General features: G+C 69.8%; 57 protein-coding genes and 2 riboswitches (2 of these 59 cut by a window edge). Of the genes, 23 read left to right on the forward strand and 34 right to left on the reverse strand.

Features of this window, described 5'->3' with window-relative positions:
• The 3 genes from ACTMTF_RS38850 to ACTMTF_RS38860 form a co-directional block, all read right to left on the reverse strand.
• On the reverse strand, nucleotides 1-180 hold the start of the coding sequence (locus ACTMTF_RS38850) for a LysE family translocator (RefSeq protein ID WP_441115133.1). The gene continues 426 nt to the left of window position 1, outside the view; the window shows 180 of its 606 coding nt (coding positions 1-180); it begins with the start codon at nucleotides 178-180; the stop codon falls past the left edge of the window.
• A 120-nt stretch (nucleotides 181-300) separates the two neighbouring features.
• Nucleotides 301-1518 carry a kynureninase gene (gene kynU, locus ACTMTF_RS38855; protein ID WP_441115134.1) on the reverse strand — a complete coding sequence of 406 codons (1218 nt, stop codon included), beginning with the start codon at nucleotides 1516-1518 and terminating at the stop codon, nucleotides 301-303.
• Entirely contained in the window at nucleotides 1515-1943 is a 429-nt protein-coding gene (locus ACTMTF_RS38860) for a RidA family protein (RefSeq protein WP_397014076.1), read from the reverse strand. The genes kynU and ACTMTF_RS38860 overlap by 4 nt, the downstream gene beginning before the upstream one ends.
• 165 nt (nucleotides 1944-2108) lie before the next feature.
• Between ACTMTF_RS38860 and ACTMTF_RS38865 the strand changes: the two genes are divergently transcribed.
• From ACTMTF_RS38865 to ACTMTF_RS38880, 4 genes are all read left to right on the forward strand, one after another.
• Nucleotides 2109-2837, forward strand: coding sequence for a dienelactone hydrolase family protein (locus tag ACTMTF_RS38865; RefSeq protein ID WP_441115135.1), 729 nt, complete (start codon nucleotides 2109-2111; stop codon nucleotides 2835-2837).
• Between the two features lie 105 nt (nucleotides 2838-2942).
• Complete coding sequence (locus ACTMTF_RS38870; RefSeq protein ID WP_441115136.1) at nucleotides 2943-3407, forward strand: VanZ family protein; 465 nt, start codon at nucleotides 2943-2945, stop codon at nucleotides 3405-3407.
• A gap of 151 nt (nucleotides 3408-3558) precedes the next feature.
• On the forward strand, nucleotides 3559-4311 hold the full coding sequence (locus ACTMTF_RS38875) for a GntR family transcriptional regulator (RefSeq protein WP_441115137.1): 753 nt from the start codon (nucleotides 3559-3561) through the stop codon (nucleotides 4309-4311).
• A gap of 114 nt (nucleotides 4312-4425) precedes the next feature.
• Complete coding sequence (locus ACTMTF_RS38880; protein ID WP_397014068.1) at nucleotides 4426-4668, forward strand: hypothetical protein; 243 nt, start codon at nucleotides 4426-4428, stop codon at nucleotides 4666-4668.
• 227 nt (nucleotides 4669-4895) lie between these two features.
• Here the strand turns inward: ACTMTF_RS38880 and ACTMTF_RS38885 are convergent, their stop codons facing one another.
• Nucleotides 4896-5984, reverse strand: coding sequence for a hypothetical protein (locus ACTMTF_RS38885; protein WP_441115138.1), 1089 nt, complete (start codon nucleotides 5982-5984; stop codon nucleotides 4896-4898).
• 150 nt (nucleotides 5985-6134) lie between these two features.
• Between ACTMTF_RS38885 and ACTMTF_RS38890 the strand changes: the two genes are divergently transcribed.
• The gene (locus ACTMTF_RS38890) at nucleotides 6135-6656 is read left to right on the forward strand and encodes a gamma carbonic anhydrase family protein (RefSeq protein ID WP_441115139.1); all 522 of its coding nucleotides are present in this window, start codon (nucleotides 6135-6137) and stop codon (nucleotides 6654-6656) included.
• Here ACTMTF_RS38890 and ACTMTF_RS38895 read toward each other — a convergent pair.
• Nucleotides 6628-7530 (reverse strand): hypothetical protein, encoded by a 903-nt coding sequence (locus ACTMTF_RS38895; protein ID WP_441115140.1) that lies wholly within the window; start codon nucleotides 7528-7530, stop codon nucleotides 6628-6630. The genes ACTMTF_RS38890 and ACTMTF_RS38895 overlap by 29 nt on opposite strands.
• A 53-nt stretch (nucleotides 7531-7583) precedes the next feature.
• Here ACTMTF_RS38895 and ACTMTF_RS38900 point away from each other — a divergent pair, with 53 nt between their 5' ends.
• Entirely contained in the window at nucleotides 7584-9032 is a 1449-nt protein-coding gene (locus tag ACTMTF_RS38900) for a hypothetical protein (RefSeq protein WP_441115141.1), read from the forward strand.
• Nucleotides 9033-9604: 572 nt separating this feature from the next.
• Here ACTMTF_RS38900 and ACTMTF_RS38905 read toward each other — a convergent pair.
• The 7 genes from ACTMTF_RS38905 to ACTMTF_RS38935 all read right to left on the reverse strand — a co-directional run bounded on the left by ACTMTF_RS38905 (nucleotide 9605) and on the right by ACTMTF_RS38935 (nucleotide 16332).
• Nucleotides 9605-9886, reverse strand: coding sequence for a metal-sensitive transcriptional regulator (locus tag ACTMTF_RS38905; RefSeq protein WP_397014058.1), 282 nt, complete (start codon nucleotides 9884-9886; stop codon nucleotides 9605-9607).
• A 29-nt stretch (nucleotides 9887-9915) separates the two neighbouring features.
• The gene (locus ACTMTF_RS38910) at nucleotides 9916-10983 is read right to left on the reverse strand and encodes a glycosyltransferase (RefSeq protein WP_441115142.1); all 1068 of its coding nucleotides are present in this window, start codon (nucleotides 10981-10983) and stop codon (nucleotides 9916-9918) included.
• On the reverse strand, nucleotides 10980-11774 hold the full coding sequence (locus ACTMTF_RS38915) for a hypothetical protein (protein ID WP_441115143.1): 795 nt from the start codon (nucleotides 11772-11774) through the stop codon (nucleotides 10980-10982). The genes ACTMTF_RS38910 and ACTMTF_RS38915 overlap by 4 nt, the downstream gene beginning before the upstream one ends.
• Nucleotides 11775-11923: 149 nt before the next feature.
• Nucleotides 11924-14014, reverse strand: coding sequence for a (Fe-S)-binding protein (locus tag ACTMTF_RS38920; protein WP_441115195.1), 2091 nt, complete (start codon nucleotides 14012-14014; stop codon nucleotides 11924-11926).
• 160 nt (nucleotides 14015-14174) lie between these two features.
• Nucleotides 14175-14756 carry a TetR/AcrR family transcriptional regulator gene (locus ACTMTF_RS38925; protein WP_397014052.1) on the reverse strand — a complete coding sequence of 194 codons (582 nt, stop codon included), beginning with the start codon at nucleotides 14754-14756 and terminating at the stop codon, nucleotides 14175-14177.
• Nucleotides 14753-15526, reverse strand: a complete 774-nt coding sequence (locus tag ACTMTF_RS38930; RefSeq protein ID WP_441115144.1) for a class I SAM-dependent methyltransferase — start codon at nucleotides 15524-15526, stop codon at nucleotides 14753-14755. Before ACTMTF_RS38930 ends, ACTMTF_RS38925 begins: the two co-directional genes overlap by 4 nt.
• Entirely contained in the window at nucleotides 15523-16332 is an 810-nt protein-coding gene (locus ACTMTF_RS38935; RefSeq protein WP_397014048.1) for a sugar phosphate isomerase/epimerase family protein, read from the reverse strand. Before ACTMTF_RS38935 ends, ACTMTF_RS38930 begins: the two co-directional genes overlap by 4 nt.
• A 56-nt stretch (nucleotides 16333-16388) precedes the next feature.
• Here ACTMTF_RS38935 and ACTMTF_RS38940 point away from each other — a divergent pair, with 56 nt between their 5' ends.
• The 8 genes from ACTMTF_RS38940 to ACTMTF_RS38975 all read left to right on the forward strand — a co-directional run bounded on the left by ACTMTF_RS38940 (nucleotide 16389) and on the right by ACTMTF_RS38975 (nucleotide 25396).
• On the forward strand, nucleotides 16389-17087 hold the full coding sequence (locus ACTMTF_RS38940; protein ID WP_441115145.1) for a class I SAM-dependent methyltransferase: 699 nt from the start codon (nucleotides 16389-16391) through the stop codon (nucleotides 17085-17087).
• Between the two features lie 42 nt (nucleotides 17088-17129).
• Nucleotides 17130-17504, forward strand: a complete 375-nt coding sequence (locus ACTMTF_RS38945; RefSeq protein ID WP_441115146.1) for a MerR family transcriptional regulator — start codon at nucleotides 17130-17132, stop codon at nucleotides 17502-17504.
• Nucleotides 17501-17806 (forward strand): thioredoxin, encoded by a 306-nt coding sequence (gene trxA, locus ACTMTF_RS38950; protein ID WP_441115147.1) that lies wholly within the window; start codon nucleotides 17501-17503, stop codon nucleotides 17804-17806. Before ACTMTF_RS38945 ends, trxA begins: the two co-directional genes overlap by 4 nt.
• 73 nt (nucleotides 17807-17879) lie before the next feature.
• Nucleotides 17880-20147: a M28 family peptidase gene (locus ACTMTF_RS38955; protein ID WP_441115148.1), complete on the forward strand. Its 2268-nt coding sequence runs from the start codon at nucleotides 17880-17882 to the stop codon at nucleotides 20145-20147.
• A gap of 345 nt (nucleotides 20148-20492) precedes the next feature.
• Nucleotides 20493-21899, forward strand: coding sequence for a DNA repair protein RadA (radA, locus tag ACTMTF_RS38960; RefSeq protein ID WP_441115149.1), 1407 nt, complete (start codon nucleotides 20493-20495; stop codon nucleotides 21897-21899).
• Nucleotides 21900-22141: 242 nt separating this feature from the next.
• A complete protein-coding gene (locus tag ACTMTF_RS38965) occupies nucleotides 22142-23032 on the forward strand; it encodes a hypothetical protein (RefSeq protein WP_441115150.1) in 891 nt (296 codons plus the stop codon).
• A 268-nt stretch (nucleotides 23033-23300) separates the two neighbouring features.
• Nucleotides 23301-24383, forward strand: coding sequence for a DNA integrity scanning diadenylate cyclase DisA (disA, locus tag ACTMTF_RS38970; RefSeq protein ID WP_441115151.1), 1083 nt, complete (start codon nucleotides 23301-23303; stop codon nucleotides 24381-24383).
• A complete protein-coding gene (locus ACTMTF_RS38975) occupies nucleotides 24380-25396 on the forward strand; it encodes a tetratricopeptide repeat protein (RefSeq protein ID WP_441115152.1) in 1017 nt (338 codons plus the stop codon). The genes disA and ACTMTF_RS38975 overlap by 4 nt, the downstream gene beginning before the upstream one ends.
• 43 nt (nucleotides 25397-25439) lie before the next feature.
• On the opposite strand, the gene ACTMTF_RS38980 is transcribed toward ACTMTF_RS38975, so the two are convergent.
• Entirely contained in the window at nucleotides 25440-26120 is a 681-nt protein-coding gene (locus ACTMTF_RS38980; RefSeq protein WP_441115153.1) for a hypothetical protein, read from the reverse strand.
• A gap of 196 nt (nucleotides 26121-26316) precedes the next feature.
• Here ACTMTF_RS38980 and ACTMTF_RS38985 point away from each other — a divergent pair, with 196 nt between their 5' ends.
• Nucleotides 26317-27075, forward strand: coding sequence for an A/G-specific adenine glycosylase (locus tag ACTMTF_RS38985; protein WP_441115196.1), 759 nt, complete (start codon nucleotides 26317-26319; stop codon nucleotides 27073-27075).
• A 24-nt stretch (nucleotides 27076-27099) separates the two neighbouring features.
• Here ACTMTF_RS38985 and ACTMTF_RS38990 read toward each other — a convergent pair whose 3' ends face one another.
• On the reverse strand, nucleotides 27100-27516 hold the full coding sequence (locus ACTMTF_RS38990; protein WP_397014024.1) for a cupin domain-containing protein: 417 nt from the start codon (nucleotides 27514-27516) through the stop codon (nucleotides 27100-27102).
• Between the two features lie 60 nt (nucleotides 27517-27576).
• Between ACTMTF_RS38990 and ACTMTF_RS38995 the strand changes: the two genes are divergently transcribed.
• Nucleotides 27577-28047: a MarR family winged helix-turn-helix transcriptional regulator gene (locus ACTMTF_RS38995; RefSeq protein ID WP_441115154.1), complete on the forward strand. Its 471-nt coding sequence runs from the start codon at nucleotides 27577-27579 to the stop codon at nucleotides 28045-28047.
• A 6-nt stretch (nucleotides 28048-28053) separates the two neighbouring features.
• On the opposite strand, the gene ACTMTF_RS39000 is transcribed toward ACTMTF_RS38995, so the two are convergent.
• The 6 genes from ACTMTF_RS39000 to ACTMTF_RS39025 all read right to left on the reverse strand — a co-directional run bounded on the left by ACTMTF_RS39000 (nucleotide 28054) and on the right by ACTMTF_RS39025 (nucleotide 36594).
• Nucleotides 28054-28992 (reverse strand): sugar phosphate isomerase/epimerase family protein, encoded by a 939-nt coding sequence (locus ACTMTF_RS39000; protein ID WP_397014020.1) that lies wholly within the window; start codon nucleotides 28990-28992, stop codon nucleotides 28054-28056.
• A 342-nt stretch (nucleotides 28993-29334) separates the two neighbouring features.
• Entirely contained in the window at nucleotides 29335-31836 is a 2502-nt protein-coding gene (locus ACTMTF_RS39005) for an ATP-dependent Clp protease ATP-binding subunit (protein ID WP_397014018.1), read from the reverse strand.
• Nucleotides 31837-33087: 1251 nt separating this feature from the next.
• Nucleotides 33088-33420 carry a histone-like nucleoid-structuring protein Lsr2 gene (locus ACTMTF_RS39010; RefSeq protein WP_441115155.1) on the reverse strand — a complete coding sequence of 111 codons (333 nt, stop codon included), beginning with the start codon at nucleotides 33418-33420 and terminating at the stop codon, nucleotides 33088-33090.
• A 517-nt stretch (nucleotides 33421-33937) separates the two neighbouring features.
• On the reverse strand, nucleotides 33938-34426 hold the full coding sequence (locus tag ACTMTF_RS39015; RefSeq protein WP_397014016.1) for an RDD family protein: 489 nt from the start codon (nucleotides 34424-34426) through the stop codon (nucleotides 33938-33940).
• A gap of 117 nt (nucleotides 34427-34543) precedes the next feature.
• Nucleotides 34544-35938 carry an RDD family protein gene (locus ACTMTF_RS39020; RefSeq protein WP_441115156.1) on the reverse strand — a complete coding sequence of 465 codons (1395 nt, stop codon included), beginning with the start codon at nucleotides 35936-35938 and terminating at the stop codon, nucleotides 34544-34546.
• 98 nt (nucleotides 35939-36036) lie between these two features.
• Nucleotides 36037-36594, reverse strand: a complete 558-nt coding sequence (locus tag ACTMTF_RS39025) for an amino-acid N-acetyltransferase (RefSeq protein WP_441115157.1) — start codon at nucleotides 36592-36594, stop codon at nucleotides 36037-36039.
• 285 nt (nucleotides 36595-36879) lie between these two features.
• Nucleotides 36880-37031: riboswitch (cyclic di-AMP (ydaO/yuaA leader) on the forward strand.
• Between the two features lie 6 nt (nucleotides 37032-37037).
• Here ACTMTF_RS39025 and ACTMTF_RS39030 point away from each other — a divergent pair.
• On the forward strand, nucleotides 37038-38039 hold the full coding sequence (locus ACTMTF_RS39030) for a C40 family peptidase (protein ID WP_441115158.1): 1002 nt from the start codon (nucleotides 37038-37040) through the stop codon (nucleotides 38037-38039).
• A gap of 43 nt (nucleotides 38040-38082) precedes the next feature.
• Here ACTMTF_RS39030 and ACTMTF_RS39035 read toward each other — a convergent pair whose 3' ends face one another.
• The 7 genes from ACTMTF_RS39035 to ACTMTF_RS39065 all read right to left on the reverse strand — a co-directional run bounded on the left by ACTMTF_RS39035 (nucleotide 38083) and on the right by ACTMTF_RS39065 (nucleotide 45870).
• On the reverse strand, nucleotides 38083-38295 hold the full coding sequence (locus ACTMTF_RS39035) for a LuxR C-terminal-related transcriptional regulator (protein WP_189137793.1): 213 nt from the start codon (nucleotides 38293-38295) through the stop codon (nucleotides 38083-38085).
• Between the two features lie 260 nt (nucleotides 38296-38555).
• The gene (lysX, locus tag ACTMTF_RS39040; RefSeq protein WP_441115159.1) at nucleotides 38556-40037 is read right to left on the reverse strand and encodes a bifunctional lysylphosphatidylglycerol synthetase/lysine--tRNA ligase LysX; all 1482 of its coding nucleotides are present in this window, start codon (nucleotides 40035-40037) and stop codon (nucleotides 38556-38558) included.
• A gap of 126 nt (nucleotides 40038-40163) precedes the next feature.
• Entirely contained in the window at nucleotides 40164-40946 is a 783-nt protein-coding gene (locus ACTMTF_RS39045) for a type III pantothenate kinase (protein WP_397014005.1), read from the reverse strand.
• A 3-nt stretch (nucleotides 40947-40949) separates the two neighbouring features.
• Entirely contained in the window at nucleotides 40950-43475 is a 2526-nt protein-coding gene (locus ACTMTF_RS39050) for an L-aspartate oxidase (RefSeq protein ID WP_441115160.1), read from the reverse strand.
• Between the two features lie 90 nt (nucleotides 43476-43565).
• Nucleotides 43566-44396 carry a pantoate--beta-alanine ligase gene (gene panC / locus ACTMTF_RS39055; protein WP_441115161.1) on the reverse strand — a complete coding sequence of 277 codons (831 nt, stop codon included), beginning with the start codon at nucleotides 44394-44396 and terminating at the stop codon, nucleotides 43566-43568.
• A 60-nt stretch (nucleotides 44397-44456) separates the two neighbouring features.
• Nucleotides 44457-45347 (reverse strand): Rossmann-like and DUF2520 domain-containing protein, encoded by an 891-nt coding sequence (locus tag ACTMTF_RS39060; RefSeq protein WP_397013999.1) that lies wholly within the window; start codon nucleotides 45345-45347, stop codon nucleotides 44457-44459.
• Nucleotides 45348-45657: 310 nt separating this feature from the next.
• A complete protein-coding gene (locus ACTMTF_RS39065) occupies nucleotides 45658-45870 on the reverse strand; it encodes a chaplin family protein (protein ID WP_441115162.1) in 213 nt (70 codons plus the stop codon).
• Nucleotides 45871-46026: 156 nt separating this feature from the next.
• On the opposite strand from ACTMTF_RS39065, the gene ACTMTF_RS39070 reads away from it, so the two are divergent.
• Nucleotides 46027-46989 carry an SAM-dependent methyltransferase gene (locus ACTMTF_RS39070; protein WP_441115163.1) on the forward strand — a complete coding sequence of 321 codons (963 nt, stop codon included), beginning with the start codon at nucleotides 46027-46029 and terminating at the stop codon, nucleotides 46987-46989.
• A gap of 15 nt (nucleotides 46990-47004) precedes the next feature.
• Here the strand turns inward: ACTMTF_RS39070 and ACTMTF_RS39075 are convergent, their stop codons facing one another.
• Complete coding sequence (locus tag ACTMTF_RS39075) at nucleotides 47005-48195, reverse strand: cytochrome P450 (protein WP_441115164.1); 1191 nt, start codon at nucleotides 48193-48195, stop codon at nucleotides 47005-47007.
• Nucleotides 48196-48258: 63 nt separating this feature from the next.
• A riboswitch (SAM riboswitch) is annotated at nucleotides 48259-48374 on the forward strand.
• A 40-nt stretch (nucleotides 48375-48414) separates the two neighbouring features.
• Here ACTMTF_RS39075 and ACTMTF_RS39080 point away from each other — a divergent pair.
• A complete protein-coding gene (locus tag ACTMTF_RS39080; RefSeq protein WP_441115165.1) occupies nucleotides 48415-49746 on the forward strand; it encodes an aminotransferase class V-fold PLP-dependent enzyme in 1332 nt (443 codons plus the stop codon).
• 4 nt (nucleotides 49747-49750) lie between these two features.
• On the opposite strand, the gene ACTMTF_RS39085 is transcribed toward ACTMTF_RS39080, so the two are convergent.
• Entirely contained in the window at nucleotides 49751-50515 is a 765-nt protein-coding gene (locus tag ACTMTF_RS39085) for a DoxX family protein (RefSeq protein ID WP_441115166.1), read from the reverse strand.
• Between the two features lie 122 nt (nucleotides 50516-50637).
• On the opposite strand from ACTMTF_RS39085, the gene ACTMTF_RS39090 reads away from it, so the two are divergent.
• Genes ACTMTF_RS39090 through ACTMTF_RS39105 form a run of 4 tightly spaced genes read left to right on the forward strand, consistent with a single transcriptional unit; the run spans nucleotide 50638 to nucleotide 53416 of the window.
• Complete coding sequence (locus ACTMTF_RS39090) at nucleotides 50638-51783, forward strand: NADH-quinone oxidoreductase subunit D (protein WP_441115167.1); 1146 nt, start codon at nucleotides 50638-50640, stop codon at nucleotides 51781-51783.
• Nucleotides 51780-52883 (forward strand): acyltransferase family protein, encoded by a 1104-nt coding sequence (locus ACTMTF_RS39095; RefSeq protein ID WP_441115168.1) that lies wholly within the window; start codon nucleotides 51780-51782, stop codon nucleotides 52881-52883. The genes ACTMTF_RS39090 and ACTMTF_RS39095 overlap by 4 nt, the downstream gene beginning before the upstream one ends.
• 21 nt (nucleotides 52884-52904) lie before the next feature.
• Complete coding sequence (locus tag ACTMTF_RS39100; RefSeq protein WP_441115169.1) at nucleotides 52905-53102, forward strand: hypothetical protein; 198 nt, start codon at nucleotides 52905-52907, stop codon at nucleotides 53100-53102.
• A complete protein-coding gene (locus ACTMTF_RS39105) occupies nucleotides 53099-53416 on the forward strand; it encodes a type II toxin-antitoxin system PemK/MazF family toxin (RefSeq protein ID WP_441115170.1) in 318 nt (105 codons plus the stop codon). Before ACTMTF_RS39100 ends, ACTMTF_RS39105 begins: the two co-directional genes overlap by 4 nt.
• Here the strand turns inward: ACTMTF_RS39105 and ACTMTF_RS39110 are convergent.
• The 5 genes in view from ACTMTF_RS39110 to folP are tightly spaced (each overlapping or abutting the next) and all read right to left on the reverse strand, a layout consistent with a single transcriptional unit that may run on beyond the window.
• Complete coding sequence (locus tag ACTMTF_RS39110; protein WP_397013979.1) at nucleotides 53401-53856, reverse strand: DUF3180 domain-containing protein; 456 nt, start codon at nucleotides 53854-53856, stop codon at nucleotides 53401-53403. The two genes, ACTMTF_RS39105 and ACTMTF_RS39110, sit on opposite strands and share 16 nt — an antisense overlap.
• Nucleotides 53853-54356: a 2-amino-4-hydroxy-6-hydroxymethyldihydropteridine diphosphokinase gene (gene folK / locus ACTMTF_RS39115; protein WP_441115171.1), complete on the reverse strand. Its 504-nt coding sequence runs from the start codon at nucleotides 54354-54356 to the stop codon at nucleotides 53853-53855. The genes ACTMTF_RS39110 and folK overlap by 4 nt, the downstream gene beginning before the upstream one ends.
• Nucleotides 54353-54718: a dihydroneopterin aldolase gene (gene folB, locus ACTMTF_RS39120; protein WP_441115172.1), complete on the reverse strand. Its 366-nt coding sequence runs from the start codon at nucleotides 54716-54718 to the stop codon at nucleotides 54353-54355. Before folB ends, folK begins: the two co-directional genes overlap by 4 nt.
• Nucleotides 54708-55154: a nuclear transport factor 2 family protein gene (locus tag ACTMTF_RS39125; RefSeq protein ID WP_397013973.1), complete on the reverse strand. Its 447-nt coding sequence runs from the start codon at nucleotides 55152-55154 to the stop codon at nucleotides 54708-54710. Before ACTMTF_RS39125 ends, folB begins: the two co-directional genes overlap by 11 nt.
• Nucleotides 55151-55389 carry the end of a dihydropteroate synthase gene (folP, locus tag ACTMTF_RS39130; RefSeq protein WP_441115173.1) on the reverse strand. The gene runs 613 nt beyond the window's last position, so only the last 239 of its 852 coding nucleotides appear in the window; its start codon lies off the right edge, out of view; its stop codon occupies nucleotides 55151-55153. Before folP ends, ACTMTF_RS39125 begins: the two co-directional genes overlap by 4 nt.

Consider the following 55389-nt stretch of genomic DNA (forward strand, 5'->3'; position numbering starts at 1 on the left):
CAGGGCCGACAGGCCGATCGCCGCGGCGGCGGCGTGCACGGACAGCCCGAGCAGGCCGCCGAGCATGGTCAGCAGTCCGGCCACCCGGCCGTGGGCGAGGGAACTGCGCATGATCAGGGCCGCGTCGGGGCCGGGGATCATGATCATCACGAGGGTGGTGACCACGAAGGTCAGCAGCATGGCGGGGGTCTCCCAGAGCCGAGCGCGCGCTCCCGCCGAACCCGCTCGTGCGCAGGCCGCACGGTGACGCGGGCGAACATTGACAGGTGCCTTGTGGGCACCTGCCAAAGAGTACCCGGCTCAGGTGACCGCCAGCCGCCGGGTGTACCTCTCGTCCCGCCAGAGCTCTTTGTCCAGCACTTCCCGCAGCATGACTGCGGCGTCGTACACGTCCACGTAGCGGGTGTAGAGCGGGGCGAGCCCGAAGCGGAGGGCGTCGGGGGCGCGGAAGTCGCCGTGCACCCCCCGGTCGATCAGCGCCCGCATCACCGGATACCCGTCGGGGTGGCGGAAGCTGACGTGGCTGCCGCGCCGGTCCGGGTCGGCGGGCGAGGCGAGCTCCAGCGCGTCGCCGACGAGGTCGACGAGGAGCGCGCCCAGCGCCACGCTCTTGGCGCGCAGCAGGTCGAGCGGCACCCGCTCCCACACGTCGAGAGCCGCCTCCAGCGCCGCGAACGACAGCACGTGCGGCGTGCTCACCGCGAACCGCCTGATCCCCTCGGCGGGACGGTAGTGGGCCTCGAACGCGAACGGCTCGGCGTGCGAGTGCCAGCCGGACAGCACGTTCTCCGCGCCGGCGTGATGGCGCGGGTTGACGTAGAGGAAGGCCGGCGCCCCCGGCCCCGCGTTCAGATACTTGTACGTGCATCCGACCGCGAAGTCGGCGGCCGAGACGTCCACCTGGAGGGCGCCGACGCTGTGGCACACGTCCCAGATCATCAGCGCGCCCGCCGCGTGCACCCGGGCGGTCACCTCGGGCACGTCGTGGCGCTCGCCGGTGCGGTAGTCGACCTCCGACAGCAGCACCACGGCCGCGTCGTCGAACCGGCCCGCGGCGAAGTCGCGGATCTCGTGGCCGCCGAGCGCGCCGGCGAGCCCTTCGACCATGTAGTGGTCGGTGGGGAAGTTGCGCGCGTCGGAGACGATCACCCGGCGGCCGGGGCGCAGCCGCAGCGCCGCCGCCACCGCCTGGTGGATCGCGATGGAGGTGGTGTTGCCCGCGACGACCTGGCCGGGCCCCGCGCCGATGAGGGGCGCGATCCGGTCCCCCACGGTCAGCGGCTGGTCGTACCAGCCGGCGCTGTTCCAGCCGCCGACGAGGCGGGCGCCCCACTCGTCCTCCACCGCCTGCCGCACCCGCTCGGGAGTCCTCTTGGGCAGCGCGCCCAGCGAGTTGCCGACCAGGTAGATGACGCCTTCGGGCAGCGTGAACTCGTGCCGGAAGTGCCGCAGCGGGTCTTCGGCGTCCAGGGCGAGGCAGCGCTCGCGATCCGGTGCCTGGTCACTGAGCCGGCTCATGATCGCTCCTGTGGATGGTAGGCGACGGCCTGCATCTCGATCAGCAGGTGCGGATGGGGGAGCTGGTGGACGGCCACCGTCGTCCTGGTCGGCCCCTCCTCGTCGAAGAACTCGGCGTAGACCTCGTTGTAGCCCTTGAAGTCGTTCATGTTCACCAGGTAAGTGGTGATCTGGATGAGATCGGCCAGCGATCCGCCGGCGGCCTTGAGGATGTCGCCAATGTTCTCGATCACCGCGCGGGTCTGCTCGCGGATGTCCAGATCGGTCGCTCCCAGGCCGTCCACCTGCACGCCGACGAAGGTGTTGTCGGCCCTGCGGGAGCTCGTGCCGGACACGTACAGGAAGTCTCCCGCCCTTTTGACGTGCGGGAAACGCCCGCGTGGGACCGGCCTGCCGCGCACCCGCAGTGCCTTGGCGCGCGTCACCGGGACGCCACCCCCTGTGCGTGCTGGTCCGCCGCCTGCGACCGTTCATCGTGCATCGGGTTGCTCCCGTTCGATCGTGATCGTGTCTGTCATCGTCTCTCTCCAGTGCGCGCCGCGCCATGCCGCTCACACGCGACTCGGTCCTCAGTCGCCATGCTGGAGAGCATGCGCACTCGTATCGACGAAGTCACGGCACATGACGGTTCCTTCGACGTCCACCTCTGGCTGCCGGACGCCGGCCGCGGCCCCGGGATCCTGCTCATCCAGGAGATCTTCGGCGTGGGCGGGCACATCAGGGGGGTCGCCGGGCGGCTCGCGGCGCACGGTTACGTCGTGGCCGCGCCCGACCTCTTCTGGCGCCTGCGGCCGGGCTGGCAGGCCGAGCCCGACGAGGCGGGGGTGGCGGCCTCGCTCCGGCTCTCCTCCGGTTTCGACTTCCCGCAGGGGGTGGCCGACTGCGCGCTCACCATGGCCCACCTGCGCGGGCTCGCCGAGGTCACGGGCGGGACGGGCTCGCTCGGGTTCTGCCTGGGCGGCTCGATCGCCTTCATGCTGGCCACGCAGATCGAGCAGGACGCCGTGCTGTCGTTCTACGGCTCGGCCGTGCCCGACGCCGCCGGGCTGATGGAACGGATCGGCTCACCGCTCCTGCTGGTCTTCGGCGGCAGCGACCCGTACATCCCGCGTGAGCGGGTCGCCGTGGTGGAGCGCGCAGCGGAAGGCAGGCCGAACGTGCGCACGCACGTCGAGGAGGAGGCCGGGCACGCATTCCACAACGAGGCGCCGATGTTCCACCACCCGGCGGCGGCCGAGCGGGCCTGGGAGGTGGCGACGGCCTTCCTGGCCGAGCATCTGCCCGCACCGCCGCCTGTCCGCGGAGACAGCTTCCCGTAGCCCTACCGGAGCCGAGATCATGGGCTGGTGACGCGGACGTGGGAATTATGGGGAAACGTCATTATTGCTGCGGTCTTTGCGGCTCTTGTGGGCATCCTGGCAATCTTGCTGCTCGCCCGCCACCGAGCCGGCCGCGGCCACCCCGCCGCGGTGCGCACCGCCCTGGCCGACGTCGGGATCGTGGTCGGCACCGCCCCCTGGATCTGGATGATCCTCACCCCGGGCAGCGGCCAGGAAGGCGTCAGCCTGCGCCCTCTCCAGGACCTCGGCTGGCTCGCGACCGAACCCTCGCAGACCGCGCTCGTGCAGGTCGGGGGCAATCTGCTGGTGTTCGCCGCCCTCGGCGCGCTGCTGCCGGTCCGCAGCCCGCGCTGGGCGAGCGCGGCCCGCGTCGCCGCCGTCGCGGCCACCGCCTCGATCGTCCTGGAGACTCTCCAGTACGTCCTGCGCCTCGGCCGGTTCTCGTCCGTGGACGACGTGCTGATCAACACCATGGGTGCCGTGCTGGCGGCGTTGGTTACTCGCCGCTGGTGGGCGAGACGGATACCGGTCGGCAACCGGGCATGGTAGCGGTCGGCAGAAAATCCGGGCTTCTCGACACACGGGCACACACCTCTCAAAAGAAGCTCGGGACCAACCTCCGCATCTGTGCGATCGTGGACAAGACGGGGCAAGTTCTCTGGAGACGCCAAACGCGCTTGGTGACAGAGGGTGATCATCTGTGTCTGAATCCCCGGTACCCCACGAGCCCCCCATCTATCGACGCATCGCCGACAGCCTCCGGTCCCGGATCCTGTCCGGCGAACTGCGTGACGGGGACCGGCTACCGGGCGAGAACACGCTCATGGCCGACTACGCGGTCGCACGGGCCACCGCCAGGCAGGCGCTCAGCGTCCTGATCAACGAGGGGCTGGCGGTGCCGAAGCGAGGCTCGGGGGTCTACGTGCGACTGTTCAAGCCGATCCGCAGGCACGGCTCCCGCCGCCTCGCACGTACACAGTGGGGCCAGGGACGCTCGATCTGGGACGCCGACACGCGCGGCCGCCCCTTCACCGTGGACGAGGTGGAGGTGGTCCGCGAGCAGGCCTCCGAGGCCGTCGCCGGCGTGCTGGACAGCAGTGAGGTCTGGGTACGCAGGCGGCGCTACTCCGTCGACGCCCGGCCCGTCCAGCTCTCCACCTCCTACTTCCCCGCCGGCCCGGTCGAAGGCAGCGCGATCACGGCCGTCGAGACCGGGCCCGGCGGCGTCTACGCCCGGCTGAGCGACCTCGGCCTGCCACCGGCCCACTTCACCGAGGAGGTGCGGGCCCGCATGCCCGGCCCCCGTGAGAGCACCCTGCTCGGCCTGCCGGGCGGCACCCCGGTCATCGTCATCGACCGCACCGCCTACACCGCCGGGGGCGTTCCCATCGAGCTCAACGAGATGGTCCTGGACGCCGCCGCCTACGTCCTGCAGTACGACTTCGACGCCTGAGCCGGACCAAAGCAAGGGTGACCTGTCCTCCACGATCATTGACGTCTCTAGAGAAGTGGCGCACCTTCGTAAGAGATGGAACCTCGCACAGGGGCCCCTCGGAGGGTTGACCAGATGGCCTTTGACCGGCATCTAGCCGAAATAGCCCGAGAGCACCCCAAATGGACCATCTGGCGGAGCGACGCCGGACGGTGGTGGGCCACCCGCCACCATCCGCTCGACGACGAACAGCGGGCCGCCGGCTGTGCGATGACCATCGACGCGGACGACCCGGACGACCTGCGCAAGCAGCTCCGGGACCAGGAGAGGCGGACCGGCGGCGGGCCGGAGTGGGGAGCCGGCCCGCCACCTCCGTAGGACAGGCGCTGGACCGTTCCCCGGTCCACGCCCACAAGCAGCCCGGTGCCGGGTTCAGCAATCGGCGGCTCCGGCACCGGGCCACCAACGGATCACCCCAGGGGACGCGTACGTGGAAGCCTCCGACCCGATCGGGGGCGGAGGCTTCCACCCGACGGCCTGCCTTCCCCCGTCGCCGGAAAGCGAGAGGGCCCCGCCGGACGGCGGGGCCTCTCCTGTCTGAACGGTTACGGGCGCAGCTGCAAGCGGCCGATGTTCACGTCCGTGTCCTCGGCGGAGACGCGGCCCTCGGCCGTCGCCTCCTGCGGGCGGTCGTCGCCCCGCTCCTGGCGCTGCTCCTGCCCCCGCTCCTGGCGCTGTTCCTGCGGCTGGTCCGCGACCTCGACGATGACCCGCACGTCGTCCTGCGGCGTGGACGTCAGGGACTTGGCCGTGTCCGGCACCAGCGCGCCCGCCGCGGACTCGTCGCGCATGAGGTCGCTCAGCACGGTGCTGACCTCGTTCAGCCTCCGCACGACCTCGCTGTGCGTGTTGGTCAGGTACTCCACCCGGCGGCCGGCGTGCTCGTCCAGCGAGGCCACCCGCTGCTCCGCCGCCGCCAGCGCCGACTCGGCCTCCTCACGGGCGGACACGACCGTACGCTCGGCCTCGCCCCGCGCGCTGGAGAGGGTCTGCTCCGACTCGGCACGGGCCTGCGCCACCATCTGCTCGGCCTCGGACGTGGCGGTCGAGACCAGCCGCTCCGCCTCGCTGGTGGCCGAGGAGACCAGCCGCTCGGCCTCCGCGTGCGCCTCGCGCAGCATGGTCTCCGACTCCATGCGGGCGGCGTTGCGCGCCTCCTCGGCGTCGGAGCCGGCCTGCGCCAGCATGCGCTCGGCCGCCTCCGTGGCCTCGCTCACCCGCCGCTCGGCCTCCGCCTGAGCGGACGTGAGGATCTTGTCCGCGGTCTCGCGCGCGGAGGCCATGAGCCGCTCGGACTCGTTCCTCGCGGACTCACGCAGGGCGGAGGTCTCCGCCTCCGCCTCCTCGCGCATCGCCGAGGCCTCTTCCTGGCCGAGCTTGAGTATCTGCTCCAGGCGGGTGCTCGGATTGAAGTTCGTCGGCACCTCGGCTATCTGCCGTCTGGCCTCCGCCAGCTCGATCCGGCCCTGCTCGGCCTGGTCGATCGCCCGTGCCAGCCGCTCTTCCAGGTCCCTGACTTGGTTACGGGTACGGATCATGTAGTCGTGGACCTGGCGGCGGTTGTAGCCGCGCATCACGACCTCGAAGGTGTCGTCTTGCATCAGATCGGGAATGCTCTCGTGCCGGTTTGTCATGGGGGTTACCTAAGGGTTTGCGTGAGGCGGTGGAAGAAAATTGCGGGTTGTGAGGGTCTGACGACGAGACGTCAAGATTCGACTTTCCTGCCATCTGCCCACGTCCGCAACCGGAACGCCAGACCCAGGGCGGGAATTACGATGTGGCAGATGTACATCGCTGCATTGGACAACGGGGCAATCCCGGACATTCATCCCGAGGCTTACGTGGCCCCCGGAGCCGTCGTGGTGGGCAGGGTCTCGGTGGGCCGGGCGTCCAGCATCTGGTACGGCTCCGTTCTCAGGGGGGACGACGAGCGGATCGAGGTGGGGGAGGAGTGCAACGTACAGGATCTGTGCTGCCTGCACTCCGACCCGGGTGAGCCCGCGATCCTGGAGTCGCGGGTCAGCCTGGGCCACAAGGCCATGGTGCACGGCGCCCACGTCGAGACGGGCTCGCTGATCGGCATCGGCGCGATCGTGCTCGGCGGCGCGCGCGTCGGCGCGGGCACCCTGGTCGCCGCCGGAGCCCTGATCGCCCCGGGGAAGCGCATCCCGGCCGGAGTGCTGGTCGCCGGGGTGCCCGGCAAGATCGTGCGCGAGCTCACCGACGACGACCGGGCCTCCTTCGCCGGCACACCGGACAGCTACCAGGCCAAGGCGATCAGACACCGGCAGGCGTCACCAATTTGATCAGCACCTCGTCCGACACCGAGGCGGTGTTGAGCGGGTCGGCGTAATCGGGCAGTTCGGGCCGGAGGAACCTGACGAAGTCCACGGTCATCTTCAGATCCGGCAGCCCTCTGACCTGCTTGGCATTGCCCTTGGTGGCGTCCTTCTTGAGCGTGCTGTAGCTGTCCCAGTCGGTGTAGGCGGCGACACCCCACTGCAGCACCTCGGGAAACTCCGACTCCCAGCGACTGCCGAGCTTCCAGGTGCCGCCGTCCTCCTTGTACAGGGCGACGGCGACCCTGCCGACCCTGGCCAGGACGAGGTCCATCCACTCGGAGGTGACGGCTGACTCCTGGGGCTTGGAGCTGCCCTTCCTGGTGATCTTCACCTCAAGCCGGCCGGTCTTGTCGGTCGTGCCGGTCGCGATGGCCATCCAGTGGGGGGCGGCGTAGGTGCCGGGCTCCCTGGCCATCAGGCCGCCGAGGGAGAACTTACGCTTGGGCGCGCCGCCCTTCTTGCCCTCGACCTTGACCCTGGCGTGCATGACGATGTCCCCGGCGAGATCCTGGTAGACGAACGGGCCACGGAAGCCGTCGAACCACGCCGAAGTCTTGGGCTCCAGGTACATCGAGCCCTTGGCGGTCTTGTTCACGTCCAGCTTGGCGATCCGGTCCACGTCCTTCTCCGTGGCGCTGAGCTTCTTCCACATGGACAGGTCGGTGGCGGCGTCGAACTCGGTGGAGGCGCCGCCCACCTCGCCTCCGGGGTCGGGCGGCGTGGCCGCGGCCAGGGTCAGCACGCCGGCCACGTCGGGCGGCGGCTTGAGCGGCGCCGTCGTCCCGCATCCTGCGAGTAAGCCCACGAGCGCCACCATCCACGCCTTTTTCACCCTCATGGCGAACATTCTGCCGTGTTATGCCCATGGCCGATCCGAGTACGCCCAGTACGATGGCCGCCGTGCGCCCTTGGAACGCGTTCACCGCCGCCGAGGCGGAGGTCCGCTCGATGGTCGCCGACGCACGCTGGCAGACGCTGCCCGAGCCTGATCGCGCCCATGCCATCGCCGCCAGGACCCTGGTGACGCGCGACGGCGACCGGTGGGTGTTCGGCGCCCACGCGCGCTGGCACCTGCACGATCCGGCCGACGGCCGCTGGCACCTCGCCCCGCCGCCCCGGCGCCTGCGGGCCCGGCAGGTGGGGCACCACGCGACGGCGCTGCCCTCCGGCGTCGTCCCCAGCGGGCCGGACTTCATCGCCGAGCCCGGCTCCACGCAGGCGTTCGTCGGCCCTGATGTGCCCGTCAAGCTGTGCGAGCAGATACGGGAACTGCTGCGCGCCAACTGCCGCAAGTCCGAGCTGGACTATCCGCTCACCGCCTTCGGCGAGATCTTCGCCCGAGACGTGCCGAGCACGGTCGCCGCGGTGTGGGGCACCATCATGTGGTGCGCCTACGCGCCCGCCTTCGACGGCAACGAGCGGCTGCTCACCATCTTCGGCGAGTTCCTGCGCAGGCCGCTGCCGGGCGACGAGTGGGTGCGCTGGCTGCCCGCCCCGCCGCTGATTGACCTGGTCACCCTCGTCGCCGAGCGCCGGCGCGCCGGTCATCCGCGCACCGCGCTGCGCCTGGCCGCGCTGATCGGCGACACCGCGCACATCCTGCTGTCGGACATCCGCTTCAGGCCGCGCGCCCTCGCGTTGCTGACGATGGTCGAGCCCGTGCTCAAGCGGCCGGGGCTGGACGACGAGGCGGCCCTGCGGGACGACCACGCCCTGCGCCAGGCGTGGCTGCGGCGCTGCCCTCAGCGGCTCGCCAGAGCGGTGCTGGTGGAGACCGACCCCGGGGCCCATCTGTCGCACACCGTCTACGACCTGGTCGAGGCGCTGGCCTTCGCGCCCGATCCGCCGCGCGCCGCCGCCGTCTACCTGGCCGACCTGTCGGACTCCCGGGGCATGCTGCCCGCCCGGCTCGACCACCGGCTCAGGCACGCTTACGACGAGCTGCGCCGCGCGGGGCTCACCAGCACCTCGGCGAGCGAGCGGACCGAGCCTGACGGCTTCGCGGTGATGACTCCGGATGTACGGCCCGGCGCGCGCACGGGCCCACGACCGATGCCGCGCGACTCGCGTACAGGATCGGGCGCTGGTGCGGGAGACAGGGGCGAGCGCGCCGCGGGCGGCCGCCACGAGACGGGGGCCGGGGTCCGGGTGGAGACGGGGGTCGGGGTCCGGGTGATGCCGCCTGATCGGGCCGGGGCGGCGGCGGTGCTCGGCGCGGCGTACGCGGTCGGGCTGGCATGGAGCCGGGTTTCCGGGGCACGGGTGCCGGAGCGCGGGTTCGCGGGGTCTGTGCCGCTGGTGCACAGGCTTATCCATGAACGTGACGACAGTCCCATCTAAACCACTAATACCGTTATTTCACCGTAACTCCGGCTATATCGTTCTAACACTTCAGCAACGGGCCATTCGCTGAATTGTGATCTCGGAATCGGGAAATGATCCTCATGGGGACCAGGTGACGACGGAAGGAATGACTCCGATGGGCCATGTCGCCGGAAGGTCCCGCGCCGTAACCTCGATGTGGGTGTGGGCTGCGGAAGGAAGGACGACGCGGTGGGGCACAATGACCTGGACTCTCGGGTCCACGACCGTGTCGCGTTGGACGAGATTGCGCTTTACGCCGAGGTGCTCACCGCTGTAGCAGTAAGCGAGCGGCGGTTGACCTTGGACGAGCTCGACGACGCGCTCGGATTGCGGACTTCGGCGAGCCGCTGAAGACGATCACTAGACCTGTCCCGGACTCCTCAGGGGTCCGGGACAATGGTTGCCGGGAGTGGTTCGGCATAACTAGTCAATCGCGTGATCAAGCTCCCGCGAATCCACTCCACCACTCCCCTACGCGTCCTTTACGCGACCTTTGCCTGACACCCTGAGGGCCAGACACCACGGCCTGACACCACGAGGGCCTGACGCTACGAGCGGACGAGGCGCGCGATGGCGGCCGAGGCCTCCTTGACCTTCGCGTCGGCCTCCGGCCCGCCGGTGGCGATGGCGTCGGCCACGCAGTGGGAGATGTGATCCTCCAGCAGCCCGAGCGCCACCGCCTGCAGCGCCCTGGTGGCCGCGGAGACCTGGGTGAGCACGTCGATGCAGTAGGCGTCGTCGTCGACCATCCGCTGCAAGCCCCTGATCTGGCCCTCGATCCGCCTGAGCCGCGTCAGATAGGCCTGCTTGTCTCCGCTGTACCCATGCATGGTCCTAAGGTACCCGCTGCCGGTATCGCTCACCTGAGGTCGGCGATCAGCTTCTCCCACTGCTCGCCCACCTCGTCGGCCGCGTGCCGGATCGCGGTGTCGAGCGCGCCCGCCGCCAGGGAGCGACGCCTGCGCTCGTCGTCGATCAGCGCCAGCAGCGCCGCCGCGAACAGTTCGAGCTCCACGCCGCCTTCCGGCACGAGCACGCCGTTGTAACCGGTCGCGACGTACTCCGCCGGTCCTCTGGCGCCCTCGTAGGCCACCACCGGCACCCCGCAGCCCATGGCCTCCAGGACGGTCATGCCGAGGTCCGCGCTGCGCGAGGTGTTGGCCACGATCGACGACTTGGCGAACTCCCCGGCCAGGTCGGGGGTGGTGCCCATGAAGTAGACGTGGTTGTGCAGGTCCAGCTCGGCGACCAGGGCGCGCAGCCGCCGCTCCTCCGAGCCGCCGCCGTAGAGCCTCAGGCGCCAGTCGGGCCGCTTGTCCGCCACGATCGCGAAGGCCCTGATCAGGCGGTCGTAGGCCTTCGCCGGCACCCATCTGCCGCCCGCCGCCACGATCCGGTTGTCCATCCGCGAGCGCGGCCAGGGGGCGCTGGGGAGGGCGTCGGGCACGGCGTGCACGGCCGGGCCGCCGTCGAGCAGCCTGGTCCACTCCTCCTGCGCCGCCTCGGTGGCTGTGACGACCGCGTCGAGCCGGGGGTAGAGCCTCTTGACCGGTCCGGGCACGGCCGGGCGGCCCCACTCACGGGCGAGCCGCAGCACCTCGCGGGGGGCGTGCCTGGCCGACTGGACACTCAAACCTGGCCTGGTGGTGATGAGGACGTCACACTTCAGGTTCCGCAGCACCCGCCACAGCGCCACCTCGGTGCGCACCTGCCCCTTGGGGAACAGGTGGCGGACGCCGGGCCTGATGTCGATGACCGTGCGCATGGCGACGTTCGGCCCGACGGGGAAGAACGGCTTCTCCTTCGGCCGCCTGAGGCTGATCACCTCGACCTCGTGCCGCTGGGAGAGCGCCGTGGCGAGGTTCAGGGTGGAGCGCACGTCGCCGCGCATGCCGTACGCCGAGGAGAGCAGCAGGCTGATCTTCACCCGCCCACCTCGATGCGCAGCTCGTCGTCGGCGGTGTAGGAGGGTCTGATGGGCACGCCGTCGACCCTGGCCGACGGGTAGTGCAGCCGGCGGCGCTTGCCGTCCACGTCGTCCAGCCAGCCGCCGAGACGCAGCGGCGCGGGCACCCCGTCCACCTCCAGCGACGGCTCCCAGGTGCCGGACGCCTCCGGGTCGGCCGCGAGCACGTCCACCAGCGAGACCGCGGCGTGGAAGCGCACGCCCTGCACGGTCGCGTTGGACGTGACCTGCGCGCCCGTCTGTCTGCGGTGCAGCGACAGCACGGCCTCGTGGCGCGAGTCGTCGTCGTCGAGCCCGGTGTAGGCCAGCAGGCCCGTCACCTCGAAACGGCCCTCCCTGAACCAGATCGCCCGGACCTCCGCCACCGGATCGGCCTCGTCGATCTTGAGCGCGAGGTAGCCGTTGCGGGTGCGGTAGGAACGGTAGGACAGGGTGCGTTTGCACAGGGCGTAGGCGTCGAGGTGGTCGAGCGAGAAGCCCGGGTCGATGGTGCGCAGCCGCACCCGCTTACCGCCCCGGCGCAGGTAGGCGTCCCAGCGCCCGGCGCTGAGCAGCAGCGGCGCGAGCGACACGGCCAGCGTGGCCTCGCGGGCGACCGCCCCCGGCGTGCCGAGCAGCACCCCGCGCTCGACCCCCGAGGTGCGGTGCCTGAGCACCAGCTCGGTCCCGCTGCGCAGTGGCTCCTGCATGGCCAGCCTCAAGGAGAGTACGTCCGCCAGGGTGACTTCCGCGTCTGTGACAACGACGCTCATCACGAGCCCCCCTCCCCGTCGAATAGAGCCATGCGACGTTGAGGTTACCGTGATTTTCCCGTTATGTGGATGGCAGATTTCCTGCCGTGGACCCTCTTGACGTACGGAACTTCTCCACAGGACCTGTGGAGAAGTCCGACTTTCTTCCGTCAGGAAGGGCTCTTGACCGATTTGATCAGAAGCTGGGCGACGTCCACGACCTCCAGCGACTGCTTGGCCTCGCCGGTGCCCTTCTTCTCGTTGATCGCGTCACCGAGCATCACCATGCAGAACGGGCAGGCGGTGGAGACCGTGTCCGGATCGGTGGTCAGCGCCTCGTCCACCCGCTCGGTGTTGATGCGCTTGCCGATGCGCTCCTCCATCCACATGCGCGCGCCGCCGGCGCCGCAGCAGAAGCCGCGGTCCTTGTGCCGGTGCATCTCCTGGGTCTGCACCCCGGGCACCTTGGACATGATGTCGCGGGGCTGGGAGTAGACCTTGTTGTGGCGGCCGAGGAAGCACGGGTCGTGATAGGTGATCTTCTCCTCGATCGGCGTGATCGGGGTGAGCAGCCCCTCGTCGACCAGCTTGGCCAGCAGCTGGGTGTGGTGCACGACCTCGTAGGTGCCGCCCAGCTGGGGATATTCGTTGGCCAGGGTGTTGAAGCAGTGCGGGCAGGTGGCGACGATCTTCTTGACGCCCGCTTCGTTCAGCGTCTCGATGTTCTGCTGGGCGAGCATGTTGAACAGATACTCCATCCCCAGCCGGCGGGCCGGGTCGCCGGTGCACGCCTCCATCGGGCCCAGCACCGCGAACTTCACGCCGGCGATGTGCAGCAGCTCGGCGACGGCCTTGGTGGTCTTCTTGGCCCGGTCTTCCAGCGCGCCCGCGCAGCCGACCCAGAAGAGGTATTCGGCGTCCTCGGGCATCTTCTCGTCGACCAGCTCGACCTCGAAGTCGAGCTCGGAGATCCAGTCGGCGCGCTTCGTCTCGGACATGCCCCACGGGTTGCCCTTGTTCTCCAGGTTCTTCACCATCACCCCCGCCTCCGACGGGAACGACGACTCCACCATCACCTGGTAGCGGCGCATGTCGAGGATGTGGTCGATGTGCTCGATGTCCACCGGGCACTGCTCGACGCAGGCGCCGCAGTTGGTGCAGGCCCAGAGCACGTCCGGGTGGATCACGCCGTCCTCGCCGACCAGCGGCTTCTCCAGCAGCGCCAGCACGTCGGTGCCGGCGTGCGGGTTGTCCTCGGGCTTGACCCCGGCGGCGGCCGCCATGAGGTACGGGGCGACCTTGAAGGCGTGGTCACGCTGGTCGAGGATGAGCATCTTGGGCGACAGCGGCTTGTCGGTGTTCCAGGCCGGGCACTGCGACTGGCAGCGGCCGCACTCGGTGCAGGAGTAGAAGTCGAGGAAGCCCTTCCAGGTGGTGTCCCCGATCTTGCCGCGGCCCAGCCGCTCCGGGTCCAGGTCCTCGTCCTCGAAGTCGACCGGCTTGCCGTCGACGCGCATCTCGACGGCCGCGCCCAGCGCGTCGGGCCGGCGGGAGAAGGCGATGTTGAGCGGCGCGGTGAAGATGTGCAGGTGCTTGGAGTAGACCACGATGACCAGGAACACCAGCATGAAGCCGATGTGCAGGAGCAGCGCGATCTCCTCCAGCAGCGCGCTGCGCGGCAGCACGTCGCCCAGCGGGATCGAGACGAACGCGCCCGAGGTGTAGGGGAAGTTGCCGTTGGCCGACGCGGCCGCCCTGGCCAGGAAGAGCGTCCAGATGATGTTGAAGATCATGAACAGGACGAGCCAGGCGCCGCCCAGGTGCGAGCCGGTGAAGCGGGAGTCGCGGCCCAGCGCCTTGGGCGAGTTCCGCAGCCGGATGACGGCGAAGGCGACCAGGCCGAGCAGGCAGGCGACCGCGATGAAGTCCTGCAGGAAGCCGAGCACCGCCCAGGTGCCGATGAGCGGGATGTGGAAGTCCGGCGTCCCGGTGATCGCCCCCTGGACGATCGCGCCGTACGCCTCGATGTAGACCGTCAACAGGATGAAGAACGCCCACATGACGAAGAAGTGCGCGATGCCGGACGAGGTCCACTTGAGCAGTTTCTTCTGCCCGAACACCTCGACGAGCTGCGCCTTCAGCTCGGCGCCCAGATGGGTCCTGGCATACGCGACCCGCTCGGGAGCCGGTGGACCCACTGTCGCGAGCTTGTAGAGGAACGACATCCTGCGGCCCGCGACGGCCACCGCCAGAACGGTCATCACGAGTCCGATGATGGCAACCCAGAGCACGGGGGTCCTCCCACAGACGACGTTGCTGTCAGCCTACTGACCTGGCCACTCCCCGAACTCTACTGCTGAGTAACATCCACGGGGTAACCGCGACTCACCTTACGGTCAGGACCAACTACAGAACAATGCTCTACCCGACGAAATAGCGCTGAATCGTCGGTGCCAGCAGCTCGACCAGCTCCTCCGGCTCGGCGCTCGCCATCGGCTCCAGCTTGAGCACGTAACGGGCCATGAGCACGCCGAACATCTGCGAGAAGGCCGCCTCGATCCGTAGCGGCGGCACCCCCAGCTCGGCCGCCACCCTGCTCAGCAGGGCATTGGACACGAACTCCTGGAACATCTGCGCGGCCCGCTCGTTGGTCATCGCCGACCGGATGAGCGCGATCATCGGCTCCCGCGTCTCCGGCGCGGCGGTCACCGTCAGGATCAGGGTGACCAGCCTCCGGCCGAGCTCCTCGCGCGGGCCTTCGAGCAGCGTCGGGAGCACCAGCTCAGGGGTGATCGGCAGCCGCATCGCCTCGGCGAACATCCGGTCCTTGGTGTCGAAGTAGTGGTGCACCAGGGCCGGATCGACCTTCGCCTCCCTGGCGATGCCGCGCACCGTCGCCTTGTCGAACCCCTTCTCCGCGAACACCTTCCTGGCCGCGCTGAGAATCTCCCCACGCGTGTCCGCCGAACCGGGCCTGCGCCCGGGCCGCCGCTTGACCGTCACCGGCCCACCGCCAGATAGACCCGCATCGGCACCGACAGCACGCCCTCGGGGAACTCACGCGCCAGCTCCGCCCGCTGCCGCCCGACCAGCTCGTCGGCCGCCTCCGGCGACAGCACCGCCATGAAGGAGTGGGAGCGGAGGTCGAGCAGGAAGTCCTCGATGGTGATCAGCCGGGTCCACGGGATCCAGCGCTCCCCGACCAGCTCCATCGCCGCCGCGATCGGCGGCACCGACCACTCCTCCAGCGCCTGCCCCCAGTAGCCGGGACAGCTCCGCGCCAGGCGCTCCTCGTAGGCGGCCAGCCACTCGGCCTGGGCGGCGTGGGTGAAGTTCCAGCAGCCGGCGATGGCCCCGCCGGGCCGCAGCACCCGCCGGGCCTCGGCGATGGAGGCCCCCGGGTCGAGCCAGTGCCAGGACTGGGCGTACGTCACCAGATCGGCGATCCCGCCGGCGAGGGGCAGCGCGTCTCCGTCGGCCAGCACCGCCGCGACACCACCTGCCACGTGCCCGGCAGCGCGGGAGCGCAGCCGGGCCAGCATCTCCGCGCCCGGGTCCACCGCGATGACCTGGGAGCCGCGAGCCCGCAGGGCGCGCGTCATGATGCCCGTGCCGGCGCCGACGTCCACGGCCGTGGCACCGTCGAACGCGACGCCCGACACCTCCGACAGCGCCCGGTAGAGCTCGTCGGGATAGCCGGGCCGGCCCGCGTCGTAGGCGTCGGCGACCCTGTCGAACACCCGGCCCAGCCCTCTCCTCGGCCCCACACTCATGGGGAGGCCGCCAGGTGGAGCCTGGCGAAGGCCAGACCCTCCGCCAGGTCGTCGATCCGCTCGCTGCGGCCGGTCGCCTTGCGGGTGTTGATCTCCAGCACGACCAGGCCGGTGTAACCATTGCCCGCCAGACGCTCCAGGATGGGGGCGCACGGCTGGTTGCCCCTGCCGGGCACCAGGTGCTCGTCCTTGTTGGTCACGCCCAGGCCGTCGGCCAGGTGCAGGTGCGCCAGCCGGTCGCCGAGCTTGGTGGCCATCTCCATGGCGTCCGAGCCCGACACGGCGGTGTGCGACAGGTCGAGCGTGACCTGCGGGAAATCGAAGTCGACCGGGTCCCAGCCAGGGGAGTAGGGGACCACGTCGTTGCCCCTGGCGCGCAACGGGAACATGTTCTCGACCGCGAAGGTCACGGCGGTCTCGTCGCGCATGCGCGCCAGGCCCGTCTCGAAGTCACGGGCGTAGTCGCGCTGCCATCGGAACGGCGGGTGCACCACGACGGTGGACGCGCCGAGCCGCTCGGCCGCCTTCTGGGCCTTGACCAGCTTGGCCCATGGGTCGCGCCCCCAGACCCGCTGGGTGACGAGCAGACAGGGCGCGTGGATGGCCAGGACGGGGATCTCGTAGTGATCGGAGAGCCGCTCGATCACGTCGATGTCCTGGCTCACCGGGTCGGCGCCGACCATGATCTCGACTCCGTCGTAACCCAGCCGGGCGGCCAGCTCGAACGCATCGGGAGTACGTTCCGGATATACCGAAGCAGTGGACAATGCGATCTTCGCATTGGGCACGCGGATGACATCAGCCACGCGACCCAGCCTAAGCCGGATGACCGGATATGGCGCGCCGGGCCTACGGTTGACCCATGCCCAGGATCGCGAGAGGCGCCATTCCGAGCCCGAACATCTGGCACACCCCGCAGGTGTACGAGCTGGAGAACCGGGCCGTCGACCCCGAGGACACGGCTGGCGCGGCCATGCGCGCGCTGCGCTCCTGGGACGGCGCGAACGTGCTCGACATCGGCTGCGGCACCGGCTTCCACCTGCCCGGCTACGCGGCGCGGGCGGCCAAGGTGATCGGCGTGGAGCCGCACGGCGACCTGGTGGCCCTGGCCCGGCGCCGCTGCGCGGCCCTGCCGAACGTCGAGGTGCACGCCGCCACCGCCCAGGACCTGCCGGTCCCGGACGCCTCGGTGGACGTCGCCGTCGCGCGCTGGGCGTACTTCTTCGGTCCCGGCTGCGAGCCGGGACTCCGCGAACTGTCCCGGGTCGTACGGCGCGGCGGCGCGGCCTTCGTGGTCGACCTCGACGCCACCCGAGGGGCGTTCGGCCGGTGGTTCAGCCACACCGTGCCCACCTACTCCGCCGGCGCCGTGGAGGCCTTCTGGGTCCGCCACGGCTGGCAGCGGCAGCCGCTCGACCTGCGAATGGTCTTCCAGAGCAGGGCGGACCTGGAGGCGGTGCTGCGGATCGAGTTCGCGCCCGAGGTCGCCGAGCAGGCCATCGCCGAGACGCCCGGCCTGGAGCTGCCCTACCCGAACGTGCTGCGCTGGCGGCACTTCTGAGGGCTTGACCTTGACGTCGGTGTCAACGTTTAACGTGAAACCATGCGCATCGGAGAGCTGGCCGAACGAACCGGGGTGAGCACTCGCTCACTCCGCTACTACGAGCAGCACGGGCTGCTCAGCGCACGGCGGGGCGCCAACGGCTATCGCCACTACTCCGAGCAGGACGTCCGGCTGGTGTCGGAGATCCGCGCCCTGCTCTCGGTGGGGTTCACGCTCGAGGACACGCGCCCCTTCGTGCACTGCCTGCGTTCCGGGCACAGCACCGGCGGGTCGTGCCCGGAGTCCATCGCCGTCTATCAGCGCAAGCTGACCCAGATCGACCAGGAGATCCGCGTGCTGCTGGCCCGGCGTGCCGAGGTCACCGCCCAGCTCGCCGAATCGTGCCCCGGCTGCTTCGTACGAGGAGAGACATGATCACGCTGACCACCGAGAACTTCGACGAGCAGGTCCTCAAGGCCGGCAAGCCGGTGCTCGTCGACTTCTGGGCGGAGTGGTGCCCACCCTGCCGCATGATCGCGCCCGTACTGCAGGAGATCGAGGCCGAGTACGGCCTGACGGTCGGCAAGCTCAACACCGACGAGAACCCGGAGATGATGGCCCGCTACGGCATCCTGGGCCTGCCGACGCTGCTGCTGTTCGACGGCGGCGAGCCGGTCAAGCAGATCATGGGCGCCAAGCCCAAGCGCATGCTCGTCAACGATCTGGGTTTGGGGTAAACCCTTAGGCTGACCGGCGAAGTCCTCCCCTGGGTTGATCCGCCCGGCCAGGCCGCGCCCTAGCGTTGGGCCCATGACCCGCACCGCCCTGGCCGGCCTGGCGGCGTTGACGGCGGTGCTCGTCGTCGCCCTGCTCGACCTGGCACCCCCCGCGCCCAGCCCGGCCGGCGCCCCCGCCGCGGCCTTCAGCGCCGCCAGGGCGCACGAGCACGTCCGCGCCATCGCCCGCGCCCCGCACCCGGTGGGCACCGCCGAGCACACCCGCGTCCGCGAGCACCTCGTCACCGAGCTCCGCGGCCTCGGCCTGGAGGTCCGCGTCCAGGAAGGCGTCGGCGTCCTCCCCCTGTCCCACGACGGCGTGGTCCCGATGGGCACGATGCGCAACATCGTGGCCGTGCGCCCCGGCACCGCCCCGACCGGGCGCGTCGTCGTCGCCGCCCACTACGACTCCGTGGGCGCCGGACCCGGCGCCTCCGACGACGGCGCCGGCGTGGCCACCATCCTCGAGATCGCGCGGGCCCTGCCCGCCGGCCTGCGCAACGACGTCGTCTTCCTCATCACCGACGGCGAGGAGGAGGGCCTGCTCGGCGCCGAGGCGTTCACCAGGGAGGATCCCCTGGCCAAGGGCACCGTCGTGGTGCTCAACCAGGAGGCCAGGGGCGTCCGCGGCACCGTTCAGATGTTCCGCGCCTCCCCCGGCTCCGCGCCGCTGGTCAGCCTGTACGGCGCGAACGCGCCCCATCTGTCGGCCGACTCGGCCTTCGTGGCGATGCTGAGCGTGCTGCCCAACAACACCGACTTCCACGTCTTCGACGAGGCGGGCTGGCTCGGCCTCGACTCCGCCTTCATCGGCGGCGGGGCCTACTATCACACAGCGCTGGACGACCCCGCCCACCTCGACCTGGGCAGCTTGCAGATGATGGGCGACAACGCGCTCGCCCTCACCCGCACCCTGGCCGGCACCGACCTGACCACGCTCCAATCGGGGGACGAGTCGGTCTACTTCACCCTCCCCGGGGTGCTCGTCCGCTATCCACTCTGGCTGGAGCTGCCCATCGCGGCCGGCGCACTGGCGCTGGCGGCGGCCCTGGCGTGGACGCTGAGACGCCGCGGGCAGGCGTCCCTGCCCCGCATCCTGGCCGGCGCCGGGCTCGCGCTGCTGCCTGTCCTGGGCGCCGCCGCCGCCGGTCTCGCGGTGCTGCCGCTGCTCACCTTGATCAGGCCCGAATACAGCGAGATGCTGACCGGCGATCCCTACCGTCCCTGGCTCTACCAGGCGGCGTTGCTGGTCTTCACGACCGCCGTCGTGCTGGCCTGGCGGCTCGTGCTGCGCCGCGTCGGACCTGTCGCGCTCGCGGCGGGGGCGCTGCTGCTGGTGGCCGTGCTGGGGCTGGTGTTCGCCGCGCTGCTGCGCGGCGGCGCGCACACACTGAGCTGGCCGGCACTGTTCGCCGCACTCGGCTGGCTCGTCTCACTGCGCCTGCGCGGCGCGGGATGGCGTACGGCCGCGCTCATTCTCGGGCTGGCGCCCGCCACGGTCCTGCTCGGCGTCACCGCCGTGGTCACGATGGACGTAGGCCTGGCGATCGGCGGCGTGATCGCGGCCCCGCACTTCGCGCTGCTGCTGATGCTCCTGCTTCCCCTGGTGGAGCGAGAGCGGCCGGGCGCCGCCGAGCCGGTAGACGGGCGAAGTCCCACAGCGGAGGACGCACCGGCGCCCAAGCCTCGCCGGGCCGCCCTCCCGCTGCTCACGGCCGTGGTCGTCACCGTGGGGCTGGTCGCGGCGGGCCTGTTGGTGGATCGCTTCGACGCCGCGCATCCCCGGCAGCACCGCCTCGCCTACGCCATGGACGCCGTCACCGGAGAGGCCGTCTGGGGATCGCGGTCGGAGCCCCCCAGCGCCGACAGCGAGCGCTTCTTCGGCACCGACGCCTGGGCGACCAGACCCGCCCAGGCCGCCGACCGGCGCGCCCCCGAGCTGTCCGTGGTCAAGGACGAGACCACCGGTGGGCACCGCACCCTGACGCTCCGCCTCAAACCGACCGGCGACGCCCCCATCACCGGGCTCGCCATCATGTCCGTCGAAGGAGCGGCGCCCATCTCCGACTCCGCGATCGGCCCCATCACGGTGAACGACCGGCGCATCGGCACGGGGACCGGCTTCGCCTATCACGCCCCACCCGAGGAGCTGGAAGTCACCCTCGTGCTGCCTTCGGGGCCGGCACGGATCCAGGCGTTCGAACAGACCCACAACCTGTCCGCCCTACCTGGCTACCGGCCACCACCCGAGACGATCATCATGTACCCGGAGGCCACCGTCTTCCAGGTGCACACGTTGTGACCACCCCACCGGGCTGCCATCCCGGCTCAGGCTGAACGACGGATACCTCATCCGGCACCGCACGAGAAGCAGCCACCCGCATTAACCACGCCGCACCCGGCGACCTCGGAGGGTCCACCGTCCCAGGGAAAACCCGCGTCTCGGCGATCTAGGGCCACCATTGCGTGGGCCTCGCGCTCGATCCTCGCGGGTCGGGGCATCCCGCACCGCCACCCGACGGCACAGTCCGACGGCCAGGGCGAGGGCCAGGCGAGGGTCACGGTGGGGGCCAGGGTGGGGGCGTTCGCCTGAGCTATGAGTCGGGTCGTAGGCGGATTGTCGGCGGGGACCGCTAGCCTGCTCGGCATGGCCAAGTCAGCGCAGAAGCCCGGATACCGCTGCGCCGAGTGCGGGTGGCGCACCATGAAGTGGGTGGGCCGGTGCGGCGAGTGCCAGGCGTGGGGCACGGTCGACGAGGAAGGCGCACGGGGCGGGGCGCACGTCGTCCAGGCCGGCGCCACGACCGCGCCGGCGATGCCGATCGGCCAGGTCAAGGCGGAGATGGCGGCCGCGCGGACAACCGGCGTGGGTGAGCTCGACCGGGTGCTGGGTGGCGGGCTGGTGCCGGGCGCGGTGGTGCTGCTGGCGGGCGAGCCGGGCATCGGCAAGTCGACGCTTCTGCTGGAGGCGGCGGCCCGCATCGCCGAGCGCGACACCGTTCTCTACGTGACGGGTGAGGAGTCCGCCGCGCAGGTCCGGCTGCGCGCCGACCGCATCGGCGCCATCCGCGACGAGCTCTACCTCGCGGCCGAGACCGATCTTGCGGCCCTGGTCACGCATGTGGAGAAGGTCCAGCCGAAGCTGCTGGTGGTCGACTCCGTGCAGACCGTCGGCTCGGCCCAGGCCACCGGCGTGCCGGGCGGGGTGACGCAGGTGCGCGAGGTGGCCGCCAATCTCGTGCGGCTGGCCAAGGAGCGCAACATGGCCACCGTGCTCGTCGGCCATGTCACCAAAGAGGGCTCGATCGCCGGTCCACGCACCCTGGAGCACCTGGTCGACGTCGTGCTCAGCTTCGAGGGCGACCGCCACTCCCGGCTGCGCATGGTCCGCGCGATCAAGAACCGGTTCGGCCCCACCGACGAGATCGGCTGCTTCGACCTGCATGAGCGCGGCATCGAGGGCATCACCGACCCGAGCGGCCTGTTCGTCTCCCGGCGCAGCGCCCCCGTGCCCGGCACCTGCGTGACCGTCACTGTCGAGGGCACGCGCCCGCTTCCCGCCGAGGTTCAGGCCCTGGTCGCCCGCACCGACGCTCAGCAGCCCCGGCGCACCTCCTCGGGCCTCGACACCTACCGTGTCCAGATGATCCTGGCCGTGCTGGAGCGCAGGCTCAACGCCAGGCTGGGCGGCTGCGACGTGTTCACGGCCACGGTCGGCGGCATCAAGCTGGCCGACCCGGCCGTCGACCTGTCGGTGATGCTCGCGGTGGCCAGCGCGGCCGGCGACAAGCCGCTCCCCGCCGGCCTGGTGGCGCTCGGCGAGGTCGGGCTGGCCGGAGAGCTACGCCCGGTCAAGGACGTACGCAGACGCCTGACGGAGGCGGCGAGACTCGGCTTCAAACGCGCCCTGGTCCCCGCGGGCTCCCTCGACCAGGGCACCCAGAAGCGCAACGGCCAGCGCTCCCTCGTCCCGGTGGGACCGGTCGCGTTCGCCCCGGGCTTCGAGGTGATGGAGGCGGAAAACGTATGGGACGCCCTCACCCACGTCACCTGACGTCCAGGACAGGACCCCGCACCAACGCTCTGCGCGATCTCGGCCCAGCGGGCACGGGGCGTTCGAGGCACAGGCGGCATCAGACGCCGAGTGGCCTATGACCCCTGAGACGCGAAACCGTCCAGACACCGGCAGGGCAGGCGTTGACGGGTTTCGGCCGGGAAGGCTTTGTGCCAGGTCAACACCTGGAGATGGCTGATCCGTACAAGACCTGAGACTGGGCGGGGAGGGACGATGGGCGCATGAACATGGACCTTTCCGCGGCCGATTCGTTCATGGCCACGCACGCGCGTGTCCTGGATCGTCGCCGCTTCGAGCTGCTGATGCACCGGACGACAGACCCCGCCGCCGTTCTGGCCGCCCTGGACGGCTACCGCAACGCCGACGGCGGGTACGGGTGGGGCTTGGAGCCGGACCTCCGTTCGCCGGAGAGCCAGCCGGGGGCTGCCCTGCATGCGTTCGAGGTGTTCGAGGACATCGGTCCGGTCAGGGCGCCGCAGGCCGTGGCGCTGTGCGACTGGCTGGAGTCGGTGTCCCTGCCCGATGGAGGGCTGCCCTTCGCGCTGCCTCTCAGCATCCCCGCCGGCACCGCGCCCTGGTGGCAGGGCGCCGACCCCACCGTGTCGGCGCTCCAGATCACCTCCGTGACGGCCGCCGCGGCCTGGCGCGTCGCCGCCCACGACCCGGCGGTGGCCGCGCACCCCTGGCTGGAGCGGGCCACCCGCTACTGCCTGACCGCGATCGAGGCGCTCGATCAGGCGCCGGCCGCGTACGTGCTGGCCTTCGCGGTGCGCTTCCTCGACGTCGTGCACGACAGCCGGCCAGAAGCGGCGAACCTCCTGCGCCACCTCAGCGCGTACGTGCCCGAGGACGGCCGGGTGCGGGTCGAGGGCGGCACCGAGAGCGAGACGCTCCACCCGCTCGACCTCGCGCCGTACCCTGACCGGCCGGCCCGGGAGCTGTTCGCGCCCAAGGTGATCGACGCCGACCTCGACCGCCTCGCCGCCCTGCAGCAGGACGACGGCGGCTGGATCGTCGACTACGCCACGATCTCCCCGGCGGGCTCCCTGGACTGGCGGGGCCACACCACGATCCACGCCATCGACCTGCTCCGCCGCAACGGCAGAAGCTGATCGAGCGGTCGCCGCAACCCGAGGGGCCTACGCACACAGGATCCGCCGTCGGACAGGCAGGTCCTCTGGCCTGCGGCCGAACCCCGTACGCCGTCATCAAGCTCTGTAGCCGGGAAACAGCCCACGATGGGCGATATGTCACGATGTCGCGACCTTCGCGGGCACTTCTCCCATCGAAGGAGTCACCTCTGGAATCCTCGACCTGAGGCGGAGGTGGACCTCAGCCGACACGGCTAAGCTGAGTTTGACGATTGGACACGGGGGTCAGGTGCCTAACGACAGGAGTCTTGACGACCGCCGTCGCGAAGCCCTGGCGGCGGTAGCCCCGGGCACACCGCTGCGCGACGGCCTGGAGCGGATCCTGCGGGGTCAGACCGGTGGGCTGATCGTGCTCGGCCACAACAGGGTCGTCGAGCAGGTCTGCAGTGGCGGCTTCGAGCTGGACGTGGAGTTCTCGGCCACGCGGCTGCGCGAGCTGGCGAAGATGGACGGCGCGATCGTGATCAGTGACGAACACAGGATCGTACGCGCTGCCGTGCATCTCGTCCCCGACCCGGCGATCCCGACCGACGAGTCCGGCACCCGTCACCGCACCGCCCAGCGCGTGGCCAAGGAGACCGGCCTGCCGATCATCGCGATCAGCAAGTCCATGCGGATCATCGCCCTCTACCTCGACGGCATCCGTTATGTGCTGGAGGAGCCGGCGGTCATCATGTCCAAGGCCAACCAGGCCCTGGCCACGCTCGAACGCTACAAGCACCGCCTGGACGAGGTGTCCGGCACGCTGTCCGCGCTGGAGATCGAGGACCTGGTGACGGTCCGCGACGTGTCGGCGGTGGCGCAGCGGCTGGAGATGGTCCGGCGCATCTCCGACGAGATCAAGGGCTACGTGGTCGAGCTGGGCACCGACGGCAGGCTGCTGTCGCTGCAGCTCGACGAGCTGGTCGCGGGCGTCGACTCCGAGCGTGAGCTGGTGGTGCGCGACTATCTCCCGGCGGCGGCGGGCCGTCGGCAGCGCCGCCTCGCGGAGTCCCTGCAAGAGCTGGACGCCCTGTCGGGCAGCGAGCTGCTGGACCTGTCGATGGTGGCCAACGTGCTGGGCCACCACGGCGGCGACACCCTCGACAGCCCGGTCAGCCCGCGCGGCTTCCGCCTGCTGGCCAAGGTTCCCCGCCTGCCCGCCACCGTCGTCGACCGCCTGGTCAACCACTTCGGCAGCCTGCAGAAGCTCCTTGCGGCCAGCATCGACGACCTGCAGGCCGTGGGCGGCGTCGGCGAGTCCCGCGCACGCAGCGTCCGCGAGGGCCTCTCCCGCCTCGCGGAGTCCTCCATCCTCGAGCGTTACGTGTGATCCCCGCGGCGGTCAGATACGGCGAGAAGCTGTTCTTCCTCGATGACCACGCCAAGGCCGAGATCGTCCTGCGTGAGGCGCTCGCACGAGGCGACGAGGGAGCCCAGGACTGGCTCTGCGACGTCCTGATCGCCACCGAGCGCCCGGTGGAGGCCGCCCTGCTGATGGAAGAACATCCAAACAGGGCACTGCGTGCGGCGGCCATCTGGGCCGACATCGTGGGCGACCGGGAGCGCGCCGATGAGTGGTACAGGAAGGCCGTCGACGGCGACGAGCCCGGCGCGCTCAACGACTACGGCGCCTTCCTCAGCGAGGACGACGCGCGCCTGGGGGAAGCCGAGGAGCTGTTGCGCCGGGCCGCCGAACGGGGGGACGCGCTGGCGTACAGCAATCTCGGAGCGATGGAGCTCGACCGCGGCGACCCGGAGTCGGCGGCCGTCTGGCTGCGCAAGGGGCTGGAGATCGAGGACCAGGCGGGCTCCACCGCCGTGCTGCGGCTGGCCGACGCCGTAGAGCGGATCGGCGACCTGGAGGCCGCCCGCGTGCTCTACGACCGCGCCGTCGCCGAGGACCTGGAGGACGCGTACCTCATGCGTGCCAGATTCCTCGCCGACCAGGGCGAAGCCGACGCGGCGGAGGCCGACTTCCAGGCGGGCCTGGCCCGCGACGAGGAGGGCGCCCACTACTACTACGGCGAGTTTCTGGTGGCGCGCGACCGGGCGGACGAGGCGGTCGGCCACCTCCACCAGGCCGTCGAGGACGGCTCGGACGCCGCGCACGAACTGCTGGGCCTGATCCACCAGAAGAACCACGCCTTCCAGGCGGCCGAGGAGCACTTCAAGGAGAGCATCGCCGCCGGGTGGCTGAGCGCCGTGTACGCGTACGCGGAGATGCTCAGGCAGGAGGGCCGTGGTGCTGAGGTCGCCGCGCTGGCGGCGGACGCCGAGCGCCTCGGGGCCACTCCCGGACGGCTTCGCGAGCTTACCGGTCAGCGCAACGAGCTGACCGGCTGAACGCAGCAGCGAGCCGACCGGTCAGACGCAGCGAGGTGGCCGGTCAGCGCAGGTGGAAGACTCCCTTCGGGCTTTTGAGCTTGCCCATGCGCGCCACCGCGACGTACGTGCCGGGCAGGGCGTTCGGCGGGTCGGCGCGGCAGTCGCCGCTGGAGCGGCGGCGGTCCCAGTCGAGCGAGCGGACGTAGGGAACGCCGCGCTGCAGCTCCTTGACCTCGACCCCGGCGCCGCTGACGCAGTCGGAGGTGGACCAGATCCGGTCCTCGCCCGAGGTGATCCGGATCTCCATGGCCCGCGGGCCCACGTCCGTCTTGCACATGACCGGGCCGGTGTTCACGACCGTGATGAGGAAGTTGGGGCGGGCGCCTCCGGCGTAGATCTCCTGCTTGCCCTGGAGGCCGATCACCAGGTTCGCCTCGGCGCAGGGCTCGCCGGCGCGGTGCGTCTGCGCCTCGGGGGTGGCCTTGGTGACACTCGGCTTGGGCGTGGGGCTGGCCGTGCCCATGGCGAGAGTGCGCAGTCCGGCGAGCAGCGGATCGGTGGCGGGCGTGGGGCTCTGCGAGGACTGGGCGCTGGACGGGCGCTCGGGCCCGGTCGAGCCGCTGGAGCACGCCCAGGCCACCACGGCCACCACCACAAGCACCCCGACCAGTACGCTCATGCGCCGCCGCCAGTAGACGTCGCCTCCGAATCCAGGGTCGCCAGGCATCGTATCCGGGTCCATGAGCACAGCATGTTTAATCGGCTGGCCACTCAGCGTGACGACACGCCGCGCCTTGCCATCTCCACATACGCTAGGGCGCGTGCTTGAGCCGAAACTCCTACACCTTCCCATTCTGGATTGGTACGAAAACAACGCCCGGGAACTCCCTTGGCGTGCCGGCGATTCGACCCCCTGGGGCGTGCTCGTCAGCGAGATCATGCTGCAGCAGACCCCGGTCGCCAGAGTGCTGCCGGTGTGGCTCGAATGGATGGCGCGCTGGCCCACTCCCAAGGCGCTGGCGGCCGAGCCTCCCGGTGAGGCCGTCCGCCACTGGGGCAGGCTCGGCTACCCGCGCCGGGCGCTGCGGCTGCACGCCTGCGCCAAGGCCATCGTGGCGGAGCACGACGGTCAGGTGCCGTCGGACCACGCGACGCTGCTGGGCCTGCCCGGCATCGGCGACTACACCGCCGCCGCCGTAGCGAGCTTCGCCTACGGCGGACGGCACGCGGTGCTGGACACCAACGTCCGCCGGGTGTTCGCGCGGGCGGTGCGGGCCGAGGAGTATCCCCCCACCGCCACGTCGGCCGCCGAGCGCCGGTTGGCCGAGGCGCTCCTGCCGGAGCTCGGCGCCGCTCGCTGGGGAGTCGCCGTGATGGAGCTGGGCGCCCTGGTCTGTACGGCCCGCAGCCCGCGATGCGCCGACTGCCCGATCGTCGGGGCGTGTGCGTGGCGCCTGGCCGGCAAGCCTCCGCACGCGGGCCCGGCGCGCAAGGGTCAGACGTACGCGGGCACCGACCGCCAGTGCCGGGGCCGTCTGCTGGCGGTGCTGCGCTCGGCGCACGGCCCGGTGCCCAAGGCGGCACTCGACGCGGTGTGGGACGAGCCCGTACAGCGCGAACGCGCCCTCGACGGCCTCATCACCGACGGCCTCGCCGAGCACCTGGACGACGGCACCTACCGCCTCCCTCACGCCTGAGAGCGGCGGCAGGTCCCGCCACGGTCAGCACGCCCAGGGCAGCGGCATCCGCTCGGTCCCTTCGGGGACCAGGTCACAGGCGCCGTCGGCCACGAGGCCGCCCGGGTTGTAGACCTGCACGCCGGCGGGAGCGGCCACGATCGCGGTGAAGCCGCGCTCGGCGTCCGCGAACAGCTGCCGCAACACGTCCGCTGCGAGCACCAGGGTGTCCCCTGCGGCCACCTCGAACCGTTCGCGTCCCACTTGCACGGCACACGCACCGTCCAGCCAGGTCCACACCGACTCGCGGTCGAAGGCGTGCAGCGGCCCCGCCATCCCCGGCAGGGCGTCCACCCGCCACACCGACTGTCCGGCCTCGCCCTGGGTGGGCGAGGCAAGGGTGGTCATGACGCCGTTGGGCGTCTCGATCCTGCGGGCTTGCGCGTCACGAATGACAGTCATGGCCGTCCTCCACTAAGATAGACAATGTTGTTGTCTAGATAGTGAACCAGGTTGTCTATCGTGTCAAGCGAGTCCCCCGGCTTCGAGCTGCCCCTGCGCCTCCTCATGGCCTTCCGCGTCCTGATCGACGAGCTCCACGCCGAGCTCGGCCGCCAGGGACACCCCGACATCCGCCCCATGTACGGCTTCGTCATGCAGGCCATCGGCCCCCACGGCACGACGGCCGTCGAACTCGGCCGCATCCTCGGCGTCACCAAGCAGGCAGCGGGCAAGACCATCGAGACCCTGGAAAGGATCGGCTACGTCCAGCGCACCCCCGACCCCGACGACACCAGACGCAAGCTCGTCCGCCTGACCCCCTACGGCCTGGACGCCCTCGCCCGCTCCGCCCGCATCTTCGACGAGCTGCGCGCCAACTGGGCCGCCGAGCTGGGCGAGGACCGCCTCCACGCCCTGGAGTCCGACCTGCGCAAGATGACCCCCGCCACCCTCTGGCGGCTCGACACGCCCGGCTGGTTCGGCACCCTGTGACCGGCGTCAGGCGGCCAGCTGAAGGCCCAGGCTGCTGAGGTTGGTGCGGGCCCAGTCGAGCTCCTGGGCCAGGAGCGACACCAGGGCGCCGGGGCCCTTGGCACGGCCAGGAACCATCAGGTTGTGCGTCTCGACCTCGATGTGGGCGCTGCCGTTCACCGCGCCGGCCAGCATCGCCGTGAGGGTGTCGTGGAGCACGGCTCCGGTGTTGAGCGTGTCGCCGGCGTGGTTGTGGACGTGGCCCAGCTTGACCACCGGCGCACCGCCCTTGGCCAGGCCGCGCAGGGCCTGACCGGGCTCCTCGGAGCCGCAGGCGAGGTGACAGGCGTCCAGGCAGACGCCCAGGTGCTCGGAGTCGATGCCGCCCACGCGCTCCAGCGCCTGCTCGGTCGTCTCCAGCACGCAACCGGGCCACGGCTCGAAGCCGACCCTGATGGTCTTGCCGGTGACGCTGTAGATGCCGCGCAGCTCGCGGGCCAGCCGCTCCAGCCGCCGGGTGGCGATGGAGTGGAGGTCGGCGGGCCAGTCACGACGCCAGCCGATCGGTATGGTGGAAATGCTGCCGAACCGTACGTCCTCGGGCAGCAGGAACGCCAGGATCTTGGCCAGCGCCATCGTGTACCGGTAGCGCTCCGGCTTGGCCCAGTCGGGGCCCGGCACCTCCTGGTTGCGGCCGCCGGTGCCGTTGAGGCTGACGACCTCCAGGCCGCGCTCCTCCAGCGAGCGGCGCAGCCGTACCAGCTCGATGCGGTCGGCGGTGAGGTGGTCGGCCACAGTGGGCGACAGCCACAGGCCGACGCCCATCCGGTCCACGCCGAGCCGCTTGCGCACCGGCACGGCGTAGCGGGTCAGGTGGGCGATCAGGTTCTCCAGGTCCTCAGCGGGGTGAACGCCTGCGTTGTAGGCGAGGTGAACGAGCGTTCCGTCAACGTGACGCAGGCGCATCGGTGTCCTCCACGGCTTGCATTGGTTGTCCCCTCGCCCGCTTGAGGCTCGTGCGGACCCTGTTGAGCATGGCTGCCCACGGGTGGCGCACGCGTCCGCCCTGAGTTGATTTCGTACTACTCCCCCGGGAGCAGTCCCCACCGTAAAAGCGCACTCTTGCGGCTGGCTTGGACAGGACTTGGCGAAGCTCTACGCAGTGTAGTACTACTTTCGGTGGCGCGTACAGCCGTACTGCCAACAATTCGGCAACGGCCGCTGTGAAATGGCAGGCACCACCCCCGGACAGCAGAAAACCCCTCGTGTTGACCACGAGGGGTTTTCTGCGCCTTGGCGCTCGGACCGTCAGCTCTGGATCGAACCGGCGATCGCCGCGGCCGAGTCGGGAACCACCGGGACGTCCTCGCCCACGAAGAGGAACTTGGCGTTGTCGCCCTCGCCCTCGATCGTGACCTTGACGACCTGCCCCGGACGGAGCTCGCCGTAGAGGATCTTCTCCGACAGGGAGTCCTCAAGCTCGCGCTGGATGGTACGGCGCAGCGGCCGCGCACCCATGACCGGGTCGTAACCGCGGTCGGCCAGCAGCTGCTTGGCGTCGGGCGAGACGTCGAGCCCCATGTCGCGGTCCTTCAGGCGAGCGTCCACCTGGGCGAGCATCAGATCCACGATCTTGATGATCTCGTTCGGCGTCAGCTGGTGGAAGACCACGATGTCGTCGACACGGTTGAGGAACTCGGGCCGGAAGTGCTGCTTGAGCTCTTCCTGGACCTTCGACTTCATCCGGTCGTAGTTGGAGTCGGCGTCGTTGGACTTCGCGAACCCGACCCCGATGCCCTTGGAGATGTCCCGGGTGCCGAGGTTGGTGGTCATGATGATGACCGTGTTCTTGAAGTCGACCACCCGGCCCTGGGCGTCGGTCAGGCGACCGTCTTCCAGGATCTGCAGCAGCGAGTTGAAGATGTCGGGGTGGGCCTTCTCGATCTCGTCGAACAGGACCACGGAGAACGGCTTGCGCCGCACCTTCTCGGTGAGCTGACCGCCCTCTTCGTAGCCGACGTAGCCGGGAGGCGAGCCGAACAGCCTGGAGACGGTGTGCTTCTCCATGAACTCCGACATGTCGAGGCTGATCAGAGCGTCTTCGTCGCCGAAGAGGAACTCCGCCAGAGCCTTGGACAGCTCGGTCTTACCGACACCGGACGGGCCGGCGAAGATGAACGAGCCGCCGGGACGCCGCGGGTCCTTCAGACCGGCGCGGGTGCGCCGGATGGACCGCGACAGGCCCTTGATGGCGTCGTCCTGGCCGATGATCCGCTTGTGGAGCTCGTCCTCCATGCGGAGCAGGCGCTGCGACTCCTCCTCGGTCAGCTTGAAGACCGGGATGCCGGTGGCCGTCGCCAGGACCTCAGCGATGAGCTCCTCGGTGACCTCGGCCACGACGTCCATGTCGCCGGCCTTCCACTCCTTCTCCCGCCGCTCGCGCTTGAGCTGGAGCTGCTTCTCCTGGTCGCGGAGGGCAGCCGCCTTCTCGAAGTCCTGCGCGTCGATCGCGGACTCCTTGTCGCGACGGACGTTGGCGATCTTCTCGTCGTACTCGCGCAGGTCCGGCGGAGCGGTCATCCGGCGGATGCGCATCCGGGAACCGGCCTCGTCGATGAGGTCGATCGCCTTGTCGGGAAGGTAACGGTCGCTGATGTAGCGGTCGGCCAGCTGCGCGGCGGCGACCAGCGCGCCATCGGTGATGGAGACCCGGTGGTGCGCCTCGTAACGGTCGCGCAGACCCTTGAGGATCTCGATCGTGTGGCTGAGCGAGGGCTCGGCCACCTGGATCGGCTGGAACCGGCGCTCGAGAGCGGCGTCCTTCTCGAGGTACTTGCGGTATTCGTCGAGCGTGGTGGCGCCGATGGTCTGCAGCTCACCGCGGGCCAGCATCGGCTTGAGGATGCTGGCGGCGTCGATCGCGCCCTCGGCGGCGCCCGCACCCACGAGCGTGTGCAGCTCGTCGATGAACAGGATGATGTCGCCGCGCGTGCGGATCTCCTTGAGCACCTTCTTCAGGCGCTCTTCGAAGTCGCCGCGGTAACGCGAGCCGGCGACCAGAGCACCGAGGTCAAGCGTGTAGAGCTGCTTGTCCTTCAGCGTCTCGGGCACCTCGCCCCTGACGATCTTCTGCGACAGGCCCTCGACGACGGCGGTCTTGCCGACGCCGGGCTCGCCGATCAGCACCGGGTTGTTCTTGGTCCTCCGGGAGAGGACCTGCATGACCCGCTCGATCTCCTTCTCACGGCCGATGACCGGATCCAGCTTGCCCTCGCGGGCGGCCTGGGTCAGGTTGCGGCCGAACTGGTCGAGCACCAGGGAGGTCGACGGGGCCGACTCCTGCGGGCCACCCGCGGCGGCCGGCTCCTTGCCCTGGTAACCGTGGAGCAACTGGATGACCTGCTGCCGCACACGGTTGAGATCGGCTCCAAGCTTGACCAGCACCTGGGCGGCCACACCCTCACCCTCACGGATGAGCCCGAGCAGGATGTGCTCGGTGCCGATGTAGTTGTGGCCCAGCTGCAAAGCCTCACGGAGCGACAGCTCGAGGACCTTCTTGGCCCGCGGGGTGAACGGAATGTGCCCCGACGGAGCCGACTGGCCCTGGCCGATGATCTCCTCGACCTGCTGACGCACACCCTCAAGGCTGATGCCCAGGCTCTCCAGAGCCTTGGCGGCTACGCCCTCACCTTCGTGGATCAAGCCAAGAAGAATGTGCTCAGTGCCGATGTAGTTGTGGTTGAGCATCCTGGCCTCTTCTTGGGCCAAGACGACAACACGCCTCGCTCGGTCGGTGAACCTCTCGAACATCTCGTCGCTCCTCACAGAGCGGTCAGTCAGGCCGGTTAATCCGGTCCCGTCATCCCGCATGCTAGCCCTGGCTCGGCAAACCTTGCCCTCTGCCGCTGACACGCTCTATAGCAGACACGTTCCCCGAGAGCAGGGCCTTCACCCTCTATCCAACTACCGTTCGGGGGTGACGTGTTCCCGATACGCCGCAAGCGAACGATGTTTAGGGCGCTCGCCTGAAGTGGGTCTAATTCCTCGGTGACGGCGCGGGCAGATCGGCACGGATCCACTGTCGGACGCCGTGGCGGGCCGGCCCAGGCCGCCTTCGCCCACTCATCCACGCACCGCGGCCGTAACTCTTACCCGGTCATCGTATGTGCTGGTGCAAACGCAGGCCAAGCGGCCGTGCAACGTATCACCCAGGGCGTAATCGCGGAGGGTCCGGTCAGGATCGTTACCGGTGGCGCCCCGGCGGCGTACCGGGCCGCGCGTTGGCCTGGATTACGGGACCTCCGCGTTCAGGCCAGGGGGTTGATTACCGGACCGCCCGCGCACAGGGCCGGGTGGATTAGCGGACCGCTCGCGTACAGACGAGGGGTGTGGATTACGGGACCGCCCGCGTACAGGGGGCGTGGATTTCAGGATCGCCGCGTACGGGGGCCGGGCGGTGGATACAGGACCGCCGTGTACGGGCCGGGGCGCCGTTTTCAGGACCGCCGTGTACGGGCTTGGGCGTGGATTTCAGGACCACCGCGTACGGGCCGGGGGAACGTGCGCCTAAACGGGCGGGAGGGAATGAGCGCGGCGGAGTGGCGTCGCGAGCCTCTTGGGGCGGCGGTGCGCCTGAACGGCTTCACGTGAAACAGTCCGCCGCGACGCGCCGGGAGAACGCCGGCGTGGGAACGCTTCCATGCCGGACTCTTCCACGAACCGGATCACCACGCGCGCCATAACGCGATCACCGTGAAGATCGGACGTGCCAGCATAACGCCGAATCCCGCCACCCCGGCACGGCCGGCCGGGGAAGCGGGAGCGTCAGGATGTCAGGCGGGGAAAGGTGGGGGCTCCAGGCAGCAGATCAACAAATGGCCGCCCATTCGCCGACGGCCCGCACCGCACCGTCGGGAAACACCGGCCCAAATGCCGAAGAATCAGAAGATCAACCCGGGAAACGTCCACTATTTGAGATTCGCCCCAAAATGATCATGCGCTTATGGCGGTCGCCGGGGTCCTAGGCGATCGGCATAAGCGCATGGTCGGGGAGTCGGCTCCTTAGTGGGCCGCCTCGTACTTCTCTACGACGGTGGAGGCGATACGGCCTCGCTCGCTGACCGGCAGGCCATGGGCCTTGGCCCACTGCCGGATCTCAGCGCTCTTCTCGCGGCTCATCGCACGCTGCCCGCCGCGTCCGCGACGGCGCGCCGATACGGCACCTGCCCGGCGAGCGTGCTGCACGAAAGGCGTGAGGGAGTCCCTCAGCTTCTTGGCGTTAAGGTCGCTGAGGTCAATCTCATAGGTGGAGCCGTCAATAGCGAAGCTGACCGTCTCATTGGCCTCGCCCCCATCGAGGTCATCGATGAGAATCTCCTGGATCTGCTTGGCCATCTACGCAATCCTTTCCCGGAGCATTGTTTCATTCGCCTGAGCCAAACATATACCCGGAAAGGCGTTAAGACAATTCAGAGCTGCAGTGATTCGCTGAGCCGCTGATCAGTTGTGGTTCTCGGCCTGATCCTGGCGGTTTGGACGCCGTCCGGCGCCCTCGGAGCGCACCAACTTCACCACGCCAAAGATGAAGGCGCCGCCCACGACGACAGGTGGGATGAGCGCCGACAATACGTCTGTTACGGCTTGCATTCGTCCTCGTCTCCACAGCGGACCGGGGTTTCAGGGGCGTTTATACACACGTCGCGGGAGAGCTGGGGCCACCCGGCCCTCATGTCACCCGAGGTGAGAGCACCGCCCGCACCCGACCATAGCGGCACACCGATGCCCACAGCCCGGCAGGGGGCACCAACATCCGGCAACCCGGACGTCCATAGCCTAATGCCAGTCTCTCCAGGCTCCTTACCGGATCAAGCGGAAAATTTTGTGAAAAGCCATCGAGCCAGGTACGAGTGGCTCAACGAAGATCTTTGACCACCAGCGTTCCCGCGAGTCTGTCATGCGGCCCACGCTGGAGTGGCTTGTCGATCAAGATGAGCAGACCGACGCCGAACACGAACATTCCGGCCAGCAGATTGACCACCGGAATGCCCATCACCATAGCGGGCGCCGGATAGAGCAGGGCTCGTTTGAGCCGCTCACGCGGCGGAAGGTCGCCCGGCGCAACCCGAATCTTCATGATCGCCTTCCCGAACGTGCGCCCGCCTCGGGAAAGTTGACGCCAGTCGTAGGCCGTATATGCCAGCCCCGCGAGCACCCAAGCGAACACCCCGGGCAAACGTCCCTCGAACGCGTCCAGAACCCCGACAGTTCGGAAGATGCCCCATAGCGCAATGAACAGAATGTAATAGAAGACGCCGAAGACGAGCGCTTCAATGAGCCTGGCGACGAGTCGTTCCCACCATTCAGCGGGCATCAGGTCCACCTGCGGCGGTGTCCCGGCCATAACCTCACCTCACCCCATCGCAGGCCCGTCAGAGCCTTGCAGGGCCCATTCTGGTACCGGATCGAGGCACAAAACAGGGGCCGACGGGATGCCGGCCCCTGTTGCGCGTGGTCTGCGCTACTTGATCTTCACCACCACGGTGCCGGCGAACTTGTCGGCGAACGTCTGCTGCAGCGGCTTGTCCCAGAGCTGGGAGGCGGCGTTCACACCCACGGCGATCACGCCGAGCAACGGGCCGACCAGCGGGACGATGCCGAGCACATAACCACCCCAGGTGCCACCCGCACGCTTCAGCGCCAGGTCGGTCGGCAGCCCGCCGGGCGGCAGCGCCTGCCCCACCGGGACGACCTTGATCCCCATCACCATCTTGCCGAGCGTCTGCCCGTTCATCTTGGTCATGAAGAACTCGTAGGCCACGTACAGCGCCGCCAGGAGGAGGTACTGGATGAGCCCCGCAAGGAAGGAGGAGGCGCCCACGAAGCCGCTCGTGGCGCCGGTGACCGAGCTGTAGCTCGCGACGAACAGGGCGGTGATGACGAGGGACACCAGGAAGGAGATGATGCCGAAGATGACGCCGTCGATGAGACGGGCCACCAGGCGCTGCCACCACTCCGCCAGCGGCGCCGGAGCGCCGGGCGGCTGCACCCCGACCGGCGTGCCGTACGCCTGTCCATAGGGCTGCTGGCCGTAGCCGGCCTGCGGCGCCGGCTGCCCGTAGCCCTGCTGGCCGTACTGCGGCTGCTGACCGTACTGGGGCTGCTGTGCGTAGCCCTGCTGGCCGTAAGCCTGCTGCTGCCCGTAGTCCGGCTGAGAGGCCGGCTGCTGGCCATAGTCAGGCTGCCCGTACTGCGGTTGCTGACCATAACCCTGCTGCCCAGAAGACGGCTGCTGGCCATAGCCCTGCTGCTGCCCGTAAGCCTGCTGCCCCGAAGGCGGCTGCTGACCGTAGCCTTGCTGCTGCCCGTAGTCAGGCTGCTGCTGGCCATAGTCGGGCTGCTGCTGGCCGTAGCCCTGCTGCTGTCCATAGCCCTGCTGCTGGCCGTAATCCGGCTGGGGCTGCTGTGCGTAGCCCTGCTGGCCGTAAGCCTGCTGCTGCTGCCCATAGTCCGGCTGAGAGGCCGGCTGCTGGCCATAGTCGGGCTGCCCATACTGCGGCTGCTGACCATAACCCTGCTGCCCAGAAGACGGCTGCTGGCCGTAGGCCTGCTGCTGCCCGTAACCCTGCTGACCCGACGGCGGCTGCTGGCCGTAGCCCTGCTGCTGCCCGTAGTCGGGCTGCTGCTGGCCATAGCCCTGCTGCCCGTACTGCGGCTGCTGGCCGTAGCCCTGCTGCTGCTGTTGCCCGTACTGGGGCTGCTGGCCATAGGCGTCGTCGGCCCGGTAGCCGACGATGGTCACGTCGGGGTCGGGCTCGCCCTGCTGGCGTCCCGTGTTCTGCCCGTATTCAGGATGTCCGTACGGCGGGTTGTCGCCGGAGTTGTCCTGAGGATACGGCGGCTGTCCTGTGCTCACCGTGTCACCTCGCTTCGAGTGCGCATGTGGCACGTGTCAGGGCACATGCCTGTCCTGGCCCAAGGTATCGACATAGGTATCAACAATCACCTTTCCTGTCAGTCAAGGACCTCGTCACCCGATGCCAGGTGGAGCAGCATACGCGTGTTGCCCAGGGTGTTCGGCTTGACGTGCTCCAGGTCCAGGAACTCGGCCACGCCTTCGTCGTAGGAGGCCAGCAGCTCTGCATAGACCTCAGGTGAGACCGGGGTGCCCTGGATGATACGGAACCCGTGCCGGGCGAAGAAATCGACCTCGAAGGTGAGGCAGAAAACGCGCTGCAGCTCCAGCTTCCTGGCGGTGCCGAGGAGAGCCGAGACGATCCGGTGGCCGATGCCCAGGCCCCGGGCCTCCGGGTGGACGGCGACCGTGCGGATCTCCGCCAGGTCCTCCCAGAGCACGTGCAGGGCGCCGCAGCCGACGACCTCGCCGCCGCGCTCGGCCACCCAGAACTCCTGTACGTCTTCGTACAGGGTGACGGTCGCCTTCTCCAGCAGCCGATGTCCGGCGCCGGCATAGGTGTCGACCAGGAGCTTGATGGTCCGGACGTCCGGGGTCCTGGCGCGCCGGACGACGACCTCTGTCTCTGGGACCGTGAGTTCGGCGACCTGCTCCATGGACATCCAGCGTACAGATGTCATTACGGCTCAGCCCTAACTCTCACCTCTGCCCCATCCTGTGACCTCTCGTGTTCGGGTGAGCACGCTCGGATTTGCACGGTTCCTACAGTCCCATCCCCCGACGAACCTAGGGCAAAGGGGACATAAATCCTTTTCTGTACGGGGTGCCACGAGATCACCTTGTGACCCTTCGGTTGTGAAACCTCTACAGACTCTGCAGTTCCGGTTGAGCAGGAACCTGGAGTGCATTAGTGTCCAGCGACGATGTCCCCCGCGATTCTCGTACGGGACGCGCCCAATCCCCGCAGGGGAGCCGGGGAACCACAAGTGGTGCCCGCACAGCACCACCAGGGGTGAATCCGAGTTTCGGCTCGGTAGGGCTGCTTCCGGCCCGAACCCGTCAGCTAACCCGGTAGGCGTCGATGGAAGGAGCTCGGTCGGTGAAGCGCAGCGGGACCAAGGAGAAACGGGTCCTCCGGCTCGGCGTTGTCGGCGTGACGGTCGCCGCCCTGCTCATGGCCGGCCCGCCCGGCTCCGCCGCCGCCGACCCGAAGCCCTCGCTCAAGCAGCTCTCCAAGCAGGTCGAGGAGATGCACGTCGAGATCGAGACGCTGACCGAGAACTACAACGGGCAGCGCGAGAAGCTCAAGGCGGCCCAGAAGTCCGCGCAGAGCGCCAAGAGGACGCTGGCCGTCAGTGAGGCCGAGCTGACCGCCAAGCGCTCCAAGGCGATGGTGCTCGCGCAGAACGAGTACATCACCGGCGGGCTCGGCAACGCCCTGACCTTCGCCGGTTCGATGGACCCCGAGAACTATCTCGACCGGGCCGCCACCACCTACGCGCTCCAGCAGCAGCAGGGCGAGGAGGTGGTCCAGCTCACCAAGGCCATGAAGGCGGCCGAGCGGGCCAGAGCGGGCGCCAAGGCGCGGATCGACGAGGTGACGGAGATCGTCAAGGATCTCGACACCAAGCGCGACAAGATCGTCAAGATGGTCGCCAAGGTGGAGAGCAGCCTCTTCAAGCGCGCGCTCGGCGAGGCCGGCCGCCCGGGCACCCCCGCCACCCGCGTCAGCCTGCCCATCCCCGGCTCCGGCAAGGCCGCGCAGGCCGCGCAATGGGCGCTCACCCAGCAGCTCAAGCCCTACATCTGGGGCGCCGAAGGCCCACGCGGCTACGACTGCTCGGGCCTGGTGATGGCGGCCTACCAGCGCGTGGGGATCTCGCTGCCGCACTACACCGGTGACCAGTGGACCGCCGGCAGGCACATCCCCAAGGAGGAGCTGCGCCCCGGCGACCTGGTCTTCTTCTACAGCGACCTGCACCACGTGGGCATCTATCTGGGCGGCGGCATGATGGTGCACGCGCCGCGGACCGGTGACGTGGTACGCATCGCGTCGCTCGACCGGCGCCCCTACGCCGGAGCCGTGCGCATCGCTGACTAGATCACCTAGCGCTGGATCGCCTCACGCTGGATCACCTCGCGGGCTAGATCAGCTGTCGGCGTGCCGCCCAGGCCACCGCCTCGATCGCGGTGGCCACGCCGATGCGGTCACAGATCCCCCGCAGTCTTCGGCGCACCGTCCGCCCGCTGATGTCCAAGCGCCGTCCCACCCGATCCACCGTTACCCCCTTGGCGAGCTCGGCCAGCAATGCCAGATCGGCATGGCTGAGCTCAACGCCTTCAGTGAGCACATTCATCGGGAGCCCTCCCTCCCACCAACAGCACGACTCGGAGACGTCATTGATCCGAGCGAGGCTGCTCGTCCCGCCAGACGGTAAACGCATGCGGGAAAGGTCGTCAAGCACGAGATCGGCATGACTCGACGCGCCTCGCCGCAGCTGAAGTACTCGCTATATGTCGGCAAATATCGGGGCGCAATGATCGCGGTGGTGACACCTGCACAGCTTCGCTCCGCCGTCCCGCGCGGACGGCGGAGCCGCTGTCGGAAAGAGCCCGCTCAGCCGGTCGGTCTCACCAGCGGGAACAAGATCGTCTCGCGGATGTTACGACCGGTGAACGCCATGACCATGCGGTCGATGCCGGCGCCCATGCCACCCGTCGGCGGCATCGCGTACTCCAGGGCCTGCAGGAAGTCCTCGTCGAGCTGCATGGCCTCCGGGTCGCCGCCCGCGGCCAGCAGGGACTGCTCCACCAGGCGGCGGCGCTGCTCGATCGGGTCGATGAGCTCGGAGTAGGCGGTGCCCAGCTCGGTGCCGAACCCGATCAGGTCCCACTTCTCCGTCAGCATCGGGTTGTCGCGGTGCTGGCGGGTCAGCGGGGAGGTCTCCAGCGGGTAGTCCATGACGAACGTGGGCTGGATCAGGGTGTGCTCCACGAGCTCCTCGAACAGCTCCTGGACCAGCTTGCCCTGCCCCCACTTGGCGTCCCAGTGGACGTCGTGCTTGTCGGCGAGCGCGCGGACCCGCTCCAGCGGGGTCTCGGTGGTGAGCTCCTCGCCCACCGCCTCCGACACCGCGTCGTACAGCCTGATCCTGGGCCACTCGGGGATGCCCAGGTCGACCTCGACGCCGTCGTGCACCACCACGGAGGTGCCCAGCGCGGCGACCACGGCCTTCTGGTACATCCGCTGGGTCAGGTCCGCCATGTCGTTGTAGTCGAGGTAGGTGCCGTAGGCCTCGATCATGGTGAACTCGGGGTTGTGCGTGGAGTCGGCGCCCTCGTTGCGGAAGTTGCGGTTGATCTCGAAGACCTTCTCGATGCCGCCCACGACCAGCCGCTTGAGGTAGAGCTCGATGGCGATGCGGAGGTAGAGCTCCATGTCGTAGGCGTTGATGTGGGTCTTGAAGGGCCGGGCGGCGGCGCCCCCGTGGATGGGCTGCAGCATCGGCGTCTCGACCTCGAGGTAGCCCTCCTCGTGCCAGAAGTCGCGCACCGCGCGCACGGTGGCGCTGCGGATCCGGGCCATCTCGCGGGCCTCGTCGTTGACGATGAGGTCGACGTAACGCTGGCGCACCCGCGCCTCGGGGTCGGTGAGGCCGACGTGCTTCTCCGGCAGCGGGCGCAGGCACTTGGCGGTGATCTGCCAGCTGTCCGCCAGGATCGACAGCTCGCCGCGGCGGGAGGTGATCACCTCGCCCTCGACGCCCACGTGGTCGCCCAGGTCGACGTCGTGCTTCCAGGCGGCCAGGGACTCCTCGCCGACCTTGTCGAGGGAGATCATGACCTGCAGGTCGCCGCTGCCGTCGCGAAGCGTGGCGAAGCAGAGCTTGCCGCCCACGCGGTTGAGCATGACGCGCCCCGCGACCCCGACCCTGTCGCCCGTCGCGGCGTCGGATTCGAGGCTCTGGTATTTCTCCCTCACCTCGGCGTTGGTGGCCGTACGGGGAAAGTTGACCGGGTAGGGATCGACGCCCTGACTGCGGAGGCGGTCGAGCTTCTCCCTCCGGATGCGCATCTGCTCGGGAAGTTCTTCGCTCACACCACCAAAGGGTAGGGGATACGGCCACCTGCAAGCCGTCGTCGGCTCCCTGCAGGGGCGTCGCAAGAGCTCCCGGTTACCAATGACACACGAGCGGTCCCCTTCCCGAGCAGGGGGCCGCTCGTCCTAAGCGGTATTGCGGGCGTAGACGAGGCGCAGGCCGATGAGGGTCAGCCACGGCTCGTGCACGTCGATGGAGCGGGACTCGCCCACCACCAGCGCCGCGTGCCCGCCGGTGGCCACCACGGTCACCTCGTCGGGGTCCTCGGCCAGCTCGGCGGCCATCCGCTCGACGATGCCGTCCACCTGGCCGGCGAAGCCGTAGATGATGCCCGCCTGGAGCGCCTCCACGGTGTTCTTGGCGATCACCGAGCGCGGCCTGACCAGCTCCACCTTGTGCAGTTGAGCGCCGGCCGCGGCGAGGGCGTCGACGGAGATCTCGATGCCGGGGGCGGTGACCGCGCCGACGTACTCGCCCTTGGCGGACACCGCGTCGAAGGAGGTGGCGGTGCCGAAGTCGACGATGATGCACGGGCCGCCGTACTGGTCGATGGCGGCCAGCGCGTTCACGATGCGGTCACTGCCCACCTCCTTGGGGTTGTCCATCCGTACGGGCACGCCGGTGCGCACGCCGGGCTCGACGATCACCGCCGTGACGTCGCCGTAGTAGCGGCGGCACATCTCGCGCATCTCGTTGAGGACGCTGGGCACGGTGGAGCAGATGGCGATGCCGCCGACGTCGGCCCCCTTGAGCAGCGGCGACTGGCCGAGCAGCCCCTGGAGGACGACCGCGATCTCGTCGGCGGTGCGGCGGGCGTCGGTCGCCAGCCGCCAGTGCTCGATGACGTCCTCGCCGTCGAAGAGGCCGAGCACCGTGTGCGTGTTGCCGACGTCGATCGTGAGCAGCATCGATTACCCCCGTAGATCCAGTGCGACGTCAAGGGCCGGCGCCGAATGGGTGAGCGCTCCGACCGCAAGGTAGTCAACGCCAGTCTCAGCCACATCACGTGCCAATTCCAAGGTCAATCCCCCGCTGGCTTCAAGAGCAACCGCGCTTTTCGCACTATTTTTCGCGATTTGCACGGCATGTACGGTCTCTTCGACCGTGAAGTTGTCCAGCAGGACGACCTCGGCCCCCTCCGCGAGCACCGCCTCCAGCTGCTCGACGCTGTCCACCTCGACCTCGATCGGCAGGTCCGGGTAGCGCTCGCGCACCGCCAGGAACGCCTCGGCGACGCCTCCCGCGGCCACCACGTGGTTGTCCTTGATGAGTGCCGCGTCCGACAGCGACATGCGGTGGTTGACGCCGCCGCCGCAGCGCACCGCGTACTTCTCCAGCGCCCGCAGCCCCGGCAGCGTCTTGCGGCTGTCCCGCACCCGTGCGGTCGTGCCGCTGATCGCCTCCACCCACCTGCCGGTCAGCGTGGCGATGCCGGACAGGTGCGTGACCAGGTTCAGCGCGGTGCGCTCCGCCGTCAGCAGGGCCCTGGCGGGCCCCTCGACGGTCATCAGCACCTCGCCCCGGCGCACCCGCTCGCCGTCCTTGGCCTTCCGTTCCGTACGCGTCGCGCCCAGCCGTACGAAGACCGCCTCGGCCACCGCCAGGCCGGCCACCACGCCGTCGGCGCGAGCCACCAGGTCCCCCACCGAACGCTGCCCCGCCGGGATCGTCGCCAGGCTCGTGACGTCACCGGCCTCCTGCAGGTCCTCCGCCAGCGCCCGGTCGATCACCGCGTCGACGTCGGCCGGGTCCAGCCCGGCGGCGGTGAGCTCCTGGGCCAGGCGGTTCGGCATCGCGTCACCGTGCGGCGTGTAGGTCATCTGCGGGCCCTCCTCGGTCAGGGTCACGTCCAGGTGACCCAGCCATTCGTCGTCGTCGCGGTCGGGGAAGTCCTCACGCCAGTGCGAGCCACGGGTCTCCTGCCTGGCCGCCGCCACGCCGGTGAGCACGGTGGCGACGGTGAGCAGGTTCGTCGCCTCCCACGACTCGGTGCAGGCGGCCACCTGGACCGGGGTCCAGCGGGCGTCGCGCAGCGCCTGTGCCGTGGCCGCGAGCGAGGCGTGACTGCGCAGCACGCCCGCCCCGGTGCTCATGTGGGACTGGATCCGGCCTCGCACCCGCGGGTCCGCCAGGCCCGTCGGCGCCTGGGACGCCACCGGCTCGCCGGGCGCGCTCCGCAGGTGATGGATGTCGTCGGCGATCCGCTCGGCGAAGACCAGCCCTTCGAGCAGCGAGTTGGAGGCCAGCCGGTTCGCGCCGTGCACCCCCGTGCAGGCGACTTCACCGCACGCGTACAGGCCGTCGATGGACGTACGGCCACGCAGGTCGGTACGGACTCCGCCGCTGGCGTAGTGGGCGGCCGGCGCCACCGGGATCGGCTGGGTCACCGGGTCGATGCCGTGCTCACGGCAGACGGCGTAGATGGTGGGGAACCTGGTCCGCCACTTGTCCTCGCCGAAGTGGCGGCAGTCGAGCAGGACGTGGTCGCGTTCCTTCTCGCGCATGGTCCGCATGATCGCCTTGGCCACCACGTCCCTGGGCGCCAGGTCCGCCAGCTCGTGCACGCCGGTCATGAACCGGTCGCCCTCGTGGTCGACGAGGAAGGCGCCCTCGCCCCTGACCGCCTCCGAGATCAGCGGCTGCTGACCGGTCGCCCCCTTGCCGAGCCAGAGCACGGTGGGGTGGAACTGGACGAACTCCAGATCCCGCACCACGGCGCCGGCCCGCAGCGCGAGCGCCACGCCGTCACCGGTGGAGACGAGCGGGTTGGTCGTGGAGGAGTAGATCTGGCCCATGCCGCCGGTGGCCAGCACGACGGCGGGCGCGCGCACGGCGCCCACGCCGTCACGGGCGCCCTCGCCCATGACGTGCAGCGTCACGCCGGCCGTCCGGCCGCGCGCGTCCTTGAGCAGGTCGAGCACCAGCGCGTGCTCGATCACCTCGATCCCGCCGGCGCGAACCGCCTCGATCAGCGCCCGCTGCACCTCGGCGCCGGTGGCGTCGCCGCCGGCGTGCACGATCCGGTGCCGCCGGTGGCCGCCTTCCCTGGTGAGCTGGAGGTGGCCGTCCGGGGTCCGGTCGAAGTCCGCGCCCCGGTCCATCAGCCGCCGCAGCGCGCCCGGCCCCTCGGTGACCAGCGTCCGCACCGCACGCGTGTCGCACAGGCCCACGCCGGCCAGCCGCGTGTCGTTGAGGTGCTCCTCGGGGGTGTCCGCCGGATCGAGGACGGCCGCGATGCCGCCCTGCGCCCAGCGGGTGGACCCGGCGGCGAGCACGTCCTTGGTGACGACCAGGACCCTGGCGCGCGGCACCAGCTCGGCGTAGTGCAGCGCGACGGTGAGCCCGGCGATGCCCGAGCCCACCACGACCAGGTCGGCCTCGACGGTCCAGCCGGGATCAGGCGCCACCAGCCGCAGAGGGATCGCCGGTGCACTCATGGAACCTCCTTGAGGCGATTTCGTCACACTGACGATAACGCCTGACCTCAGATGCTCCGCACCCGGGGCACCCCGGATCAGTGGCCCCGATCAGCGCAGCGTGATGACCGCGTTGTCGATGAGCCGGGTGGCACCGACCCGGGCGGCGACCGCGAGCACCGCCTCGCCCGTGTGGGACTCGGGCACCTCCCCGAACGTGGCCGGGTCCACCAGCGCCAGATAGTCGAGCTCCAGCGCGGGCGCGGCGGCGTCGAGCACCTCTCGCGCGGCGGCGCGGATCTTCGCCGGCTCCCGCTCGGCGGCACCGGCGCGCAGGGCGCGGGACAGCGCCAGCGCGACCTGGCGCTCACCGGCCGACAGGTAGCGGTTGCGGCTCGACAGCGCCAGGCCGTCGGGCTCCCGAACCGTGGGCGCGCCCACGATCTCGACGGGCACGTCCAGGTCCGCGACCATGCGCCTGATCATGGCGAGCTGCTGGGCGTCCTTCTGACCGAACACCGCGACGTCGGGCCGTACCAGGTTGAACAGCTTGAGCACGACCGTGAGCATCCCGTCGAAGTGGCCCGGCCTGGAGGCGCCCTCGACGATCCGCCCCATCTCGCCGGAGTGGACGCTCACCTGGCGGTCCGGGGGATACATGTCCTGCGCGGCCGGGGCGAACACCACCTCGGCGCCCTCCTCCCGGCACACCTCAAGGTCGGGGTCGAACGTGCGCGGATAGCGGGAGAAGTCCTCGTTCGGCCCGAACTGCAGAGGGTTGACGAAGATGCTGACCACGACCTGGTCGGCACGCGCGCGGGCCGTCCGGATGAGCGAGCGGTGACCCTCGTGCAGGGCTCCCATGGTGGGCACCAGGGCGACGGTCCCGGCACCGCGAGCCTTGATCAGGTCGGTGCGGTTCCTGGCGACGATCAGGTCCATCCGGGGCCTCCGAGAGCGGCGGTCAGCGAGGTGGCGGGTCCACGCCGTGACCGGCTGCGGTCAGGTCCATATGTTGCCACCCAGCGCGTCGAGCAGCCGCTCCGCCTCCTCCGGCTTCAGCAGACCGGCCGCCAGCGCGCGGTCCGCGGTGAGCCTGGCCAGCGCCACATAGGCGTCGGCCGCCTCGGGAGCGCTCAGGATCAGCGCGTCGACGTGCTTGCGCACGGTGCCCGCGTCGCCGCGCACCACCGGCCCGGTCAGGCCCGCGAGGCCCAGCCTGAGCACGTTGTCCAGGGCGGCGCCGAGCAGCGGGCCGAGCATCCGCCCGGGGTGCTCGACGCCGATGCGCCGCAGCAGCTCGCCGGACTCGGCGATGAGCGTGACCATGTGGTTGGCCGCGCTGGCCAGGGCCGCGTGGTAGAGGGCACGGTCGGCGTCGGCGATCCAGACGGGCTCGCCGCCCATCTCGATGACCAGGGCCTCGGCGATGGGGCGCAGCGGCTCGGGCGCGGTGACGCCGAACGAGCAGCCGGTGATCCGGTTGAGGTCGTCGTCCCTGCCGGTGAACGTCATCACCGGGTGCAGCGCGAGCGGCAGCGCGCCCGCCTTGGCCGCCGGCTCCAGCACGGACAGCCCGTAGGCACCGCTGGTGTGCACGAGCAGCTTGCCCTGAAGAGCGGCCCCCGTCGCCGCCAGGCCGCCGACGAGATCGGGCAGCGTGTCGTCGGGCACGGTGAGCAGGATCAGCTCCGCCGCGCCGACGACCTCGTCCGGCCGGGTGGGCTCGAGACCCAGCCGGTCGATCACCCATCCCCTGGAGGCGTCGGACACCCCACTCGCTGCCACGACCCGGTGGCCCGCCTGCGCCAGAGCGGCGCCGAGGGCGGAGCCCACCTTGCCTGCTCCCAGCACGCCGACGGTCAGCCGTGCCGGGCGATCACCTGCGTCCATGCCGTCTCACCCCTGTCGACCCAATGGCGCTGCCGACCAGCGTAACGGCCGGGCGGAGGCACGTATGTGACCGGGGTTTTGCCGCATGTCGCGTTATGGACAAATGGGACAAGGGCATACAAATGGTGCACCCCCTGTCGGGATGAGATGAGGAGAGGGGTTCATCGCATGGCAGCGGGCGCCGAGTCGCAGGACCCGACGCCCGCACAGTGCGCGAACCTCTTGGAGGTGCACCGGTGGCCACCACCGCCGATCGGCGGCCACTCGTCGAGCTCGGACCGGTCATCGGCCGGTCCGAGCCCTTCATGCGTCAGCGGACGCTGGAGCCGCCCTTGCAACCGGAGACGGCCTGGCCGATGGCTGCGACGGAGTTGCCGCAGACGTTGATGGGAGCGGTGATGGGCACGGTGACGGCGTTTTCGGAGAGCACGTCGTTGTGGCCGGGGACGATGCCGGCCTGAGCCGGTGCGGCCAGTGAGAGCATGGCGAATGCACCGACCACGACGATGGTCTTCTTGGACACGAGAGCTCCTCTCGAAATGCGGCAGAGCCGCAGGGATGAGCCACCACTCGAATTACCGTGAGCAGTCACTCGGTAACAACGAGTTAACGATAGAGCAAGTCCTGCACATTGTGTAGCGACAAAATAACGCATTGTGTAGCGTGAGATATTTCTAATATGTGGCTCACCTGGCGTGCCGCCATGGACCGCGCGCTGTACAGCGAGAGCGGCTTCTACCTGCGGGAACGGCCCTCAGGTCACTTCCGCACCTCGGTCAGCGCCTCGGCGGTGTTCGCCGAGGCCGTGCTGTCCCTGCTCGTGCAGGTGGACGCGGAGCTCGGCATGCCGGGCAAGCTCGACCTGGTCGACATCGGCGCCGGCGAGGGGGTGCTCGTCGGCCGGGTGCTCGGCGCGGCCGACCCCGAACTGCGCAGCAGACTCCGGGTGACAGCCGTCGACCTGTCCCCGCGGCCGCCGGGCCTGCCACCTGAGATCGACTGGCGTGCCACCGTCCCCGCCGGGATCAACGGCCTGGCCATCGCCAACGAGTGGCTGGACAACATCCCGCTGGACGTCGCCGAGCAGACCTGCGACGGGCCCCGGCTCGTCCTGGTCGACACCGAGACCGGCGCCGAACGGCTCGGCGACCCTCCCACCGAAGCCGATCGGGAGTGGCTCGATCGATGGTGGCCGCTGTCGGGCACCGGCGCGCGGGCCGAGATCGGGTGGCCGCGCGACGCCGCCTGGGCGACGGTCCTGGCACGGCTCGAACGGGGTCGCGCGATCGCCGTTGATTATGCACACCCTGTGGATAACCGTCCCCCTTGTGGCACGCTCACGGGATACCGCGACGGCGCGGTGGTGATGCCCGTCCCCGACGGGACCTGCGACATCACCGCTCACGTGGCGCTCGACGCGTGCGCCGAGGCGGGCCGGTGGGCCGGTGCGATATCCACAACGTTGTCCACACAACGCGTCGCGCTGCGTGCTCTGGGGATCACCGGCACACGCCCGCCGCTCGACCTGGCCCGGGTCAACGCGCGCGGTTATCTCAGGTCCCTCGCACGGGCCTCGGAGGAGGCCGAGCTGATCGATTCGTCTGGTTTGGGAGGATTCGGCTGGCTCAGTCAGAGCCGGTGAATCAGGGCCGGCGGATCAGGCCACTCTGAGGTCGAGCGACTCCAGGCCCCGGATGACGTAGCCCGGCTTCCACACCGGCTCCCTGACGAGCTCCAGCTTCGGCGCGCGGTCCATCAGCGCGCCGAACGACTCGATCAGCTCGATCCTGGCCAGCGGCGCTCCCAGGCAGAAGTGGATGCCCGCGCCGAAGGAGATGTGCGGATTGTCCACCCGGCCCACGTCGAGCCGGTCCGGGTCGCCGAACACTTCCCCGTCGCGGTTGGCCGAGCCGAACAGCAGCGCGACCTCCACGCCGCGCGGGATGACGACCCCGCCGACCTCGATGTCCTCCAGCACCCAGCGCTCGAACATCTGCAGCGGCGTGTCCCACCGCATCAGCTCCTCGATCGCCGTCGGCAGCAGCCCGCGATCCTCCCGCAGGCGTGCGAGCTCGGCCGGGTTCCTGAACAGGGACCACCAGCCGTTGCCCGTCACGTTCACCGTGGCCTCGTGGCCCGCGTTGAGCAGCAGCACACAGGTGCCGACCAGCTCGTCCTCGGTGAGCTCGTCGATCTGGGCGAGCGCGCTGATCAGGTCGTCGCCGGGCCGGGCCGCCCGCTCGCGGGCCAGCTCCTTGAGGTAGCCGGCGAACTCCGACGCCGCCCGGACGGCCGTGTGCTGCGCCTCGGGGGCCGGGTTGAGCTCGTACATCCCGCAGATGTCAGCCGACCAGGGGCGCAGCAGGTGGCGGTCGGCGTCGGGGATGCCGAGCATCTCCGCGATCACCGTCACCGGGAGCGGCTCGGCCACCTCGGCGACGAGGTCGCCGCCGCCCCGCTCGACGAACGCGTCCACCAGGCCGCCCGCGATGGCCCGCACGCGGGGGCGCAGCGACTCCACCATGCGCGGGGTGAACGCCCTGGAGACCAGGCGGCGCAACCGGGTGTGCACCGGCGGCTCGACGTCGAGCATGCCCGCCCTGATCACCCGCCAGAACGGCTCCTGGAACTCCGGCTCGGGCTCCTGGCCGAACTCCTCGTGCGTGGCCACATGCAGGTAGGACCGGCCCAGGCGGCGGTCCCTGAGCAGGGCGTTCACGTCGGCGTGGCGGGCGATCAGCCACTGGCCCGTCGGCTCGAAGAAGCTGACCGGGGCCTGCTGCCTCAGCTCGGCGTAGACCCCGTACGGGTCGGCCACGAAATCGGGATTCCAGGGATCAAAGTGCACAAGTGCATCCTAAAGGCGGGGGTTGCCTTTCATGGGCGGGTGTCGGTTATAGTGCCTGACGTAGGTCATGAGTGCCAGCGTCAAGCCCCGGCTCGCTGGCCGGCAACCCTCGCGTCCGCGGCGGGGTGCCCCGGGTGAAGACCTGGTCCGTCACGAGGTGTGGCGGGCAAGCGCGGGCTCCGTGGTCTCCAGGGGTCCGACGACCTCAGGAGTTTCGCCGTGCCCACGTTGACGATTTTCAGCAACGCTCCCCAGCAGGACCAGGCCGCCGCCCCCGTCCGGCAGGGCAGGACCATCCCCGCCGTGCTCGGCGCCGACCTCGAGGTGCCCGTCAAGGGCGGCAAGCTGGTCGGCTACGCCAACCTCGACTACGCCGCCAGCGCCCCCTGTCTGGAGCCGGTCAGCGCGGCCGTCACGGCAGCGCTCCCGGCCTACTCCAGCGTGCACCGCGGCGCGGGATACGCCTCCCAGCTCACCACCGCCCGCTACGAGCAGGCCCGCCACACCGTACGGGCCTTCGCCGGCGCCCGCCCCGACGACGCCGTCATCTTCACCCGCAACACCACCGACGCCACCAACCTGCTGGCCCGCTGCCTGCCGGACGACACCACCGTGATCGTCTTCGACACCGAGCACCACGCCTCACTGCTGCCCTGGAAGCGGACCGTACGACTCGCGCCGCCTGCCTTCCCCGGCGAGGCGGTCCGCGCCGCCGACGAGGCGCTGGCCGGGGTCGACGGGCCCAAGCTGCTCGTCGTCACCGCCGCCTCCAACGTCACCGGCGAGCTGTGGCCGATCGCGGCCCTGGCCCACATCGCGCACCGGCACGGCGCCCGCATCCTGGTCGACGCCGCCCAGCTCGTGCCGCACCGCCCGATCAACCTGACGGCGCTCGACCTGGACTACGTGGCCTTCTCCGGGCACAAGCTGTACGCCCCCTTCGGCGCGGGGGTGCTGCTGGGCCGCCGTGACTGGCTGGCGGACGGCGAGCCGTACCTGAAGGGCGGCGGCGCGGTGCGCTCGGTCGGGGAGGCCGGGCAGTCCGGACAGGCCGGGCAGGTCGGGCAGGCCGACGACGGCGCCGACTGGCACGACGACCCCGAGCCCCGGCACGAGGCCGGCACGCCGAACGTGCTGGGTGCCATCGCGCTCGCCGCCGCCTGCGACGCTCTCACCGCCACCGGCTGGACGGCGCTGGTCAAGGAGGAGGAGCGCCTGGTCGCGCGGCTGCGGGCGGGTCTGGCCTCGATCGCGGGCGTGCGGGAGCTGTCACTGTGGGGACCCGCCCACCCGCGGGTGGGCATCGTCTCCTTCACCGTCGACGGTCACTCCGCCCGCGAGGTCGCCGAGGTGCTGTCCGGCGAGTACGGGATCGGGGTGCGGGACGGCAAGTTCTGCGCGCACCCGTTCGTGCGGCACCTGCTCGGCACCGCCGACGGCGGCTGCGAGGACGACACCGCCTCGGCCGTGCGGGCCTCGATCGGCATCGGCTCCACGCAGGAGCACGTCGACCGGCTCGTCGAGGCGCTGCGGGACCTCGTGGCGCGGTGACGGATCAGCGGTTGGGCGGCTTCGGCGGCCTGCGCTGCTCGTCACCGATCAGCGCGTTGACGTCCCGCATGTCCTCCTCGCTGAGCGCGTCGGACCGGTGCCCGGACGGCTGCCTGGGCACGGGGTGCTGCCGCGTCTCGTCCTGAGGCCCCGGCCCCGCGTCCTCCCGGTATCCGGTCTGGGTGTCGTCCCTGTATCCGGTCTGGGTGTCGTCCCTGTACACCGGCTGCGTGTCCTCCCTCGGAGGCCGCTCCGGCCGGTAGCCGGGCTGCTCGTCCCGGTAGACCGGCTGGGTGTCCTCGCGGTGGGCGGGTGCCGGCCGGCCGGCCGACGCCTTCTCGGCCGCGCGCCGCTGCGCGCGCTTCCGGTAGATGCCGTGGATGATGCCGTCCAGGCCGAGCCTGCCGCCGCCCAGCGCCAGGAGCAGCAGCGCGACCGAGCCCAGCGCGGCGGCCAGCTCCCAGCCGCCCTCCTGGACGAAGACCCCGTTGTTCCAGTGGGCGAACGCGATCGCCCCGATCATGCCGATCAGCAGCAGCAGCGCCGCGGGTCGCACCAGCAGGCCGATGATCAACAAGGCACCGCCGACGGTCTCGACGACCGTGCTGAACGCGGCGGCCAGTTGCGGCTGCGGCACGCCCATCTGGGCGAACCCCTCGGACGTGGCGCCCAGACCGCCTTGCCACTTCTGCCATCCGTGCGCGACGAAGATCACTCCGACGACCACCCTGGCGATCAGGGCAGCTATGTCGTACACAACCCTTTTCATGATGATTTCTCCCCCGTTTCCGGTATTACTCCCCCTGACCGGCTAAGGGATGCACCCGCATACCGTTCCTTGACCTGCCCCAGCGCTGGATCACCACTGCGCCCGGTGGCAGCATTGCTTTTATGACGGAACGCGTAGTGGGAATCGGAGCGGGCGCGAAAGAGCTGGCCACCGAGGACATGATCCTCAACATCGGCCCGCAGCACCCCTCGACGCACGGCGTGCTCCGGCTCCGCCTGACTCTCGACGGCGAGCGCATCTCCACCGCCGAGCCGATCATCGGCTACATGCACCGGGGCGCGGAGAAGCTGTTCGAGGTCCGCGACTACCGGCAGATCCTGGTCCTGGCCAACCGGCACGACTGGTTGTCGGCCTTCGCCAACGAGCTGGGCGTGGTCATCGCCGTCGAGCGCATGCTCGGCATGGAGCCGCCGGTCAGGGCCGTGTGGTCGCGCACCCTGCTGGCCGAGCTCAACAGAGTGCTCAACCATCTGATGTTCCTCGGCTCCTACCCGCTGGAGCTGGGCGCCATCACGCCCGTCTTCTACGCCTTCAGCGAGCGCGAGCGCATCCAGGCGGTGATGGAGGAGATCTCCGGCGGGCGCATGCACTACATGTTCAACCGGGTCGGCGGACTCAAGGAGGACCTGCCGCTCGGCTGGCTGGACCGGGTCGCCGAGGCCACCGCCGAGACCAGGCGCCGCATCCCCGACATCGAGAACCTCATTCTCAACAACGAGATCTTCGTCGCCCGCACCCGGGGTGTCGGCGTGCTCACCCACGAGCAGATCATGCAGTACGGCGTGAGCGGTCCCGTCGCCCGCGCCTCCGGGGTCGACTTCGACCTGCGGCGCGACGACCCGTACCTCGCCTACTCCGAGCTGCCCGTCAAGGTCGTCACCCGCGGCGCCGGCGACTGCCACGCCCGCTTCGAGGTGCTGCTCGAACAGCTCAAGGTATCGCTCGACCTGGCCGACGCCTGCGTGGACCGGCTGCGCTCGCTGCCCCCCGGCCCCATCAACCAGCGCCTGCCCAAGGTGCTCAAGGTGCCGGAAGGCCACACCTACGCCTGGACGGAGAACCCCCTCGGCATCAACGGCTACTACCTGGTGTCCAAGGGCGACAAGACCCCCTGGCGGCTCAAGCTCCGCTCCGCCTCCTACAACAACATCCAGGTGCTGCGCGAGATGCTCCCCGGCCACCTGGTAGCCGACATGGTGGCCATCCTCGGCTCGATGTTCTTCGTGGTGGGTGACATCGACAAGTGAGCTCCCCCACCGTCCAGCGGGACAAGTACGTCGACTGGCTGCGCGCGCTCAGTCTCATCGTGGTGGTCGTCTGGCACTGGGCCTTCACCATCCTGCAGTGGAAGTCCGGCGTGCCCGAGCCGACCAGCCCGCTGGGCTTCACCTCGGGCTTATGGATCCTCACCTGGCTGCTGCAGGTGCTGCCGCTGTTCTTCTACGTCGGCGGACACGTACACCTGCTGTCCTGGGGCCGCGCGCAGCAGCGCGGCACCGGCATCGGCGCGTTCGTCTGGCGGCGCATCCGCGCTCTGGCGATCCCGGCGCTGGGCCTGTCCGGCGTGTGGATCGCCATCGGCGCGGTCGTCACCTGGGCGTTCGACGTGGAGTGGATGGGGCGGGTGGTGCTGCTCGTGCTCAGCCCGCTCTGGTTCCTCGGCGTCTATCTGGTGCTGATCGCGCTCCTGCCCGTCGCGCTCTACCTGCATCGCGAGTACGACGTGCTGGCGCTCATCTGGCTCGGCGGAGCCGCCCTCGTCGTGGACGTGATCCGCTTCCGCTACGGCGTGGAGTGGGTGGGCTGGCTGAACATGCTCATCGTGTGGGGGCTGGCGCACCAGGCCGGGTTCTTCTACGACCGGGTCGTCGCGCTGCCCCGGCGCTACGACGTGGGCGTGCTGTGGACGGGCTTGTTCGCGCTGTTCGGCCTGGTCTACTCGGGCATCTACCCCGGCTCCATGGTGGGCGTCCCGGGTGACAAGTGGTCCAACATGGCGCCGCCGACGTTCGTCATCGTGGCCCTGCTCATCTTCCAGATCGGCCTGATCGAGGTGCTGCGGCCGTCGATGGAGCGCGTGCTCGTCAAGCCCGGCTGGAGCCGCGTCAACGACGTCATCAACCGGTTCGCCCTGCCGCTGTTCCTCTTCCACACCACCGGCATGGCCATCGCCCTCGGCCTGTCATGGTGGCTGTTCGGCTCCCCGACCCCCGAGGTGCCACCGGACCTGTGGTGGTGGCTCGAACGCCCCCTCGCCGTCGTCGGCCCCCTGATCTGCACCCTCCCCGTCATCTACCTCTTCGGCCGCCGCCGCACCCCCGCCGAACAAATGCAAGACAAACGTTGAACACGAGCCTATCCTGGGACTATGGCGAACATCGGTTTTCGTGCCACACCAGAAGACGAACGCATCATCGAGGCCGCCATGCAGGAGGGAGAGCGGACCAGCGACGTCATCAGACGCGCACTCCGGTTGCTCGAACGAGAGGTATGGCTCAAGCAGGCCCGAGCCGATGCTGAGCGACTCGTGGATGAAGATCTCTCCACGGAAGGGGATGCCTGGTGATCCGCGGGGCTGTGTACCGCGTGGACCTCGGCGAGGCGAAACGAGGCTCTGAACAGCGGGGCAAGCGCTTCGGACTCGTGTTGAGCCCGACCTCCATGCCATGGAGCGTCGCCACGGTCATCCCCACGTCCACCCAGGCACAACCTGCCGCCTTTCGCCCCGAGATCGAACTCGGCGGGAGGATGACGCGTTTCCTGGTCGACCAGATCCGCACCATCGACACCAGCTTCATCCACGGCGAACCCGTCTACTACCTGGGCAGAGACGAGATGGCCGACGTGGAGCACGCGGTGACGCACTACCTGGGGCTCTGATCCTCAGGGTCCTTGGGGATGCGGCAGGCGTACTCCAGGAAGAGGGCGGCGGCGATCAGCGCCACGCACGACAGGAACGAACCGGTCGCGATGAAGAACTCCGCGCGCGGCGTGTCCTTGGCGAACAGTTGCAGCGTGTGGAGGGCGAAACCGGCGAAGAGCCCGGCGAAGACCGCGCCGCCGTAGGCGGAGGCCTTGGCCAGGGCCGCCATGCGGGCCACCGCCAGCGGCTCCACCGGCTTGGTGCCGGGCCTGCGGTCGATCCTGGCCTTGATCATCCAGCCGCTGTAGGCCTCGCCGATGGCGAGCAGCAGCACGGTCGGGACCGCCGTCCACGGCAGGATCACCAGGTCGGTGTAGATCAGCCTGACGAGCAGCCAGGCGGCCAGCGCGACGACGACGACGATGCCGGCGAGGACACCAGGGCGGGTGGGCCTCAATCGGGCTCCTGCAGTTTCAGCTCGCGTCGGAGCCGCACGCCCTGCCGGTCCAGGCCCGCCAGCAGCTCGGCGATCCTGCCCCGGCCGGGCAGCTCGCCCTCGGGGTCGACCTCGAACCACGGCACGAGCACGAACGCCCGCTCGTGCGCCAGCGGATGGGGCAACGTCAGGTCGGGCTCGTCGCAGACGATGTCGCCGACCACGATGAGGTCGATGTCGAGTGTGCGCGGCCCCCAGCGCTCGGCGCGGACCCGCCCGAAGGCGTTCTCGACGCCCTGCGCCCGCTCCAGCAGCGTCTGCGGCGCCAGCGTGGTCTCCCCGACGACGATCGCGTTGAGGAACGGCCGCTGCCCCTCGGGGCCGCCGACCGGGTCCGTCTCGTAGACCGGGGAGGCCCTGACGAAGACCAGGCCCGGCGCGTCGAACAGGGTGTCGATGGCGCCCTGCAGCGTGTCAAAGCGTCGGCCCAGGTTGCTGCCCAGGGACAGGATTGCCTTCATGGACGACTCCGCTCGATGGTCACCACCACGTCGTCGAACGGCAACGGGATCGGTGCGGCCGGCTTGTGCACGCTCACCTCGACCGACTCGACGATCTCACTGCCCAGGCAGACGTCGGCCAAGCGCTGTGCGAGCGTCTCGATCAGCTCGACCGGCTCGCCCTCCACCACCTTGACCAGCGCCTGAGCGAGCTCGCCGTAGTCGACGGTCTTGGCGAGGTCGTCGCCCGCGGCGGCGGGCGCGGTGTCGAGGAACAAGGTCGCGTCGACGACGAACTCCTGGCCGAGCTCCCGCTCGGCGGCGAGCACGCCGTGTCTCCCCCTGGCCCGCAGGCCCCTCAGCACGATCCGGTCAGCGCTCAAGCTCGTCTTCCTCCTCCTCGTCGTCGTCACTTTGCAGCACCGGCGAACCGTGGTGCATCCACAGCCGCCAGCCCTGCGCGGTGCGGACATAGACGTTGCTGGCCACCACCTTGCCCGCGGCGAAGCTGGACTCGCCCTCCTCGCCCGCGGTCAGGATGTTCTCGACGCAGGTCAGGACGGCCACGTCGCCCAGCACCGTCGTGCTGACGTCGGTGAGCACGAACTGGATGTAGGTGGTGTTGGCCATGATCAGCGCCCACGACCGGAGCACCTCCGACCGGCCCGCCAGCAGGGTCCAGCCCGGATGGACGCAGCTCACCTGCTCGTCGGCGGAGTCCTCCGCCCAGATCTCGGTCATCCTGTCGAGGTCGGCGTCCTCGATGGCGGTGTAGAAGTCCTGGTTGACCGTCTCGATCGCGGCCGTGTCGACGCTCATGTGTTGGCTCCGGCTCTCTTCCATGCTGCGGCCACGCGGACGGCATCGGCATTGGGACCTACGTGGTGCACCCGCACACACCAGGCGCCCTCACGGGCGGCCAGCGCGGTCACCGCCAGCGTGGCGTCGTCACTGTGGCTGAACGGGCGCGGCGTGCCCTCGGCGTCGGCGAGCAGCCGTCCGAGAAATCTTTTGCGCGAGGCGCCGACGAGCAGGGGATAGCCCAGCTCGGCCA

Origin of the sequence: Nonomuraea sp. ZG12 (genome assembly GCF_052068115.1) — a bacterium.
Classification (GTDB): Bacteria; Actinomycetota; Actinomycetes; order Streptosporangiales; family Streptosporangiaceae; genus Nonomuraea.

Bases quoted from the DNA above. Each gene is read 5' to 3' on its own strand.
- kynU (WP_441115134.1), bottom strand. From the start codon at position 1,518: ATGAGCCGGCTCAGTGACCAGGCACCGGATCGCGAGCGCTGCCTCGCC.
- ACTMTF_RS38865 (WP_441115135.1), top strand. From the start codon at position 2,109: ATGCGCACTCGTATCGACGAAGTCACGGCACATGACGGTTCCTTCGAC.
- ACTMTF_RS38880 (WP_397014068.1), top strand. From the start codon at position 4,426: ATGGCCTTTGACCGGCATCTAGCCGAAATAGCCCGAGAGCACCCCAAA.
- ACTMTF_RS38885 (WP_441115138.1), bottom strand. From the start codon at position 5,984: ATGACAAACCGGCACGAGAGCATTCCCGATCTGATGCAAGACGACACC.
- ACTMTF_RS38890 (WP_441115139.1), top strand. From the start codon at position 6,135: ATGTACATCGCTGCATTGGACAACGGGGCAATCCCGGACATTCATCCC.
- ACTMTF_RS38895 (WP_441115140.1), bottom strand. From the start codon at position 7,530: ATGAGGGTGAAAAAGGCGTGGATGGTGGCGCTCGTGGGCTTACTCGCA.
- ACTMTF_RS38900 (WP_441115141.1), top strand. From the start codon at position 7,584: ATGGCCGCCGTGCGCCCTTGGAACGCGTTCACCGCCGCCGAGGCGGAG.
- ACTMTF_RS38905 (WP_397014058.1), bottom strand. From the start codon at position 9,886: ATGCATGGGTACAGCGGAGACAAGCAGGCCTATCTGACGCGGCTCAGG.
- ACTMTF_RS38915 (WP_441115143.1), bottom strand. From the start codon at position 11,774: ATGAGCGTCGTTGTCACAGACGCGGAAGTCACCCTGGCGGACGTACTC.
- ACTMTF_RS38920 (WP_441115195.1), bottom strand. From the start codon at position 14,014: ATGACCGTTCTGGCGGTGGCCGTCGCGGGCCGCAGGATGTCGTTCCTC.
- ACTMTF_RS38930 (WP_441115144.1), bottom strand. From the start codon at position 15,526: ATGAGTGTGGGGCCGAGGAGAGGGCTGGGCCGGGTGTTCGACAGGGTC.
- ACTMTF_RS38940 (WP_441115145.1), top strand. From the start codon at position 16,389: ATGCCCAGGATCGCGAGAGGCGCCATTCCGAGCCCGAACATCTGGCAC.
- ACTMTF_RS38945 (WP_441115146.1), top strand. From the start codon at position 17,130: ATGCGCATCGGAGAGCTGGCCGAACGAACCGGGGTGAGCACTCGCTCA.
- trxA (WP_441115147.1), top strand. From the start codon at position 17,501: ATGATCACGCTGACCACCGAGAACTTCGACGAGCAGGTCCTCAAGGCC.
- ACTMTF_RS38955 (WP_441115148.1), top strand. From the start codon at position 17,880: ATGACCCGCACCGCCCTGGCCGGCCTGGCGGCGTTGACGGCGGTGCTC.
- radA (WP_441115149.1), top strand. From the start codon at position 20,493: ATGGCCAAGTCAGCGCAGAAGCCCGGATACCGCTGCGCCGAGTGCGGG.
- ACTMTF_RS38965 (WP_441115150.1), top strand. From the start codon at position 22,142: ATGAACATGGACCTTTCCGCGGCCGATTCGTTCATGGCCACGCACGCG.
- ACTMTF_RS38980 (WP_441115153.1), bottom strand. From the start codon at position 26,120: ATGGACCCGGATACGATGCCTGGCGACCCTGGATTCGGAGGCGACGTC.
- ACTMTF_RS38985 (WP_441115196.1), top strand. From the start codon at position 26,317: ATGCTGCAGCAGACCCCGGTCGCCAGAGTGCTGCCGGTGTGGCTCGAA.
- ACTMTF_RS38990 (WP_397014024.1), bottom strand. From the start codon at position 27,516: ATGACTGTCATTCGTGACGCGCAAGCCCGCAGGATCGAGACGCCCAAC.
- ACTMTF_RS39000 (WP_397014020.1), bottom strand. From the start codon at position 28,992: ATGCGCCTGCGTCACGTTGACGGAACGCTCGTTCACCTCGCCTACAAC.
- ACTMTF_RS39005 (WP_397014018.1), bottom strand. From the start codon at position 31,836: ATGTTCGAGAGGTTCACCGACCGAGCGAGGCGTGTTGTCGTCTTGGCC.
- ACTMTF_RS39010 (WP_441115155.1), bottom strand. From the start codon at position 33,420: ATGGCCAAGCAGATCCAGGAGATTCTCATCGATGACCTCGATGGGGGC.
- ACTMTF_RS39015 (WP_397014016.1), bottom strand. From the start codon at position 34,426: ATGGCCGGGACACCGCCGCAGGTGGACCTGATGCCCGCTGAATGGTGG.
- ACTMTF_RS39025 (WP_441115157.1), bottom strand. From the start codon at position 36,594: ATGGAGCAGGTCGCCGAACTCACGGTCCCAGAGACAGAGGTCGTCGTC.
- ACTMTF_RS39035 (WP_189137793.1), bottom strand. From the start codon at position 38,295: ATGAATGTGCTCACTGAAGGCGTTGAGCTCAGCCATGCCGATCTGGCA.
- ACTMTF_RS39045 (WP_397014005.1), bottom strand. From the start codon at position 40,946: ATGCTGCTCACGATCGACGTCGGCAACACGCACACGGTGCTCGGCCTC.
- ACTMTF_RS39050 (WP_441115160.1), bottom strand. From the start codon at position 43,475: ATGAGTGCACCGGCGATCCCTCTGCGGCTGGTGGCGCCTGATCCCGGC.
- panC (WP_441115161.1), bottom strand. From the start codon at position 44,396: ATGGACCTGATCGTCGCCAGGAACCGCACCGACCTGATCAAGGCTCGC.
- ACTMTF_RS39060 (WP_397013999.1), bottom strand. From the start codon at position 45,347: ATGGACGCAGGTGATCGCCCGGCACGGCTGACCGTCGGCGTGCTGGGA.
- ACTMTF_RS39070 (WP_441115163.1), top strand. From the start codon at position 46,027: ATGTGGCTCACCTGGCGTGCCGCCATGGACCGCGCGCTGTACAGCGAG.
- ACTMTF_RS39085 (WP_441115166.1), bottom strand. From the start codon at position 50,515: ATGAAAAGGGTTGTGTACGACATAGCTGCCCTGATCGCCAGGGTGGTC.
- ACTMTF_RS39090 (WP_441115167.1), top strand. From the start codon at position 50,638: ATGACGGAACGCGTAGTGGGAATCGGAGCGGGCGCGAAAGAGCTGGCC.
- ACTMTF_RS39100 (WP_441115169.1), top strand. From the start codon at position 52,905: ATGGCGAACATCGGTTTTCGTGCCACACCAGAAGACGAACGCATCATC.
- folK (WP_441115171.1), bottom strand. From the start codon at position 54,356: ATGAAGGCAATCCTGTCCCTGGGCAGCAACCTGGGCCGACGCTTTGAC.
- ACTMTF_RS39125 (WP_397013973.1), bottom strand. From the start codon at position 55,154: ATGAGCGTCGACACGGCCGCGATCGAGACGGTCAACCAGGACTTCTAC.